This window comes from Clostridium sp. Marseille-Q2269, assembly GCF_943736985.1.
Classification (GTDB): domain Bacteria; phylum Bacillota; class Clostridia; order Clostridiales; family Clostridiaceae; genus Clostridium_F.
The window spans coordinates 173,014-230,684 of the sequence record NZ_CALSFS010000002.1 but is presented as its reverse complement, the minus strand read 5'-3'; the positions used below and the strand labels follow the sequence as shown (position 1 = coordinate 230,684).

Annotated in this window: 63 protein-coding genes and 1 pseudogene (1 of these 64 running past the window's edge); 62 read left to right on the top strand and 2 right to left on the bottom strand. The window is 28.3% G+C overall.

What is annotated here, in order from left to right; genetic code table 11:
- The 23 genes from NGI68_RS05050 to NGI68_RS04945 all read left to right on the top strand — a co-directional run.
- On the top strand, positions 1 to 163 hold the 3' portion of the coding sequence (locus tag NGI68_RS05050) for a hypothetical protein (protein ID WP_251860400.1). 5 nt of this gene lie to the left of the window's left edge; the window shows 163 of its 168 coding nt (coding positions 6-168); the start codon falls outside the window, past its left edge; it ends in the stop codon at positions 161 to 163.
- A 59-nt stretch (positions 164 to 222) separates the two neighbouring features.
- The gene (locus NGI68_RS16930) at positions 223 to 357 is read left to right on the top strand and encodes a hypothetical protein (protein ID WP_286010082.1); all 135 of its coding nucleotides are present in this window, start codon (positions 223 to 225) and stop codon (positions 355 to 357) included.
- Positions 357 to 629 (top strand): hypothetical protein, encoded by a 273-nt coding sequence (locus tag NGI68_RS05045; RefSeq protein WP_251860399.1) that lies wholly within the window; start codon positions 357 to 359, stop codon positions 627 to 629. Before NGI68_RS16930 ends, NGI68_RS05045 begins: the two co-directional genes overlap by 1 nt.
- 96 nt (positions 630 to 725) lie before the next feature.
- Positions 726 to 1,319: a phage scaffolding protein gene (locus tag NGI68_RS05040; protein WP_251860398.1), complete on the top strand. Its 594-nt coding sequence runs from the start codon at positions 726 to 728 to the stop codon at positions 1,317 to 1,319.
- 15 nt (positions 1,320 to 1,334) lie between these two features.
- The gene (locus NGI68_RS05035) at positions 1,335 to 2,255 is read left to right on the top strand and encodes a phage head-tail connector protein (protein WP_251860397.1); all 921 of its coding nucleotides are present in this window, start codon (positions 1,335 to 1,337) and stop codon (positions 2,253 to 2,255) included.
- A 5-nt stretch (positions 2,256 to 2,260) separates the two neighbouring features.
- Positions 2,261 to 2,581 carry a hypothetical protein gene (locus NGI68_RS05030; RefSeq protein WP_251860396.1) on the top strand — a complete coding sequence of 107 codons (321 nt, stop codon included), beginning with the start codon at positions 2,261 to 2,263 and terminating at the stop codon, positions 2,579 to 2,581.
- Complete coding sequence (locus tag NGI68_RS05025) at positions 2,574 to 2,990, top strand: HK97 gp10 family phage protein (protein WP_251860395.1); 417 nt, start codon at positions 2,574 to 2,576, stop codon at positions 2,988 to 2,990. Before NGI68_RS05030 ends, NGI68_RS05025 begins: the two co-directional genes overlap by 8 nt.
- A gap of 32 nt (positions 2,991 to 3,022) precedes the next feature.
- Positions 3,023 to 3,376: a hypothetical protein gene (locus NGI68_RS05020; protein WP_251860394.1), complete on the top strand. Its 354-nt coding sequence runs from the start codon at positions 3,023 to 3,025 to the stop codon at positions 3,374 to 3,376.
- Positions 3,369 to 3,929 (top strand): hypothetical protein, encoded by a 561-nt coding sequence (locus NGI68_RS05015; RefSeq protein ID WP_251860393.1) that lies wholly within the window; start codon positions 3,369 to 3,371, stop codon positions 3,927 to 3,929. Before NGI68_RS05020 ends, NGI68_RS05015 begins: the two co-directional genes overlap by 8 nt.
- Positions 3,930 to 3,939: 10 nt before the next feature.
- Positions 3,940 to 4,248 carry a hypothetical protein gene (locus NGI68_RS05010; RefSeq protein ID WP_251860392.1) on the top strand — a complete coding sequence of 103 codons (309 nt, stop codon included), beginning with the start codon at positions 3,940 to 3,942 and terminating at the stop codon, positions 4,246 to 4,248.
- 170 nt (positions 4,249 to 4,418) lie between these two features.
- The gene (locus NGI68_RS05005) at positions 4,419 to 4,559 is read left to right on the top strand and encodes a hypothetical protein (RefSeq protein WP_251860391.1); all 141 of its coding nucleotides are present in this window, start codon (positions 4,419 to 4,421) and stop codon (positions 4,557 to 4,559) included.
- A complete protein-coding gene (locus tag NGI68_RS05000; RefSeq protein WP_251860390.1) occupies positions 4,560 to 7,580 on the top strand; it encodes a phage tail tape measure protein in 3,021 nt (1,006 codons plus the stop codon). It begins immediately after the preceding gene.
- Positions 7,581 to 7,599: 19 nt separating this feature from the next.
- Positions 7,600 to 8,475 carry a phage distal tail protein gene (locus NGI68_RS04995; RefSeq protein ID WP_251860389.1) on the top strand — a complete coding sequence of 292 codons (876 nt, stop codon included), beginning with the start codon at positions 7,600 to 7,602 and terminating at the stop codon, positions 8,473 to 8,475.
- 11 nt (positions 8,476 to 8,486) lie between these two features.
- Positions 8,487 to 9,104 carry a hypothetical protein gene (locus NGI68_RS04990; protein ID WP_251860388.1) on the top strand — a complete coding sequence of 206 codons (618 nt, stop codon included), beginning with the start codon at positions 8,487 to 8,489 and terminating at the stop codon, positions 9,102 to 9,104.
- Positions 9,095 to 10,699 carry a Gp37-like protein gene (locus NGI68_RS04985; protein WP_251860387.1) on the top strand — a complete coding sequence of 535 codons (1,605 nt, stop codon included), beginning with the start codon at positions 9,095 to 9,097 and terminating at the stop codon, positions 10,697 to 10,699. The genes NGI68_RS04990 and NGI68_RS04985 overlap by 10 nt, the downstream gene beginning before the upstream one ends.
- Before the next feature lie 16 nt (positions 10,700 to 10,715).
- Entirely contained in the window at positions 10,716 to 11,132 is a 417-nt protein-coding gene (locus NGI68_RS04980) for a hypothetical protein (RefSeq protein ID WP_251860386.1), read from the top strand.
- A 14-nt stretch (positions 11,133 to 11,146) separates the two neighbouring features.
- A complete protein-coding gene (locus NGI68_RS04975; RefSeq protein ID WP_251860385.1) occupies positions 11,147 to 11,488 on the top strand; it encodes a hypothetical protein in 342 nt (113 codons plus the stop codon).
- A gap of 68 nt (positions 11,489 to 11,556) precedes the next feature.
- Positions 11,557 to 11,721 (top strand): hypothetical protein, encoded by a 165-nt coding sequence (locus NGI68_RS04970; RefSeq protein WP_251860384.1) that lies wholly within the window; start codon positions 11,557 to 11,559, stop codon positions 11,719 to 11,721.
- Between the two features lie 68 nt (positions 11,722 to 11,789).
- Positions 11,790 to 11,984: a hypothetical protein gene (locus NGI68_RS04965; protein WP_251860383.1), complete on the top strand. Its 195-nt coding sequence runs from the start codon at positions 11,790 to 11,792 to the stop codon at positions 11,982 to 11,984.
- A gap of 52 nt (positions 11,985 to 12,036) precedes the next feature.
- A complete protein-coding gene (locus tag NGI68_RS04960) occupies positions 12,037 to 12,564 on the top strand; it encodes a hypothetical protein (RefSeq protein ID WP_251860382.1) in 528 nt (175 codons plus the stop codon).
- A 71-nt stretch (positions 12,565 to 12,635) separates the two neighbouring features.
- Positions 12,636 to 12,890: a hemolysin XhlA family protein gene (locus NGI68_RS04955; RefSeq protein ID WP_251860381.1), complete on the top strand. Its 255-nt coding sequence runs from the start codon at positions 12,636 to 12,638 to the stop codon at positions 12,888 to 12,890.
- A 16-nt stretch (positions 12,891 to 12,906) separates the two neighbouring features.
- Positions 12,907 to 13,101, top strand: coding sequence for a hypothetical protein (locus NGI68_RS04950; protein ID WP_251860380.1), 195 nt, complete (start codon positions 12,907 to 12,909; stop codon positions 13,099 to 13,101).
- Between the two features lie 49 nt (positions 13,102 to 13,150).
- On the top strand, positions 13,151 to 13,498 hold the full coding sequence (locus NGI68_RS04945; RefSeq protein ID WP_251860379.1) for a GH25 family lysozyme: 348 nt from the start codon (positions 13,151 to 13,153) through the stop codon (positions 13,496 to 13,498).
- 112 nt (positions 13,499 to 13,610) lie between these two features.
- Here the strand turns inward: NGI68_RS04945 and NGI68_RS04940 are convergent, their stop codons facing one another.
- Positions 13,611 to 14,828, bottom strand: a complete 1,218-nt coding sequence (locus NGI68_RS04940) for an IS701 family transposase (RefSeq protein WP_251859462.1) — start codon at positions 14,826 to 14,828, stop codon at positions 13,611 to 13,613.
- A gap of 109 nt (positions 14,829 to 14,937) precedes the next feature.
- Between NGI68_RS04940 and NGI68_RS17230 the strand changes: the two are divergent.
- From NGI68_RS17230 to NGI68_RS04915, 5 genes and pseudogenes are all read left to right on the top strand, one after another.
- Positions 14,938 to 15,567 (top strand): annotated as a pseudogene (locus tag NGI68_RS17230) (peptidoglycan-binding protein); the annotation flags it as partial.
- 490 nt (positions 15,568 to 16,057) lie between these two features.
- A complete protein-coding gene (locus NGI68_RS04930) occupies positions 16,058 to 16,255 on the top strand; it encodes a hypothetical protein (protein ID WP_251860377.1) in 198 nt (65 codons plus the stop codon).
- A 1,274-nt stretch (positions 16,256 to 17,529) separates the two neighbouring features.
- Complete coding sequence (locus NGI68_RS04925; RefSeq protein ID WP_251860376.1) at positions 17,530 to 18,063, top strand: hypothetical protein; 534 nt, start codon at positions 17,530 to 17,532, stop codon at positions 18,061 to 18,063.
- A 221-nt stretch (positions 18,064 to 18,284) separates the two neighbouring features.
- Entirely contained in the window at positions 18,285 to 18,989 is a 705-nt protein-coding gene (gene sigK / locus NGI68_RS04920; protein WP_251860375.1) for an RNA polymerase sporulation sigma factor SigK, read from the top strand.
- An 861-nt stretch (positions 18,990 to 19,850) separates the two neighbouring features.
- Positions 19,851 to 20,903, top strand: a complete 1,053-nt coding sequence (locus NGI68_RS04915) for a type IV pilus twitching motility protein PilT (RefSeq protein ID WP_251860374.1) — start codon at positions 19,851 to 19,853, stop codon at positions 20,901 to 20,903.
- A gap of 74 nt (positions 20,904 to 20,977) precedes the next feature.
- On the opposite strand, the gene NGI68_RS16925 is transcribed toward NGI68_RS04915, so the two are convergent.
- Positions 20,978 to 21,112 (bottom strand): hypothetical protein, encoded by a 135-nt coding sequence (locus tag NGI68_RS16925; protein ID WP_286010081.1) that lies wholly within the window; start codon positions 21,110 to 21,112, stop codon positions 20,978 to 20,980.
- A 434-nt stretch (positions 21,113 to 21,546) separates the two neighbouring features.
- Here NGI68_RS16925 and NGI68_RS04910 point away from each other — a divergent pair, with 434 nt between their 5' ends.
- The 34 genes from NGI68_RS04910 to pknB all read left to right on the top strand — a co-directional run bounded on the left by NGI68_RS04910 (position 21,547) and on the right by pknB (position 57,597).
- Positions 21,547 to 22,821, top strand: coding sequence for a glycosyltransferase family 2 protein (locus tag NGI68_RS04910; RefSeq protein WP_251860373.1), 1,275 nt, complete (start codon positions 21,547 to 21,549; stop codon positions 22,819 to 22,821).
- A 156-nt stretch (positions 22,822 to 22,977) separates the two neighbouring features.
- Positions 22,978 to 24,231 carry a cell division protein FtsA gene (ftsA, locus tag NGI68_RS04905; protein ID WP_251860372.1) on the top strand — a complete coding sequence of 418 codons (1,254 nt, stop codon included), beginning with the start codon at positions 22,978 to 22,980 and terminating at the stop codon, positions 24,229 to 24,231.
- Between the two features lie 22 nt (positions 24,232 to 24,253).
- Positions 24,254 to 25,363 (top strand): cell division protein FtsZ, encoded by a 1,110-nt coding sequence (ftsZ, locus tag NGI68_RS04900; RefSeq protein WP_251860371.1) that lies wholly within the window; start codon positions 24,254 to 24,256, stop codon positions 25,361 to 25,363.
- 359 nt (positions 25,364 to 25,722) lie between these two features.
- Positions 25,723 to 26,520, top strand: a complete 798-nt coding sequence (gene spoIIGA, locus NGI68_RS04895; RefSeq protein WP_251860370.1) for a sigma-E processing peptidase SpoIIGA — start codon at positions 25,723 to 25,725, stop codon at positions 26,518 to 26,520.
- An 11-nt stretch (positions 26,521 to 26,531) separates the two neighbouring features.
- On the top strand, positions 26,532 to 27,239 hold the full coding sequence (gene sigE / locus NGI68_RS04890; protein ID WP_251860369.1) for an RNA polymerase sporulation sigma factor SigE: 708 nt from the start codon (positions 26,532 to 26,534) through the stop codon (positions 27,237 to 27,239).
- 74 nt (positions 27,240 to 27,313) lie between these two features.
- Positions 27,314 to 28,087 (top strand): RNA polymerase sporulation sigma factor SigG, encoded by a 774-nt coding sequence (gene sigG, locus NGI68_RS04885; RefSeq protein ID WP_251860368.1) that lies wholly within the window; start codon positions 27,314 to 27,316, stop codon positions 28,085 to 28,087.
- A 152-nt stretch (positions 28,088 to 28,239) separates the two neighbouring features.
- A complete protein-coding gene (locus NGI68_RS04880; protein ID WP_251860367.1) occupies positions 28,240 to 28,503 on the top strand; it encodes a YlmC/YmxH family sporulation protein in 264 nt (87 codons plus the stop codon).
- Between the two features lie 127 nt (positions 28,504 to 28,630).
- Positions 28,631 to 29,086 carry a transcriptional regulator NrdR gene (nrdR, locus tag NGI68_RS04875; RefSeq protein ID WP_251860366.1) on the top strand — a complete coding sequence of 152 codons (456 nt, stop codon included), beginning with the start codon at positions 28,631 to 28,633 and terminating at the stop codon, positions 29,084 to 29,086.
- 244 nt (positions 29,087 to 29,330) lie between these two features.
- A complete protein-coding gene (gene pgeF, locus NGI68_RS04870) occupies positions 29,331 to 30,050 on the top strand; it encodes a peptidoglycan editing factor PgeF (protein ID WP_251860365.1) in 720 nt (239 codons plus the stop codon).
- Positions 30,051 to 30,061: 11 nt separating this feature from the next.
- A complete protein-coding gene (locus tag NGI68_RS04865; RefSeq protein WP_251860364.1) occupies positions 30,062 to 30,760 on the top strand; it encodes a response regulator transcription factor in 699 nt (232 codons plus the stop codon).
- An 11-nt stretch (positions 30,761 to 30,771) separates the two neighbouring features.
- The gene (gene pnpS, locus NGI68_RS04860) at positions 30,772 to 32,481 is read left to right on the top strand and encodes a two-component system histidine kinase PnpS (protein ID WP_251860363.1); all 1,710 of its coding nucleotides are present in this window, start codon (positions 30,772 to 30,774) and stop codon (positions 32,479 to 32,481) included.
- A 220-nt stretch (positions 32,482 to 32,701) separates the two neighbouring features.
- Positions 32,702 to 33,571, top strand: coding sequence for a phosphate ABC transporter substrate-binding protein (locus NGI68_RS04855; protein WP_251860362.1), 870 nt, complete (start codon positions 32,702 to 32,704; stop codon positions 33,569 to 33,571).
- Between the two features lie 174 nt (positions 33,572 to 33,745).
- Positions 33,746 to 34,669, top strand: coding sequence for a phosphate ABC transporter permease subunit PstC (pstC, locus tag NGI68_RS04850; RefSeq protein WP_251860361.1), 924 nt, complete (start codon positions 33,746 to 33,748; stop codon positions 34,667 to 34,669).
- On the top strand, positions 34,669 to 35,553 hold the full coding sequence (pstA, locus tag NGI68_RS04845; protein ID WP_251860360.1) for a phosphate ABC transporter permease PstA: 885 nt from the start codon (positions 34,669 to 34,671) through the stop codon (positions 35,551 to 35,553). Before pstC ends, pstA begins: the two co-directional genes overlap by 1 nt.
- Positions 35,554 to 35,565: 12 nt before the next feature.
- Positions 35,566 to 36,315 carry a phosphate ABC transporter ATP-binding protein PstB gene (gene pstB, locus NGI68_RS04840; protein ID WP_251860359.1) on the top strand — a complete coding sequence of 250 codons (750 nt, stop codon included), beginning with the start codon at positions 35,566 to 35,568 and terminating at the stop codon, positions 36,313 to 36,315.
- 28 nt (positions 36,316 to 36,343) lie between these two features.
- Positions 36,344 to 36,997, top strand: coding sequence for a phosphate signaling complex protein PhoU (gene phoU / locus NGI68_RS04835; protein WP_251860358.1), 654 nt, complete (start codon positions 36,344 to 36,346; stop codon positions 36,995 to 36,997).
- Between the two features lie 351 nt (positions 36,998 to 37,348).
- Entirely contained in the window at positions 37,349 to 38,683 is a 1,335-nt protein-coding gene (locus tag NGI68_RS04830) for a DUF512 domain-containing protein (protein ID WP_251860357.1), read from the top strand.
- 2 nt (positions 38,684 to 38,685) lie between these two features.
- Positions 38,686 to 40,005, top strand: coding sequence for a ribosome biogenesis GTPase Der (der, locus tag NGI68_RS04825; RefSeq protein WP_251860356.1), 1,320 nt, complete (start codon positions 38,686 to 38,688; stop codon positions 40,003 to 40,005).
- A gap of 141 nt (positions 40,006 to 40,146) precedes the next feature.
- Entirely contained in the window at positions 40,147 to 41,145 is a 999-nt protein-coding gene (locus tag NGI68_RS04820; RefSeq protein WP_251860355.1) for an NAD(P)H-dependent glycerol-3-phosphate dehydrogenase, read from the top strand.
- A 241-nt stretch (positions 41,146 to 41,386) separates the two neighbouring features.
- Positions 41,387 to 42,868 carry a stage IV sporulation protein A gene (gene spoIVA, locus NGI68_RS04815; RefSeq protein ID WP_251860354.1) on the top strand — a complete coding sequence of 494 codons (1,482 nt, stop codon included), beginning with the start codon at positions 41,387 to 41,389 and terminating at the stop codon, positions 42,866 to 42,868.
- A 657-nt stretch (positions 42,869 to 43,525) separates the two neighbouring features.
- Positions 43,526 to 44,527, top strand: coding sequence for an asparaginase (locus NGI68_RS04810; protein WP_251860353.1), 1,002 nt, complete (start codon positions 43,526 to 43,528; stop codon positions 44,525 to 44,527).
- A gap of 184 nt (positions 44,528 to 44,711) precedes the next feature.
- The gene (locus NGI68_RS04805) at positions 44,712 to 45,590 is read left to right on the top strand and encodes a YicC/YloC family endoribonuclease (RefSeq protein ID WP_251860352.1); all 879 of its coding nucleotides are present in this window, start codon (positions 44,712 to 44,714) and stop codon (positions 45,588 to 45,590) included.
- Positions 45,591 to 45,605: 15 nt separating this feature from the next.
- Entirely contained in the window at positions 45,606 to 45,881 is a 276-nt protein-coding gene (remA, locus tag NGI68_RS04800; RefSeq protein WP_251860351.1) for an extracellular matrix/biofilm regulator RemA, read from the top strand.
- A complete protein-coding gene (gmk, locus tag NGI68_RS04795; protein ID WP_251860350.1) occupies positions 45,881 to 46,510 on the top strand; it encodes a guanylate kinase in 630 nt (209 codons plus the stop codon). The genes remA and gmk overlap by 1 nt, the downstream gene beginning before the upstream one ends.
- Positions 46,491 to 46,709 (top strand): DNA-directed RNA polymerase subunit omega, encoded by a 219-nt coding sequence (gene rpoZ / locus NGI68_RS04790; RefSeq protein ID WP_003388622.1) that lies wholly within the window; start codon positions 46,491 to 46,493, stop codon positions 46,707 to 46,709. The genes gmk and rpoZ overlap by 20 nt, the downstream gene beginning before the upstream one ends.
- A 1-nt stretch (position 46,710) precedes the next feature.
- Positions 46,711 to 47,898 carry a bifunctional phosphopantothenoylcysteine decarboxylase/phosphopantothenate--cysteine ligase CoaBC gene (gene coaBC / locus NGI68_RS04785; protein ID WP_251860349.1) on the top strand — a complete coding sequence of 396 codons (1,188 nt, stop codon included), beginning with the start codon at positions 46,711 to 46,713 and terminating at the stop codon, positions 47,896 to 47,898.
- A gap of 149 nt (positions 47,899 to 48,047) precedes the next feature.
- Positions 48,048 to 50,249, top strand: a complete 2,202-nt coding sequence (gene priA / locus NGI68_RS04780; RefSeq protein ID WP_251860348.1) for a primosomal protein N' — start codon at positions 48,048 to 48,050, stop codon at positions 50,247 to 50,249.
- A 26-nt stretch (positions 50,250 to 50,275) separates the two neighbouring features.
- Positions 50,276 to 50,719 (top strand): peptide deformylase, encoded by a 444-nt coding sequence (def, locus tag NGI68_RS04775; protein WP_251860347.1) that lies wholly within the window; start codon positions 50,276 to 50,278, stop codon positions 50,717 to 50,719.
- 16 nt (positions 50,720 to 50,735) lie between these two features.
- Positions 50,736 to 51,677: a methionyl-tRNA formyltransferase gene (fmt, locus tag NGI68_RS04770; protein ID WP_251860346.1), complete on the top strand. Its 942-nt coding sequence runs from the start codon at positions 50,736 to 50,738 to the stop codon at positions 51,675 to 51,677.
- Between the two features lie 184 nt (positions 51,678 to 51,861).
- Positions 51,862 to 52,545, top strand: a complete 684-nt coding sequence (locus tag NGI68_RS04765) for a zinc metallopeptidase (protein ID WP_251860345.1) — start codon at positions 51,862 to 51,864, stop codon at positions 52,543 to 52,545.
- 20 nt (positions 52,546 to 52,565) lie between these two features.
- The gene (gene rsmB / locus NGI68_RS04760; RefSeq protein WP_251860344.1) at positions 52,566 to 53,894 is read left to right on the top strand and encodes a 16S rRNA (cytosine(967)-C(5))-methyltransferase RsmB; all 1,329 of its coding nucleotides are present in this window, start codon (positions 52,566 to 52,568) and stop codon (positions 53,892 to 53,894) included.
- An 11-nt stretch (positions 53,895 to 53,905) separates the two neighbouring features.
- Positions 53,906 to 54,934, top strand: a complete 1,029-nt coding sequence (gene rlmN / locus NGI68_RS04755; protein ID WP_251860343.1) for a dual-specificity RNA methyltransferase RlmN — start codon at positions 53,906 to 53,908, stop codon at positions 54,932 to 54,934.
- 19 nt (positions 54,935 to 54,953) lie between these two features.
- The gene (locus NGI68_RS04750; protein WP_251860587.1) at positions 54,954 to 55,703 is read left to right on the top strand and encodes a Stp1/IreP family PP2C-type Ser/Thr phosphatase; all 750 of its coding nucleotides are present in this window, start codon (positions 54,954 to 54,956) and stop codon (positions 55,701 to 55,703) included.
- On the top strand, positions 55,681 to 57,597 hold the full coding sequence (pknB, locus tag NGI68_RS04745) for a Stk1 family PASTA domain-containing Ser/Thr kinase (protein WP_251860342.1): 1,917 nt from the start codon (positions 55,681 to 55,683) through the stop codon (positions 57,595 to 57,597). The genes NGI68_RS04750 and pknB overlap by 23 nt, the downstream gene beginning before the upstream one ends.
- Positions 57,598 to 57,671: the final 74 nt, after the last annotated feature.

Genomic DNA, 57,671 nt, shown 5'->3' with positions numbered 1-57,671 from the left:
ACCACTTCCAAAAGAAGTTATAGGTGTTTTAATTAATAATGATGATGGAGAATTAGTTTTAAAAGATGAAGCCACAGAAGAGCAAAGAAAAATATTTGAGAAATTTAAGAGGGATTTAGAATCAGGAAAGTTGACTGATGTTATAGTTGAGTATGAAGATTAAAAGCACTTACTAATTAATAGTAGGTGCTTTTACTATGTTTAAAATAAGGAGGAATATATTTGGATATATCCGTACAAATAACATTAATAATATGTATAACTGTAGTAATTTTAAGTTTGATAAATTTTATTGATACTAGATTAATATTATGTAAAAAAGCTACAATGAAACAAAACAAAGAGGAGAGTTTATAATGACTGAATATAGAAAGAAACCAGTTATTATTGAGGCATTTCAATTTGGCATAGATCCTATCCCAGATTGGTTTATGAGTAAGATTTCAGATAATACAGTGATATTGCATAACTTAGGTAAGAAATACCCTAAACCGGGATATTGTGATATAAAAACATTAGAAGGAACAATGAGGGGAATTGTGGGAGACTATATTATTAAAGGGGTAAACGGAGAACTTTATCCATGCAAGCCTGATGCCTTTCAAAATACATATGAGTTAGTTGATTAAAGTCTTAGAAATAAGGCTTTTTTATTTTGCCCTAAGTAAGGCATAAAACTACTTAAATCCATGTGAGCATACACGTAAAAAGCGTAGGAGGATAATATGAAAAGAAAGTTTTTAGAGGATTTAGGATTAACTAAAGAACAAATTGATAGTGTTATGGCTGAGAATGGTAAAGATATAGAATCTGAAAAAGAGAAAATAACATCAACTACAACAGAGTTAGAAGATATAAAAACTCAACTCAAGGAAGCCAATACGACTATCACAGATCTTAAAAAGAATAATGGCGACAATGAAGCATTACAAACAAAAGTAAAAGAGTATGAAAATACTATAAAAACACAAAAGGCTGATTATGACACTAAAGTAAGAAATTTAACTTTAGATAGTGCCATTGAAAAAGCATTAACTAATGCTAAAGCTAAGCACAGTGATTTATTATCTAATAAGATTGATAGGGATAAGTTAGTAATTAATGAAGATGGAACAGTGACAGGATTAGATGAACAACTCAAAGGACTAAAGGAAAACTATAAAGATTTATTTCAGGAAAAAATAAGTGGTCAAACACCAGCTAATCCAGAAGGTGGATCAGAACAAAATAATACTTATGAAGCATTAATGGCCAATTCAGACAAAATGACTGCTGAAGAAGTAGCGGCTCAATTTATGGCTATACAAAATAATAAATAGAAAGAAGGAATATAAATGTCAGTAGAAAATTTTAAAGCAACATTATGGGAAGGAGCTTTACTTGCCAACTTCCATTCTGTATCAGTAGCTGATGCAGTATCAACAAAGCCAACTAAAATTCAAGGAACTAAAGTAATTTTTAACAGAGTCGGAGCTGGAGCAATAAAAGATTATACAGGAACTGTTTCATGGGATGAGATTAATACTACTCCTATAGAAATGGTATTTGATAAGAAAAAATACTTTGCATTTAGTTTAGATGATTGTGATAAGGTGCAATTAGTAGCTGATGTAATGGGAGCAACTACAGCAGAACATGCGGCAGTATTAGCTGAAACTTATGATAAGGATTTTTATGCTACATTAGCAGCTGGTGGTAAAGCAGCTAATAAGATAGGTTCTGCATCTTCAAAGAAAGATATATCTTCTATGAATGTTTATGATTATATCGTAGATTTAGGAACTATTCTTTCAAAGAATAAAGTACCTAAGAGTGATAGATATGTAACTGTAGATGCTGAAATATTAGGATTACTTTCTAAAGATAGAAGATTTACTCCTAATCCAACAGTACTTCAAAATGGTGTTGTAGAAGGACAAACAATAAATGGAATGAAAGTAGTTTGTACAGAAGAAAAGATATTACAATCACTTAAGTTAAGACCAGGTATATCTAATTTTAGTGATGAATTATTAAAGGATCTAATATCTGACTCTTATAATGATGTGTCAGAATTTACAAACCTTAATGAATGTGACAAGATGCCTTTAGGTTGCATTAGCATAGTTAAGGATCTAGTTATTATTAAAGTCAATAAGTTAGGTTCTGAAGGATTATCCAGTGAAAGCTATAGCGGAGCAAGTCAATCATATATTGAAGATATACCTAAGGATATAAAAAGAAAACTAAGAAGATATAGAAAGATTCCGAGGTGATAAATTTGAGTATAAACACTAATATGGAACCTATATTATTAGAAAGTAAAGTTAAGAAGAGAACAGCCTCAGGAGCTACAAAAGATATATGGGATATTGATAATCCTATAACTATTAATGTAGCTATTTATGATATGGACCATAGAATAAACACACAAAGTATTAAATTTAATGATTCTAGTCATACTGGACTTAGTAGATATAAAGATATTAAAGAAGGTATAAATAGACTCAGAAAAGGTGATACAGTATATAACATACTATCTTCTAAAACTAAAGGAAGATTTACACAACTTTATTTGAAGGTAGTTGATACTAATGTCTAATGAAGAATTTAAAAATAGTTGTAAGAGTGCTAAGATGCAAATGAATATTCAATTAAGAAAGAATATTAATAAGTGTTGTATGCTTATAAAAAGGGATGCCATAAAAAATTGTCCAGTAGATATGGGTATATTAAGAGCTAGTATATTCTTTAGAACAATTTATAATTTAAATTTAGTTAAAGGTGTTATAGCCAGTAGTTTAGAATATGCTCCTTATGTGCATCAAGGTACTGGAATATATGCAGTGAATGGTGATGGGAGGAAAACACCTTGGAAGTATAAAGTTGAGTCAGGTAAGTATGCGGGATGGCATAAAACAAAAGGGCAAAAACCTCAACCATTTTTAGAAAAAGCAAAAATATCTAATATATTAACAATACAAGAAATATTGGGGGAGGGATTAAGATAGAAAATACAATTATAGATTATTTAAATACTAGATTGGATTTAATTAATTTAATTGGTAAAGATAGATTATTCCCCCTTTTTACAACGGATGTAGGCAAACCTTCATTAGTGTATAATTATACGCTTGTTATAAATGATTATGTAAGTCAAACACAGTTAGAAATTAAAATAATTTGGAATGATTATGATGAAGTAAAAGAAATTGAGAACAAATTAAAAGAAATATTAGCAATGAAATCAGATAGTCCCTTTATCACTTATAAAGGAATTACTTTTAAAAGTAGTTTAAGTGGTGGAGGGATTTTATTTAGGGAAGATTTGCAGATGTATGAAGATAGTCTAATTTTTATTATAAAGTGGAAGAAAGGAGAAAATAAAAATGGATAAGAATGAAATAATGTTAGGTGCTGGAGAAATATATATGTATGAGTTTAATGAAGATGCAATTCCAGATCATAAAACAATAGAAGTAGAAATAAATAATGTAGGGCATTGCAATAGTGGTTTTAAGATAGACTATAAACCTAAAAAATATGATGTTAAAAATCAATACGGAAGAGTAGTTAAAAGCTTTATTACTGATGAACAAATAACTGCTAAGACAGGGATAATAAGCTGGGATTTAAGTAAACTATCTCTATTGTCTACAGCAAAATTTACAGAAGATGCAGTAAAGAAAACAAGAACATTGACTTTTGGAGGTGGTGGCTCCCTTAAGAATATATTATTAAGATTTGTCCATGAAGAAGAAGGTAAAAAATTAAGATTCACAATGATAGGACAAGGTGGTAATGGATTTGGATTAGATTTTGGAGATAAAGAAACTTCAATCAATGCTGAAATTCAAGGTGTAGAGAAAATTAAGAACTTCTTAGCTAGTTTTGAAGAAGAAACAGCGACAGTAGCAACTCAATCGGGCCCAAGTAATCCAGATGCATAGGAGGTAAATTATGATAGATTTAGATTTAATAAATAGTAAACCCATAGAAATAAAATTTAATGGTAATATGGTTAAGCTTAATCAACCAACATTTGCTTTATCTAAGAAAGTAAGAGCATTTGAAAAGAATGTATCACAAATGCAAGAGGAAGAAATATATAAGGAACAGAGTGATATACTGTTAAAATTTTTAAATAACAATTCTAGTTCCAAAAAATTTGCAGATAAAGATATAGATTCAATATCTTTTAGTGGTATTAAAGCCCTATATAATGCTTTGATTAGTGCAATAGTAGGAATAGAAACAGACCCAAATTAAGAACCCCTATTCCAGAAGGAAGAATAGGGGAGGCTATAGTAGATAAATATTTTCCTATAGATGAGTGGGAAAAAGATTATGTAAATGTAACTGCTGATATAAAAAGTGTAAGTGAGTATACTGGTTTAAATTTTAATGAGATTTATAACCTACCATACTCACTTTTTCTATTGTATAGAAAAGAAGCTTGGATGTATGGACTAAAGCAATCAGAAAAGGGTAGAGAATTCTTAGAAACATTATGGGGGATTACTCAAACTAAAGCCGATTATAAGAAAATAAAACAGTTCAAATGCAAAGGTGGTGAATAGATGGCTGCTGGAATAGAATTAGCACCCTTGGTAGTTGAGGTCAATAGTGATTTAAATGGTTTTAACAAGGGAATGAATGAAGTAGAAGAAAAGGGAGAGAAAACAGCTAGTAAAGCATCTAATAAACTAAAAAACATAGGTGATGGATTAACTAAAGTTGGTGATAAATTAACTACACATGTAAGCTTACCATTACTTGCAGTTGGAGTGGCTGGAGCAAAAGCAGGAATGGATTTTGAATCCCAAATGAGTAGAGTTAAAGGTATTTCAGGAGCCACTGGAGATCAATTTAAATTATTGGAAGATCAAGCTTTAAGTTTAGGTCAATCAACAGCTTTTTCTGCTTCTCAATGTGCAGAAGGTATGGAGAACTTAGCATCAGCTGGATTTAGTGTAAATGAAATCACAGAAGCTATGCCAGGACTTCTTGATTTGGCTGCATCAAGTGGAGAAGATTTGGCCACAAGTTCAGAAATAGCTGCAGGAACTTTAAGAGGTTTTGGACTTGAAGCAAGTCAAGCAGGGCATGTTGCTGATGTATTAGCTAAAAATGCAGCTGATACAAATGCTGCTGTAGGAGATACTGGGGAAGCTATGAAATATATTGCTCCAGTTGCCCATGCAATGGGGTTAAGTTTAGAAGAAGTTACTTCAGCAATTGGTACAATGGCTAATGCAAATATAAAGGGAAGCCAAGCAGGTACTACTTTAAGAGCTTCCTTAACAAGACTAGCAAAGCCAAGTGATGATGCAGCGGCATTAATGGATAAGATAGGATTTAATGCTTTTGACTCCTCTGGTAAATTAAAAAGTTTATCTGAGATAACAGGCGAATTAAAGAAAAGCACAGAAGGAATGACAGATAAACAAAAAGAAGCTACAATAGCACAAATCTTTGGACAAGAAGCTATGAGTGGAATGTTAGTTTTAATGGATGCAGGACCAGAAAAATTAAACAATCTTACAAGTGGATTAAAAGATTGTGATGGAGCAGCTAGTGAAATGGCTAAAACTATGCAAGATAATACTAAAGCTAGTGTTGAGCAAGCTTTTGGAGCTTTAGAAACTGCCAGCGTAAAGATGTTACAAGTTGCGGCACCAGCAATTAAAAGTATAGCTGATGGTATAGGAAATGTAGCGGATAAGTTTAGTTCATTAGCTCCTGAAACTCAAGAACTTATATTAAAAATGGGGATTTTTGCAGTAGCATTAGGCCCAGTTATAAGCTTAGTTGGAAAAGGAGTTAGTTTATTTGCAACTTTAGGTCCACTTATGGGAGCGGCAGGAACTGCAACAGCTGGTGCAGGTGCAGCCGCAGGAGGTGCAGCAGTTGGAGTTGGTGCATTAAGTACAGTTGCATTACCTTTAGTGGGAGTTTTAGCAGCAGTAGCTGGTGGAATATATCTATTTACTAAGAATACAGAACTTATGAATGGTAGTTGTTTAAAAAGTAAAGAAGAATTAGGACTAGTAAGCAATGCATTAGAAATCTTACATGGAGATATAGCATTGAGTGCAGATCAAATGGATAAGATGAATATTAAGCATAAAGAGTGGTCAAACAAGATATCACCAGAAACACAAAAAGCATTAACAGAAACCTCTAATAAAATAGCAGAATTTAACCTTGAACTACAACATCAAAATGGATTGAATGGAATAATAACTAAAGAACAAATCAATGGGTTAAAGAAGAGAACTGATAAAATGTTTAATGAGACTATTAATAAAATTAAATCAAATGCCCCTAAAGTACAAAAAGAAATAGCAGAGTCATTTAAGGCTGATGATGGTGTATTAGATAAGAATGAAAAGAAATTGATGGACTTTTTTAATAAATCTCAAGATAAGCAAATAAAAGAGGTACAAGGATACCAAAAGAAAATAGATGATATATATGATAAAGCAACAAAAGAACATAGGGATTTAAAGCAAGATGAGATAAGAACAGTTCAAGAATTAACTATAAAAATGGGAGAAGTACAACTAAATAATACTGTTAAAAATAATGAAGAACTTAAGGCAGCTCAAGCTGATTTCAATGCCAGAATGAAGAACTTAGATATGAATGGATTATCATCACTACTAGCAGAAAAAGCTAAGGCTAGAGACAAAGAAATGAAGGAAGTTCGCTTTAAATATGATAAAGAGATAGAATTACTAAAATTGCATAGACCTAAAATGAATGCAGAACAACAAAAAGTATGCGATGATCAAATTGATAGATTAGGAAAACTAAAAGAAGATTCAATAAAAACTGAAAGAAATAAATACCAAGGTTTTTTACAAGAGGCTATGAAAAAATATCCTCAATTAATAGATTATATAGATACATCCAATGGTAAAATTATGACTAATGAACAACAAAATAACTATAAGAGATTAACTAGATATTCTCAAAACATGGAGGGCATGATGGGCATTACAGAAACGGGATATTATAGAATTAAGGATACTGCTACAGGTAAGATGCATGAATGTTATGTAGAAGTAGACGAAGTATCAGGAAGGATAGTTGGGAGTTGGGATTTTAGCACAGGCCAAATATATGGCAATCCCATTAAAGCTAGAGAGGATATAGATAAAGATTTAAAAAAAGGAAAACCTTTTAAAGATATAACAGGTAAATATAATGATGAGTGGGATAACATAAATAAAAAAGCTATAGAGGTACAATCTAAGAAGAATCCTAATCTATTTGATTGGGTAAAACCATTATGGGAAGGAATAAGGGCGTCAATTGCAACAATGCCTATAGGAGTAACAGGAGGTGGAGCAGGCATAGTAGCTAGAGCTTTTGGAAATCATTATAATGGATTAGACTATGTTCCTTATGATGGGTATTTAGCTAGATTACACAAAGGTGAAAGGGTTATGACAGAGAATGAAAATAGAGAATATTCTAATGGAAGAAGTAATGGGGATATTAATGTTACCAATAACTTTTATGGTAAAGTTGATTCTCCTTATGAAGTAGCTAAAGCAACAAAACGTTCCTTTAGGGAATTACAATTTGCATGATAGGTGGTGGAGTAATATTATGGAGTGCAGTATTAAGTTAATAAATTTAAAAAATAAAGAAGAAATAAATGTAGAAAGTGATATAAAATATAGTGGTATATTATGTACTAAATTTAATGATAACCAAACTAAAGGGGAGTTCAGTAGAATTAAAGGTGTTAATCAGATAGGACAGAGTATTAATTCATCTACTTTATCAGTAAGAGATATTTCCTTAGGGGGAGTAATTATTGGAGAAGATAGGCTACAAGTTGAAGTATTGAGAAAACAACTTGTAGCCATCTTAAATCCTTTAGAAGATGTGTTGTTAAAATACACAGAAGATTATATAGAAAAGGAAATAATAGTTAGAGCAGCTAATGTTCCTATTTTTTCAAGTGAAATAAATAATGATAATCTATTAAGCTTTTTAGTTAGTTTAGATGCGGATTATCCTCTATGGCAAGACCAAGAAGAAAATGTAACTAATATAGAAACATGGGAAGGCGGATTTGAGTTTGAATTTGAAATACCTACTGAAGGAATTGAATTTGCTAGAAAAGGACCTGATAAAATAGAAGTATTAAATAATGGTCAAATAGAGTCTCCCTTAGAGTTTTATTTTAAAGCTCCTGCATTAAACCCTAAAATTATTTTAAATAGTAAGGAATATATAAAAGTAAATAAAAAGATAAATGAGGGTGAAATACTTTATATATGTACAGCTTATGGCAAGAAAAGAGTAGAAATAATAAAAGAAGATGGTACTAGAGAAAATGCTTATGGTTATATAGATATATTTAGTAAGTTTTTTAAATTACCAGTGGGTAAAAGTATTATAAGCTACAGTACAGAAGGGGATTTTATTCCACAAAGTGTTATTTTAAAGTATAAAAATCAGTATTTAAGCCTATAGGAGGTGATTGTGTGGCAGAGTTTGGAGGATTTTTTAATAGTACAAATGGAGATAGAAAATATAAGGCAGAAGATTTCGCAAACTATTTCAAGACCATTATTACAATTGGAGTTAATCCCTCCCCTGGAAGCCTTAAAGTTTTAAAGAAATCTAATAATCAAGTAGAAATATCAAATGGATCAGCATGTATTAATGGATATTTATATTTAAATTCAACACCACTTATAAAAAATATAGCTGTAGGTACAAATAGGCAAGATAGGATTATATTAAAATTAGACTTAATAAATAGAACATTAAACATATATGTTAAACAAGGAACAACAAGTGTACCCCCAGTATTACAAAGGGACACTTCTGTACACGAATTAAGTTTAGGGAAAATAATAATTAGTGGTTCTAATTTTTCTATTGTAGATGAAAGACCAGATAAAAATGTTTGCGGTTTCTTCGGTTTTACAGGTAGAGCAGATACACAAGAAATATGGGATAAGTTTAATGAGGAATGGAACAATTTAAAAACATTATGGCAGGATTGGTTTACTAACATGCAAGGGAAAAGTATAAGAGGTATTTATGTCCAAGGTACGGAACCTTCAGATGCAAAGGTAGGTGACATATGGATATAATAAATAGTGAATTTAATTTCTTAGGAGATATAGAAGATTATATCTCTTTTTATTTTGTAAGGAATTTCACTAAACCCAAGGAATTTCAAATAGTTGCACCTATAAAATATATAGATATATTAAAAGATGGAAATATAATTTTTATCGATCCTAAAAAGGCAGGAATCATAGAAGAAATTACAATAGATGAAACTAATAAAACTATAACCGCAAAAGGTAGAGATATTAAATCTATTATAGGAAGAAGAATTACCATACCACCTTCAGGTAAAAGTCATGATGAGATTAAAGCAACTGCTGAAGAAGTTATAAAGCATTATGTAATAAATAACTGTATTAATCCAATAGATACTAAAAGAAAAATACCACAATTAGAAGTTGCTGAAAATAAAAAAAGAGGGCCCATTATAGCATGGCAAAGTAGATTTAAATATTTAGATTTAGAGCTTGAACAAATATGTAATGCTGTAGGAATTGGCTGGGAAGTTTATTTAGATCTAGATAAAAAGAAATTTATTTTCGATATAGCTGAAGGTGTAGATAGAACTACAAATGTTAACAGTAGAGTTATATTTTCAGAGGAATTTGATAATATAGTTAATGCTACTCATGTAAATAATTCATTAAGTTATAAAACAATGGGATATGTTGCAGGTCAAGGAGAGGGTATAAATAGGGCAGTTCAGGAAGTATTTAAAACCACAGATACTGGATTGTCTAGAAGAGAATTATTTATAGATGCAAGAGACATTGAGAAAGAAGATAATCTAACAGATAGAGCAAAAGCAAAATTAGCAGAATATGATTATATTACTTCTAATGAAAGCACTATTATAAACTCAAATTTTCAATATGAAAAAGATTGGAATTTAGGGGATATTATATTATTGAAAAATTCCTTAGGTGAATCCACTCAAAGGATTGCAGAGGTTACAGAAATTTATGAAGGATATAGAAAAATTGAAATAGTTCTAGGAAGTGTTATTCCTCTACTAACTGAAAAAATAACTAATGAAGTCAATAGTATGTCTAGTGGTGGTAGCGGAAATAGTAGCATGTGGCGACCTAATATAGATATTAACGGTAATTTAACATGGACTTTAAACTCATCTTTGAACATTCCAGTAGCTCAAAATATAAAAGGTGCTAAAGGAGACACTGGCCCAGTAGGACCTAAGGGAGATATAGGATTAACTGGACCTCAAGGTATTAAAGGGGATAAAGGAGATAAGGGAGATACTGGAGCAGTTGGGCCCAAAGGAGAAACAGGCCCCCGAGGTTCAAAAGGAGATATGGGAGCAACAGGACCTCAAGGGCTAAAAGGAGATAAGGGTGATAAAGGAGATATAGGACAACAGGGTCCTAGAGGAGCAAATGGAATAACACCTACAATAGGAACAAATGGTAATTGGTTTTTAGCTTCAACAGATACTGGGAAACCATCAAGAGGTGTTCAAGGACCTAAGGGAGATACTGGCCTGCAAGGAGCAAAAGGAGAGCGTGGAGCACAAGGTCTAGCAGGAAAAGATGGAACACAGATAATAGTATCAAGTACGCAACCAACAGGAGTTTCAGTGGGTACAGTATGGATATAAAAGGAGATGATAAAACATGGCACAAACAATAAAAAGACCATTTAAGACTTTTAATGGTACTGATTGGGATAAACATTATTTTGAAACAAGTGAGGATATGATAGTAAACGTAATACAAAGTTTAGGTGTAACAGGGTATAGAACTTTCCCAGGAGGATTAAAGATTGTAAAAGGATTTTATAAAACACCTAATGTTGGAGGTAGTGATGGTGTAAATAATGGAGTTTATTATAAAATAATAAGTAATTTAAAATTACCTATTACATTTGATAATAGGGATAGTATGCAAGTTTTTGCTACTAGTACAACCGCATGGACATGGGCAAATGGTGTGGCAACATCAAGCAATGGGATAAGTTTAATAGTATCTAATGTATCTAGTGCTCAAGTAAACGCTAATACTGGTATAAGCTATTTTGTAATTGGAAATTAAAGGAGTGATGTCACATGAAATATTTATATATAGATGGAGAAGATTTTGGATTTAAAGATTCCAAAACAAATAAGATACTAGAAACAGATATGGCAATACATGATGGTATATACAATAGATTTTTTCAGGAACAATCACAAGGAAAACAATTTAAGATAAAAAATATAAATGGTACAACTTTCGAAGAAATTTTCGAAGAAGTTATACCAGAGCCAAGTGATTTAATTCCAGTTGAACCAAGTCCAATAGAAAAATTACAGCAAGAAAATAAAGAACTAAAAAAACAAATACAAGACACACAGAAAAGTATGGCAGAAATGATGAATTTAATAGCAATGCAACAATCAGCACCTTAAAGCGAGGTGTATTTTTTATGTTTAAAATAATTAATAAAATAAAAAATATAAAAAGGAGAGTGTTAAATATGTTTAGTTTTAATAAAGAGAGTGGTTGTGTTAAGGTTTGGATAACTTTAATTCTTAATAGTACTTATAAAGTAGAGCAAGTACCTAACTTACTTAATTTAAAGGAATGTGTAGAAGAAGTACTTGTGGATGTTGGAGTTATAGAAGATAAAAAAATTGAATAACATAAATCAAGAAGTTGAGACTATAGATATTAGTAGTTTTTTATTATTCTTAAAATCGAGGTGAAGAAATGAAACGAAGAATAAGTCCATTAACTATACTAGTAGGCAATATATTATTTTCTTTAATTTTATATGTAGGAATATTATTACCGTTAGTAATAAATTCAAAAGTTAATATGTCTATTTTCCCTATTGTAATAGTTGTTCATAATATAATTCTTTGGACATTAATAGTGTATTTTGAAAAACATATCATAAATTAAAAGGAAATCACATTCTTTCGTCTAATTATAAAAACCGTAGGAGTGTGATTATATGCAAAATATAAATTTAGAGATTGACGCTTTGAGTGATAAAATTAATACTATTAATCAAAATGTACAATTTAACATAACATTAATGTGGGCTATAGCTGCGGTAGTGGTGGCAATAGTTGGGTTTGCAATATATTTTATAACTAAGGAATGGACTAAGAAATGTGTTAAAAAAGAGCTTGAAGAAATGAGAAATGATATTAATATTTTAAAGAAGAACACTATGATAAATAGTGGAGGAGTTCCCGGATGTGGTTATATTCATTTTCATGATGGAACACATATATGTTATTTAAAATGTAATGTGTCAATTACAAAATCCTGTGTTCAAAGATTTGTTTTCCCTTGTGCATTTAATAAAGAAGCAGAAATTTGCCCAACAATTAATATCCTAAATAATAAAAATGTAATTGCAACTATTGAGTCAGTGGATGCAGGAGGTATTCATGTATTATTTACTGTTCTAGATAAATCACAAACAGTAAATAATCTTAAAATATCAATATTAGCAATAGGTAAATTTGAATAATAAAATTAATAAATATATTAAAGAGCTAGTCAAATAGCTCTTTTTTTATTTTAAATTACTGGAGGTGTAATATGGAATTAAAAGTTTGCGAAGAAAAACATAAAAGGATAGAAGAAAAAATTGATGTGCATGATATTAGAATTAATGACCATTCAAAGAGAATTGATAAAATAGAACAAAATCAATCTAGGACAGATACTAAAATGGAGAATTTATGTGATCAAATCAAACAGCTTGTATCCGTTTTAAAATGGTATATAGGATTAACAGTAGGAGCTTTAGTAAGCTTCTTTTTTTACGCAATTCAACACAATTTATTTAAATAGAAAGGGTGATTATAGAATGAAATTTTTGAAAGATTTTTTACAAATAAAAAAGATAATAGCATTATTAACAACTATAGTATTTTGTACTTTAGCACTAAAAACTAATATATCAAGTACAGAATTTCTGTCTGTATTTACATTAATAATAGGGTTTTATTTTGGGCAAAGTTCAGCAAGACAAGCAGTAAAAGAAAGTAAAGAGCAGGAATAAACCTGTTCTTTGTTTAATTAAATATAAAAAAATATAGGAGGGTATTTACATGAAAGGTATAGATATAAGTATGCACAACGGAGCAATAAACTTTGGAGCTGTAAAATCAGCAGGATGTAATGTGGTTATTATAAAAGCTACAGAAGGCGTGGACTATGTAGACCCATTATTAAATCAACATTATAATGGAGCAAATGCAGCAGGATTAAACATAGGATTTTACCATTTTATGTCCGAAAAGACTGACCCTACACAACAAGCTATTGATTTTTGGAACTCTATAAAAAATAAACAATTTAATATATTACCTTGCTTAGATATAGAAACTAATAACATGGGGAGAGGTAGAACAGAAATATCTAACAGATGCATAGAGTTTCTAAATAACTTTAGTTAGGCAATTTCAAAAGCTAAATTACCTATTGAGACTATATTATACTTATTATGATATATTATCCATATAATATGAAAACACTTGCCCAATTTTATATGATGAATTTTTAAAAACTCTAAGGGATTTTTAGCTCACATAAAATATCTTTTAGTTCAATATTCTGTTTTGATTTTTCATATATAAAGCACACAAGTGCTTTTGCCGTCAGGCTGTTTAGATGTTTCTGAGTTTCACCTATAGTCTTAAAATCTCCGTGGTTGGAACTAACTCTAAATAATTCTAAAAAATTATAGATTAAGAATACTATAAGAAAATATCGTTCTATAGACAAAATGCTACGCATTCTATATTTATCAAAAGCTAAATTGCTTTTTAAATATTTATATGAAGTTTCTATAGTCCATCTGTGAGAATAATATTTAATTATAGTTTCTGCATTTAATAAGATGTCGGTAGACAGCAAATATACTGGGTTCTTGAATCCATCATGGGTGACTTCATAGCAAATAAGTATTTTAGCATAAGGGAATTTAGAAACATTACCTTCATAGGTATATACTCTATAGTCCTTACCTTCAACTGTAACAAGGTCTAAGGTGTTAGGACTAAGGAATTTTTCAAATTTTGATAACTGCATTGAAATTCCTAATGGAGATATTTTTCTGTTAGATTTAATTGCTCCTATTAGGTGGTAGCCCTTTGCTAAAGATGCTTCTATTAAATTATTATTTGTATACCATGAATCCATAAGACAATACATTTTTTCACAATTAGATGGAGTTTTAAAAGAAGTTATAAAATTTTTTGCAATATCAATCTTAGATTTAAAATTTTTATTTAAATCTTTGCAAAATTCCTTTTTATAGTAAGGTTTATATTGTAAAGGAATAGATTTATCATTTACAACAAAATTTGAAGTAACCACACAATGTGACCAAATATTTTTGTCTTCTGTATGAGAGTAATTATAAGATAATCCTTGCATTTTCTTTGCTGATTTCTTGGGATTTACAGTATCATCTATAATCAAAAACCCTACGGATTTAGGTTTAATATTATGCTCAAGGAAAAAGTTTAAATAGCTAATTCTATTGTTGTTCAGAAGACTATGGTCCCATTTAGAATGGCTTAAAAATCTATAAATACAACTTTTGTCTTTTGAATGCAACACATTTTTAGCAATTTCAGATAAAGTTTTAGTGCCAGGTAAATTAATTAATCCATTGGCAATATTGGTTAAATGATTAAATTGAGGCTTAGACATTCCATAATTTACATCATTTAAGTAATTGTAAAGTTCATTATTAATGGATACAATATTAGTACTTGGCATACTTTTTACCTCCTGTGTTTATATTTGTATGGTAACTTTTATATAACACAGTGAGAGAAAGTATGCCATATTTATTTTTTGGTAGTTTTACCAATTTAGATTTTTATTTTGCATAACTAAAGTAAATAAGTTTAAATCTCTAAGCGGATATGATTGTATGATTTATACTGGCGGCTATTTTGGTAGAGATAATTTAGATAGCAGAGTTAAAGAATATCCTGGTTGGATCGCTCACTATGGTGTTAATTCACCCATGGAAACTGGTTTCAAAGTTGTTGGGCATCAATACACCGAAACTGGACATATAAATGGTGTTAGTGGAAATGTGGATTTAAGTAACTTTATTGATAAAATTTTCATAGGTAAAGTTGATGTACAACCTTCAAAGCCATCCGGAGAAAGTTCCTCAACTATCTATGGTAGACACAGTTTAATAGGAGCATTACAACAGGAAATAAATAACCAAGGTTTGGGTAACATTGCAGTAGACAACATGGCGGGAGAGGCAACTCTTAGCAGTGCCCCAATATGTAAACAAGGTGCTAGAGGAAATATAACTAAGATTATACAACAAATGCTTATTAACATAGGTTATCCAGTAGGTAGCTATGGAGCAGATGGAGTATTTGGAACTGGCACAGTAACAGCAATAAAAGCACTACAGAAAGATTGCAATTTAAATCCAGATGGAATTGTAGGAAGAGAAACTTGGAAAACATTATTTAGGAATTTAAAATAGATTTAAAATCCGAGGACGTTTTAAACGACCACAAAAATAATCAAAAATTTAAAAAAAGTTTTAGGGGCACTTCTGTAATGGTAGTGCCTCTTTTTTTATTGGAAAAATATTTATAAAAAATATAAATATTTCATAAAAAGGAATTGACTTCTTATACTACGTGTAGTATAATTATAATTGTAAGGAGGTGAGAGAAAAGGTGGTAAAATTAATAAAAAAACTGAAAAAGCTTGATAAACTACTGGGAATAGTCATCAAGCTACTTGTAAAAATAACAATCATAATAACAATACTTAAACAGTTAAATGATTTGTTATAAACACTGGGGAGGGAATCCCCTCCCTTAATCTTATAATACCACCTTAATTAAAATGAGTAAAGATTCAAAAACATTATTTAAATTAATATTAAAAATATTAGGAGAATTAATCATTATAGCTTTATTAGTATGGCTAATATTTAGATTAGTTATGTAGGAGGTTTCAAAAAAGTGGGAACAAAAGCTAAGCAAACAATAGCAAATCAAAAATGGGAAGAAAAAAACAGAGAACATGCAAGTTATTTAAAAAGTCGTAGTAGTGCTAGGAGCTTTATAAGAAATAAAGCAACACTAGAAGATTTAGAGGAATTACAAAAATTAATAGAAGAAAGAAAAGAATTATTAAAACAAAAGAAGGTAACTCCTTAATTGGAGCTACCATCTTTTTTTATTGGGAAAGTATAAATATTATTATTAACTTGTAAGAAAGAAGGACTGAGCTCAAATCTAATGAGCTCTATTAATATAAATTTTCTATTCATGTTGGTGTAGTGTTTTGGGTTATTTTTATTATACCCAAATAATATAATTTTAACTATAAAAAATAAATATTTAAGCAGGAATGTTATTTATAAATGTAGAATTATACTCATAAGACTTTAGTGATCTAAAGCACAGGCCGCACTTAATAATAAAAAGAGCTCTATTTAAAATAGGGCTCTTTTTATTTGGAAAATATAAATGTTTAGTTTATAGTACCTAATGATATATTAAGTATGTCACATTTAAGAATCGTTTATTCAAGGATTTTAGGGAAAATATCTTTATTCTTGTAGAAGGTTAATAATATTAATATAACTATTATCAAATAAGTGGCTCCATTAACATGGAATTTTCTATGCATAATGCATATCACAGTGTAATTAAATCCAATTCTAGTATATCCAAATATAATGATTTTATTTATAAAAATTAATACATAAGAAGGAATTTTTATTACAAATATGGAATATATTAAATAACACACCTTTTAAAAAAACACCTTTTGATACAATCCATTCCTCTTTTGAATATATCAAAAAAGAGTCCATATTTATTTTGTGGACTCTTTTTATTGGTTAGTTTTATTATAAATTAATACAATAAAAGGAATTTATTTATAAAAGTAGAATATTATATATAAGGTCTTTCTGAAAATTTTTTAAAGTCCCTTTTCAAATATAGTAAAAAGAAGCCCATTAAAAAGTATAGGGCTTCTTTTTACTATATAATTATGTATTAACCCATCTAAATTATATACATAGAAGAATAGTTTTAAACGTAAAAAGGAATATTGTTAAAAATGTAGAATACTATTATATACTTCCTATAGTTGTTTATTCTTATAAATAAAAAGAGCTCAAGCATATAGCGGGGGCTCTTTTTACATTATATTTACCAAGTAGGACTTTTAACTCTACTTTTATTATATGTATAGAAACTTATTTTAGTTATAAATGAAGGAATATATTAACATTTATAGAATATTAATATTATATGGTTATTTCCGTAAATAACTATGTAATATGCAATTGTTCTTAAATAGTGAAAAGAGTCTACTTAATTATGGTAGGCTCTTTTGTTGTGTAACTATGCATATTGGTATATTTACAAATGTGTATATTTTGGTACAATTAAGTTATATTTACATAAGGGGGATGAAGATGAAGAAAATATTATATGTATTATTAAGTGTTGTTTTAACAGTAACATTATTTGCTGGATGTGGCTCACATCAAAAAGAACTAAACGAAAGACAAGATAAAATGATTGGAGAATTAAAAGGGAATAGTGGAGAACTAAAAGAAGTTACATCTGGGACATTCTTTAATACTTTAGCTGGAGTAGCACCAAAGTCAAAGTTATTTTATATTCTAAATAAAGATAAAAAAATACATAGAGAACAATCCTTAGTTATAGAAATGAATATAGATAAATCTAATAAAGAAACCCAAATAACTAATTTTGTTGATAAAGCAATAGAATCTTTAGACTATTTAGATGAAGGTTTAATTTCAATGAGTTATAGCAATTTGGTTTTTCTAATGTATGTAGATGGGAAATTCACAGGTAATAGTATTTCATATGTGGTAAAAGATGATAAATTAGAGAATAAAGATACTTTAATAGATAAAGAATATTCTGATGCTTTTAACAAAGCTAAATCCAATCATAAATCTACTAATAAAGATAAATAATAAAAAACTCTAGAGGAATTAACCTTTAGAGTTTTTTATTTGACGTCAAAAATACGTCAAAAATAAAATGAAAATATGAATTTAAAATAAAAAGCCTACATTATAATATACATACTAAAAACGTTGTTTTTAATGTTTGATGGAAAATATAATTTTAAATATGCAACTAGTACAAGCTTATTGAATATTATATTAATAAGCACTATTAGGAGGGGCAACTTGTGTTTTTTTTAACTTACTTATGGGATGTATTAGGAAGTGCATTATTTCTGACGGGCTACGTTACAGGAAATACTTCTTTTCCCAAACCTCTAAGTGATGAGGAAGAAAAATATTATTTGGATAGGTTAAAAAAAGGTGATGCTTTAGCAAAGGATGTATTAGTAGAAAGAAATTTAAGACTTGTGGCACACATAGTAAAAAAATATTCATATCCTGGAAAAGATATCGATGATCTAATATCTATAGGAACAGTAGGACTTATAAAAGCTATAGATTCTTTTGACAACTCTAAAGGTACTAAGCTTGCTACTTATGCAGCAAGATGTATAGAAAATGAAATATTAATGCTTATAAGAAATAATAAAAAAACTAAAGGTGAAATATACCTTCAGGATCCTATAGGCGTGGATAAAGAAGGAAATGAAATTTCTCTTATGGATATATTAAGTAGTGATGAAGACTCCATAATAGAAATAGTGTCAACAAAGATAGAAGTAAAAAAGCTATATGGTAAAATAGAAACCTGCCTTAAGGGGAGAGAAAAAAAAGTAATACAAATGAGGTATGGATTAAGAGATGGAAGACCAAGAACACAAAGGGAAATAGCTGGTATACTAAACATATCCAGGTCTTATGTTTCGCGTATAGAGAAAAAAGCACTAAAAAAGCTTTATAAAGAATTAAATTATAATAAAAATATTTAAATAAAATTATAAAGAATTAAGAATTTTATACATATGGGATGATTCTTAATTCTTTTATTTTTGGTTTTTCTTATTAATTTCATAGTATAATATATATATATAGAAGGTGTTAAATTTATATAATAGTTTTCATAGATAAAAATTATTAATTATTCATAATGTATATACATAAATAATGAATATTAAAAAATAATATTACATTTTTTATAATATATTTAATTTAGTTCAATAGGAAATTTCTGATTTTATAGAAGATTTAAATGAAAATAATATAAGTGTATTTATTACTACTATATTGTATAAGTAATTTATAATTCAATATTAAGATTATATATTCTATTGTTATAAAATATGATTAGTGTATGGACTGAAGTAGTGCAAGGAAATAGTTTAATAGGGTATAATAGTTATTATATGTGTTTATATAATAGTTTAAAGTGGTATAGTATACTGATTGCATTTATTTTAGTGTAAGGTGAAAACAGTAAATGTGTGTTTCTTATGAGTGTAGAAAAATAAATCTGCCAAGGATATAGATACAGTTTTTAGAAATCTTGTAAGAGTAAAATTTTAAAAAAGAGTAAAATTTTAAATGGTAAACACGAAAATAAAGTATATATGAGTCAATTGTAAACTTTATATAATAAGTAGAGCTGAGTAAAAACCCAAGACCTATAGAAATTTAAAAGAACTTAAAATGAATATGTGGTTTATGATTTAAACTATATTTCTAAAAATCTAAATTAATAAAATAATCTGAAGAAAAAGAACCATTTATTATAAATGGACAAAAATCTTTGCTTTTCAGGTATATATGCTATAGATTTCTGGGGGAAAACAGTATTGGAGGAGGAGAATAAATTGAAACAATTACAAGAATTATTGGAAAAAACTATTAATTTTGGTGCTTCGGATTTACATTTATCTGTGGGTGTAGAGCCAACTATAAGAATAAATGGACAGCTAAGTAAAATATTTAAGGAAAAGCTTAAACCAGAAGATACTGATAATTATGCTAGAGAAATCTTAAAAGAAGAATATGAAGATTTATTGAAAAAAGGAGAAATAGACACATCTTATTCTATATCAGGTTTAGGTAGATTTAGAGTAAGTGTATTTAAACAAAGAGGAAGTATAGCTATTTCTTTGAGAGTTGTAAGCTTAAAAACTCCTAATTTAAATGAGCTGAAATTACCAGATGTGGTAAAGGAACTTACCAATAAAAAAAGGGGTCTTATTTTAGTAACAGGTCCTACAGGTTCAGGTAAAAGTACTACTTTAGCTGCTATGATTAATGAAATTAATAATACTAGATCTAATCATATAATAACACTAGAAGATCCTATAGAATTTTTACATAAACACAATAAATGTATAATAAATCAAAGAGAAATAGGTAGAGATACTTTTAGTTATAAGAGTGCATTGAAAGCGGCATTAAGAGAGGATCCCGATGTAATACTAATAGGAGAACTTAGAGATTTAGAGGATATTTCTATTGCTTTAACAGCAGCAGAAACAGGACATTTAGTATTTTCCACACTACATACTATAGGTGGAGCTAAAACTATAGATAGGATTGTTAATGTGTTTCCACCACATCAACAAGAGCAGACAAGAATACAACTAGCTAGCGTGTTGGAAGGAATAATAAGTCAACAACTAGTTCATAAGATTAATGGTGGAAGAATAGCAGCTGTAGAAACCATGATTACCACAAATGCTATAAGAAATATGATAAGAGAAGGGAAAACCTATCAAATAGAATCATCTATACAAACCGGTGGGAAGTATGGGATGAAAACTATGGATATGTCCTTAGCAGAACTATATAAAAGAGAAATTATAAGTTATGAGGCTGCACTTAATTATTCAGTAGATAAAGATCTAATTACAAAGATAATAAATTTATAAAAATAACATAACATCAAAATGTAGAATAATAATTATGCATTTGGTAATATTAAAAAAAGGACCTATGGTCCTTTTTAAAATATCATATAATCTATCATTTTTATTGAAACTTGATTTTTAGGTCTCGTTTTTTTCTTAAATTTATTTGTAGTACCCTTATTAATATTTTTTAAATCTATAGAACTTAGTTTAATAGTATTTTTTTTCATTGTAATATCCTCCTAATAACTTAAAATTTTTTTTAAATTTAATAGTTATTAGAGAATTTACCAAAAAGATTCGTCTTTTTTATGAAGTCTTTTTAAATCTAAAAAATATATTTTTTCGTAGCGCGACATGCGCTAACTACCTCCTTTATAAACTAATATTGATGCATCAATGTCAATACTTGTTGTTTATATTTATATAATATCATATAATTTAAGTTAGTACAATTTTAGCTATATATAGTAACTATTAACTATATGCAATAATTATTTATTAATAAAAATTGTAGCTGTTTACTTATTAAATTCTCTTGTTTTCTTAATAATATAAATAATATTAAAGATTTATTAAGTAATTTATAATATTTATTTGTAATAATATATAGTAATTGACTCTTATTTATGCTAAAATATTTTTGAACCGAGGGGGGATACTATTGAATATTATAAATGAAATAGTACATTATAGCTCTAAAGCAATAACATACATAGTTTATTTTATATCCATGTATTATCTTATAATTTCTCTTTTTGGTATATACAGAAAAAAGAATAATAAGAACATTGAGGATAAAACAAGATTTGCTCTTATTGTTGCAGCACATAATGAAGAGTTAGTTATAGGTAATATAATAGAAAGTTTAAAGATGTTAGATTATGATAAAAAATTATATGATATTTTTGTAATTGCGGATAACTGTACAGATAAAACTGCTGAGATTGCAAGAAAAAGAGGAGCTATTGTACGAGAACGGTTTGACAAGAAACGAAGAGGAAAAGGGTACGCTCTAGAATGGATGTTTAGTATAATATTTAAAATGGAAAAAAAATATGATGCCATAGCGGTGTTTGATGCAGATAACTTAGTTCATAAAGATTTCTTAAAAGAAATGAACAAGAAGATGTGTAAAGGATATAAAGTAGTTCAAGGCTATTTAGATAGCAAAAATCCAGAAGATACTTGGATAACAGGAAGTTATTCTATTTCATTCTGGACCAATAATAGAATGTTTCAGCTAGCAAGGTATAACCTAGGATTGTCTAGTCAATTAGGTGGTACTGGTTTTTGTATAAATACAGATATACTAAAAGAACTTGGTTGGGGAGCTACTTGTCTTACAGAAGACTTAGAATTTTCTTGTAAAATTATATTAAACGGATATAAAGTAGGATGGGCACACGATGCTATAATATATGATGAAAAACCTTTAGTATTAGCTCAATCATGGAGACAAAGAAAAAGATGGATGCAAGGTTTTGCAGATGTATCTAGTAGATATTTTTTTAAGCTTATGAAGAAAGCTATTAAGGGATTAAATTTTACTGCTTTTGACTGTGCACTTTATACTATACAACCTGTTGTAGCTATAATGTTAGGAATATCGGCTATAATGGGAATAGTTAAATATATCATGAAGGCTGCGGATATGGTTAGTAATTTTAATAATACAGTTTATTCTGTAGATATTAACATGATAACTGTGTTAATAGTATTATTTTCGGCATTCCAGATATTATACACACCTTTAATATTGATTTTAGAAAAGAAATTTACATTTAAAGTATTGCTATATTATATAGTTTATCCTATATATGCAATAACTTGGTTTCCTATTTCAATACAAGGCATTTTGGATAAGAATAATAAGGAATGGAGTCATACAATTCATACTAGAAGTATGAATATAGACGAATTAGAAAAAGTTAACTAAAGGAAAGCGGGTCTTTCCTTTTTTTGCTTTTTTTATGATGAATTTATAGTGCTACAATTAAATAATAATTATAATAATTAATAATTTTAAAAGGAAATAGGAGTTTTTTGTTGAATATATATTTTAATGGTTACATTAAAAAGGGGTGAAAACTACATGGAGGATTACGTAATAGGAGTGGATATAGGGTCCTCAAAAGTTTGTGCAGCAGCAGGAAAATATGATAAATATGGACAGGCTAAGATATTAGGTGTTACTTTTGCTGAATGTCATGGAATGAAAAATGGAATAATAATTGATATAGATAGTACAGCAGAGTCTATTACGAACTGTATAACTAGATTAGAAAGTATAGTAGATACGAATATAAAGAATTTTTATATTTCTCTACCCGGGAGGATAGGTACAGTAATATCTAGTCAAGGTATGGTAGTAATATCCTCTGATGATAATGAAATAACAAAAAAAGATGTAAATAGAGTTAAAAGAGCTACTCAAATAATTAATATTCCCAACGATAAAGAAATAGTTGATATAATTCCTAAAGAGTATATTGTAGATGGATATAGAAATATAAAGGATCCTATAGGTATGAGTGGAAATAGGATGGAATTAGATGCGTATTTGGTATTAGCAGAAACTACTATAGTAAATAATTTGTTAAAAACAGTTCAAAAGGCAGGTTATAACATACTAGGAGTAGTATTTGCACCTATGGCAGATGCTAAAGCATCACTAAAAGAAGAGGAAATAAATCAAGGGTCAGCTCTGGTTAATATAGGAGCAGATTCTATGGATATTTCTATATATAAAGATGGCATTTTAACCAAAACTGATAATATATCTATAGGTGGTAATAGTATAACAAATGATATATCCATATGTTTAAAAATACCTTTTTCTGAAGCTGAAAAACTAAAAATAAAATATGGAGTAATAGGAAAAAATAATTTAGAATTAGATGGACAAATAAAGGTAAATATAGGTTATAATAACGATATGACAGTTAGTCTGGAAACTTTAAAAAAAGTTATAGAAGCTAGAGTAGAAGAATTATTAATATTAATAGAAAAGAAATTAAAAGAAAGTGGACAGTTTGAAGATATATCCAATATAGTTATAATAGGAGGAGGTCTTTCATTAATAAAGGGTATAGAGGAATTTGGCAAGTACATATTTAATAAAAATTTTAGAATTGGAAGTCCAGAATATGTTGGTGCTGCAAATCCTATATACGTATCTTCTGTAGGAGTAGTTAAAAGTTTAATTACTCCAATAAAAATTCAAAATGTTAATTTGAAAAATAAAGAGGCTGCGATTACTAAAGAAGATTCATCACATTATAAAGTTGAAAACGAAGGAAAAGGTGTATTGTTAAAAATAAGGGAATTTCTAACAGAATTTTTTTAATTACAGATAAGGAGGTTTTATTGTGCTAGATTTCGATGTTGATGTACAGCAATTTGCTCAAATAAAAGTTATTGGATGTGGTGGCGGAGGAAACAATGCTGTAAATAGAATGATAATAGATGGATTGAAAAATGTAGAATTCATAGCTATAAACACAGATAAACAAGCGTTAATGCTTTCACAGGCATCTCAAAAAATACAAATAGGTGATAAATTGACAAAGGGATTAGGAGCAGGCGCTAATCCTGAAATAGGAAAAAAAGCTGCGGAAGAAAGTAAAGAAGAAATTTCTCAAGCAATAAAAGGAGCCGACATGGTGTTCATAACAGCAGGTATGGGCGGAGGAACAGGTACTGGTGCAGCTCCAGTTATTGCAGAAATAGCTAAATCTATGGGTATACTTACTGTAGGGGTTGTAACAAAACCATTCCCTTTTGAAGGAAGAAAAAGGTTGCTTCATGCAGAAATGGGCATAAATACTTTAAAAGAAAGAGTAGATACTTTAGTTACAATTCCTAATGAAAGATTATTAAGTATAGTAGATAAGAAGACAAGCTTAATGGATTCTTTTAAGCTAGCAGATGATGTTTTAAGACAAGGGGTACAAGGTATATCAGACTTGATCACTATTCCAGGTCTTGTTAATCTAGATTTTGCAGATGTTAGAACAATAATGCTAGATAAAGGATTAGCTCACATGGGTGTAGGCAAAGGAACAGGAGATAATAGAGCTCAAGAAGCAGCTAAACAGGCCATATCAAGTCCTTTGTTAGAAACATCTATTGTTGGCGCTACAGGAGTACTTCTTAATATAACCGGAGGAAATGATTTAGGATTATTAGAAATAAATGAAGCAGCAGAAATTGTACAAGAAGCTGCGGATCCAGATGCTAATATTATATTTGGTGCAGTTATAGATGAAAACTTAAAAGATGAATTAAGAATAACTGTAATTGCTACAGGCTTTGAAAGTGATAGATTGGAAAATGATGCTGTAGAAAATGAACAAAATAATATATCAAAGGAATCTAGTAGAAGAGAGGATGCTGAAGATCAATCATCTACATATGAACAGCATATAGATGAGAATGATTTAGAAATACCAGCCTTTTTGAGAAGACAAAGAAAGTAATTAAAAAGTAGAGAACATTGTTCTCTACTTTTTTTATCTTAATATCATTTCTGTATTTATAATAAATAAAAATATCATCTATAAATAAATATTATATCTATAATTCTTATTTATATCTATAATTCAAAATCATCTCACTATAAAATTTATCTGTTCCTATAAATATTATAACTATCTTTATAAAAATACTTTTAAATATATTATTTTTATAAATAAAAAAAGAATATATTTAATTATAAAGTATATTGACATATTTTATACAATAAAAACATAAGATTTTTATATGAATTGACAAATTTTTGAAATATTTAATTGTATAATAGTAAATAAATGGTAGATGCTTAAGGGGGAGATATCTATTGGTGGTCTATTTAGATGTTATGATATTGGAAAATTTTATTGTGAATTTTTTCATATTATTTATAACTTCTCAAACATTAAAAGTTAATAATAAAATATTATATTTATTAATATCCTCATTTTTAGGAAGCTGTTATGTATTAGTACTTATTATACCTTCTCTAGCCTTATTTAATAAGCTTATATTTAAAATTTTAATGGCTTTCATATTAATTTTACTAGCATTTAGAAAAAAAGATTTAATATTTAATATAAAGGCCGCAGGAGTTTATATAATTTATTCTATGATTATTGCTGGTATATGTGTCTTTTTCGAGTGTGATAATATGGGAAATGAAACTTATTTGTTTATAGAAAACTTTTCTTATAAGAAGCTTATTATGTCTATGATGATTATATATATTATTGGAAATAAATTAATATGGTATATAAAAGATAGAAAGGAAATAAGAAACTTTATATATGATGTAGATATAGTGCTTCAGAAGGATCATAAAAAGGTCAAAGCTTTTTTAGATACAGGAAATGAACTTAGAGAACCAGCTACAAATTTACCTGTATTAGTGGTAGAAAAAGATGTTTTCAATAATGTGGATTTAAATTCTTATGACAAATTTTATATACCCTATAGAGTTGTAAATGGAAATTTTGGTAATCTTGAAGGGTTTAAACCTATTTATATAGATGTACATGTAGGAGATAAAAAAGAAAAAAAAGAAGTTATAATAGGGCTTTCAGAAGGTAAACTTAGTGGTATAAAAGATTATAGAGCACTTTTATCTCGAGGAATTATATAGGAGGGACTTTTATGATAAATTTAAAGGTATTATTAAACAGGATATTAATAAAATTTAAGTTATTTTTTAAAAGTGTATATTACATAGGGGGTAATGATGCTCTTCCACCACCACTGTCAAAAGAAGAAGAAGAGTATTTTGTGCAAAGACTAATAAATGGTGATGAAAAAGTTAGATCCGTTTTAATAGAAAGAAATTTAAGGCTGGTAGTTTATATAGCAAGAAAGTTTGAAAATACGGGAATATGTATAGAAGATTTAGTATCTGTGGGTACAATAGGTTTAATTAAGGCGGTAAATACTTTTAAACCAGATAAAAAAATCAAATTAGCAACTTATGCTTCAAGATGTATAGAGAATGAAATATTAATGTATTTGAGAAGAAATAGTAAAGTAAAGGCAGAAATATCATTTTATGAACCTTTAAATATCGATTGGGATGGAAATGAGTTATTGTTATCAGATATATTAGGAACAGATAATGATGAGGTCTATAATTCAATAGAAGATGAAGTAGATAAACAGTTACTGTTGTTAGCTATGAAAAAATTAAATGAAAGAGAAAAGGAAATAGTAAGACTAAGATTTGGTCTTAATGGGAAAATAGAAAAAACTCAAAAGGAAGTAGCAGATATGTTAGGAATATCTCAATCTTACATATCAAGGCTAGAAAAAAGAATAATTAAAACTTTAAAAAAAGAAATAAATAAAATGGTTTAGTTTGTCCTTAGTATAAAATTAAGTTCCTTTGGAAACAATTTAAATGCAATCATTCTGAAGGGACTGATGACTTTATGGTTATTAATAAAGTTGAAATTTGTGGAGTAAATACATCAAAATTGCCAGTATTGAAAGATAAAGAAATGAAAAAATTACTGGTAAGGATTAGGAACGGTGAAACAAAATGTAGAGAAGAATTTATTCAGGGAAATTTAAGGCTAGTATTAAGTGTAATAAAGAGATTTAACAATCGTGGGGAAAATGTAGATGATCTTTTTCAAGTAGGTTGCATAGGCCTTATAAAAGCCATAGATAATTTTGATTTAAGCCAAAATGTAAAATTCTCTACTTATGCTGTTCCAATGATAATAGGGGAAATAAGAAGATACCTAAGAGATAATAATTCTATAAGAGTTAGCAGATCTTTAAGAGACATAGCATATAAAGCTCTACAAGCTAGAGACAAATTGATAAAAGCTAATAATAAAGAACCGACTGTTTCTCAGATAGCTAAAGAGTTAGAACTACCAAGAGAAGAGGTAGTATTTGCCTTAGATGCTATACAGGATCCAGTGTCTTTATTTGAGCCCATATATCATGATGGCGGTGATGCTATATTCGTTATGGATCAGATAAGTGATACTAAAAATGTAGATGAAAATTGGATAGAGAACATATCTATAAAAGAAGCCATGAAAAAATTAAATGATAGAGAAAAACTAATACTTAATCTAAGATTTTTTGATGGAAGAACTCAAATGGAAGTAGCTGATGAAATAGGTATATCTCAAGCACAGGTATCAAGATTAGAAAAAACTGCTTTGAAACACATGAGAAAATACGTTTAGTTAAAAATATTCTTAAATTATTAATGAATATTTTTAGGCTGCTGATAAATATTGTTTATCAGTAGTCTTTTTAATTTGTAGAAATACTTTTCATAGATTATATAAATCAAACATATATTATAATATAAAAAAGCTTTAAAAGGAGGTATAGTATGGAACAATCAGAATTATATTCTATAGAAAGTTTGAAGAACATGGAGGTTATAGATTTAAACACTGGAAGTAAAATAGGTTACATAAAAGATTTGATTATAGATTGTGATTCTTATAAAATATTATCTGTAGTTCTTCCAACTGAGAAGATAGGTTTTTTTAATAAAAAAGAAGATCTAGAAATAAGCTGGGATAAAATATATAAAATAGGAACAGATGTTATACTAGTAAATGGGGATAACTATCTTATGGAAGAAAATTAAATCTTTATAATGTAATATACTTATTATCATTGAAATTCAAGTATATAGTAGAAAAAATGGAGAAAAAGTGTATAATTAATATATATAGTTAAATTTCAGTAATCTAAAGAAAAGGATGTGGATTAAATTGAAATGTCCCTACTGTGCATATGGAGAAAGTAGAGTTGTAGATTCAAGATCTACAGAGGATGGAAGTTCCATAAGAAGAAGAAGAGAATGTCTAAAATGTAATAGAAGATATACTACTTATGAAAAAATAGAAACTACGCCTATTCTTGTTATAAAAAAGAATATGAGTAGGGAATATTTTGATAGAAACAAGATAGTGGACGGTCTAATGAAAGCTTGTCAAAAAAGACCTGTGTCAAGAAAACAGATTGAACAAATAGCAGATGAAGTAGAAAGACATATAAGCAATGAAATGCTTACAGAAGTAAATACAGATAAAATAGGTGAAATAATAATGAAAAATTTAAAAAATATAGATGAAGTATCTTATGTTAGATTTGCCTCAGTGTATAGACAATTTAAAGATATAAATACTTTTATGAAAGAAATTAAGAATCTAATGGATAAAAATTAGATTGAAGTTTGAATATGTAAATTCAGATTGGTATATATTAAAAAATTAAAATAAAGATAACAGTAAAAAAAATACTTAATACTATTATGACAATAGTGTTAAGTTTTTTATTTTATATTAAAATAATTATAATTAGATATGAGTAAGTTAGTATCCTATGTTAAAATAAAGTTAAAAGTTATATGATTTTTTTTATAATATTGAAATTAATGATAATATGTTTATAGGAAGGATGATATATTTTATGAATTTTAAAAAAATTAATATTGATGAATATACATTTCTAAAGTTAAAATTTAAAAATGCTAATTTTATATTTTCAACTTCAGAAAAGAATTTAAATTTTAATAAAAATATAGATGAAGGAAAAGAAAACTTAGATAATATAAAAAAATGGTTTGCAGTAGAACAAGTGCATTATTTAAATCAAATACACAGTAATATAGTTAGAGATTATAAAGAAAAAGATAAAGAAGGAGATGCAGTAATAAGTGATAAATTTAATAATGCTGTAGGTGTTTTTACAGCAGATTGCACTCCTGTATTGTTGTACGATGAAAAGAATCAGGTAATAGCTGCAGTTCATAGTGGGTGGAGAGGAACTTATGAAAGGATAGTTATAAAGACAATAGATAACATGAAAAACAATTATAATACAAAAGTAGAAAATATTATTGCTGTCATAGGTCCTCATATAAGAGATTGCTGCTATGAAGTAAGTTATGATTTAATAAATAAGTTTAAAGAAGACAAAATATATAATGATTATAATATAAGTAATAAAAGAAATTTAAATATGGAATTATGTATATTAGCACAATTGGATAGTATAGGAATTAAAAGAGAAAATATAATGATCACAGATTTATGTACTATGTGTAATGATAATCCTAAATTTTATTCATATAGAAAACAGGGTAACATAGGAAGACAATTTTCCTTTGTATATTTAAGTAAACAGTAGGAGGCAATACTATGGCTATGGAAAAAATACTTATAGTAGACGATGAAGAACATATATGTGAATTAATAAAATTTAATTTAGAAAGTAATGGTTATAATTGCATTTGCGCTTTAAATGGAATAGATGCCTTAGATATAGTTAAAGAAGAAAATCTAGATTTAGTACTGTTAGATTTAATGTTACCGGGAATGGATGGATATGATGTTTGTAAGGAAATTAGAAAGTATAACAGCACAGCTAATATTCCTATAATAATGATTACAGCTAAAGGTGAAGAACTTGATAAAGTCCTTGGTCTAGAATTAGGAGCAGATGATTATATAACTAAGCCTTTTTCAGTTAGAGAAATGGTAGCTAGAGTAAAAGCGGTGCTTAGAAGAAAAACGACTATGAACGTAGAATCTAAGTCGTATACTTTAGGCAATATTATTGTAGATTTTGATAAGCATTCTCTCACAAAGAAAGGCAAGAAAATAGAGTTTACATTAAAAGAATTTGAATTATTAGAAGTTTTAATAAAAAATAAAGGTAAGGTTATGACAAGAGATTTTTTATTGGATACAATATGGGGATATGAATATATAGGAGAAACTAGAACTGTAGATGTCCATATAAGGCACCTAAGAAAAAAAATAGAAGATGATGATAAAAATCCTAAGTATATTGAAACTATAAGAGGAATAGGTTATAGATTTAATAATGATTTTTAAAAGGTGAAACTATGAAAAAAAAATTAACATTATCAATACTTATAATATTAATATTTACATTAACTGTAGTATCCTCACTTTTTCTAATAACCATTAATAATCAATATATAGAAAATAGTAAAAGTAGATTAAAAAATAATAATTCCCTTATACTAAAAATGATTGGAAATGAAAATCCTAAAAGTTTTGTTAGTTTTATAGAGAAGAATTATAAAGATAATGATATAAGGGTGACTTTGATAGATAACAATGGTTATGTATTAGCAGACTCTAAGGAAAACAAGTCCCAGTTAGAAAATCATAATAAAAGGGAAGAAATAATAGCTGCAAAAGAAAAAGGAGAATCCTATAGTGTAAGACACAGTGAAATAAGAAAAGTGGAAAGCATTTACTTAGCAAGTAAAATTAATAATAATTATATTATAAGAAGTGCTGTAGATATAAAAGACATAAAATTATTGGAGAAAAGTTACATTAAATATTATATTGCTATAATATTATTTTCTTTTATTTTATCTTTTTTATTCTCATCAAGAATATCCATGGCAATGATAAAACCCATAAAAAATCTTGAATTTGTAACTTCAAGAATAGCCAGAGGTGATTTTGACAGAAGAGTAATAATAAATTCAGATGATGAAATAGGTCGCCTTGGGAAAAATTTTAATTTAATGGCAGATATATTGGAAAGTAGTTTAGTAGACGTTAGAGATAAGCAAAATAGATTAGAGGCCATACTTAAAAGTATGGATAGTGGTGTTGTAGCTATAGATAAAGAATTTAAAGTTATTATGATTAATCCATATGCTAAGAAATTATTTGGAGTAAAAAGAGATATAATAGGGGAAAACCTTATGGATAATATAAGAGATTTTCAATTAGAAAGAGTATTAAAAGATAAGGAGCCAGGGTATAAAGAAATAAATATATTATGGCCTCAAAACAGAACTCTGAGAATTAAGACTACGGATATAATAAGCAAATATGATAATATAGGCACTGTAGCAGTGGTGCAAGATATAACAGATATAAAAAAGTTAGAAAATATTAGAGAACAATTTGTAGCAAATGTATCCCATGAATTAAAAACTCCATTAACATCTATAAAAGGCTTTTCAGAGACTTTAAAATATGTAGATGACAAAAAGAATAGAGATAAATTTTTACAAATAATAAATGATGAAGCTGATAGACTTACAAGATTAATAAACGATATATTAGTGTTATCTAATATAGAGAAACAAAAGCAAGAATTAATAAAGGAAGAAATAGATTTAAATGAATTAATTGAAAAAGTATATTATCTGGTAAAAAAATCTGCACAGGATAAAAACATACAAATAAATATTATAGGAGAAAGGATTCCTTTGTTAATGGGAAATAAAGATAAATATAATCAGATGATAATAAATTTAGTAGATAATGCTATTAAATACACAGAACCTAATGGTGTGGTGAATATAGGGACAAAAAAAGATAATAATAACATAATGTTTTGGGTAGAAGACACAGGTGTAGGTATTTCCAAAGAACATTTAGATAGAATATTTGAAAGATTTTATAGAGTAGATAAAGCTCGATCAAGAGCAGAAGGTGGAACAGGTTTAGGGCTAGCTATAGTAAAGCATATAGTTTTAAGTATTAATGGTAAAATAGAAATAGAAAGTGAACCTAAAAAGGGTACTAAATTTACGGTGAGAATACCTTTAAAAGCATTATAAATTGAAATAAAAATGTAAAAAAAGAGGTTTTTGATACATATATCAAAAGCTTCTTTTTTATTTATAAGTAAAAATTGTATAAGTCAAGAGCAAAAAGCAAAAGTTAATGTTAAATTTAATTAACGTTATTATAATAATGGCTTAACTTAGATAGTTTAAAATATAAAATGTAATAATTAAGAATTATAAAGCAAAAGATCTTAAATGGAGGTTTTTATTTATGAAAAGAAAAGGAATTAAGTTTATAATATCAGCTTTAGTAATTACTATGAGTTTAGGATTACTAGTAGGATGCGGCAATAAACAAGAAAATAAAGAACAGGATAAAAAAGAATTAAGTGGTAATATAACATCTTTAGGGTCCTCCGCTCTTCAGCCTTTAGTGGAACAAGGATCTAAGCAATTTATGCAGAAAAATCCAGATGCCACTATAAATGTTCAAGGAGGAGGAAGTGGAGCTGGAATAAACCAAGTAGTTTCAGGTTCTGTGGAAATAGGAAATTCTGATGTAACGGCAGAGTCAAAATTAAAAGATAAAAATCAGATTGCATCTTTAGTAGATCATAAAGTTTGTGCTATAGGATTTGGAATGATAGTAAATAAAGATGTTCAGGTAGATTCGTTAACAAAACAGCAAATACAAAAAATATTTACAGGAGAAATTACTAATTGGAAAGATGTAGGCGGTAAAGATGAGAAAATAAATGTAATAAATAGATCTAAATCGTCAGGAACAAGAGCTACCTTTAAAGATACAATAATGGATGGTAAGGACGAAAAAGAAGGTCTAGGGACAACTCAAGATTCTAGTGGTAGTGTTGTAAAGGCTATAAGCGAAACAAAAGGAAGTATAAGTTATGTAGCTTTTTCACATCTTAATGATGAGGTGAAACCTCTAAAAATAAATGGTATAGAACCAACTAAAGAAAACATAGTAGCTAAAAAATATTCATTTTGGTCCTATGAACATATGTATACAAAAGGACAACCAACAGGATTAACAAAAGCTTTCATAGATTATATGATGAGTAATGAAGCAAAGCCACTAATAGAAAAATTAAAATATATACCAGCGGGTGATATTAAATAATATTTAGAATTTAATAAAGTATTAATATTTAAATAAAGTTTTATGGTGCTAATGGTTTATAAATTAATCCAATTATTTATAAACAAGATTTTAAAATAGGGAACTAAGCATTTCAATGGGGCTTATACAAGATTTATAGCCCCATTGAAAATAATTATTAGAGGAAGATGATTTATGAATATAACTAAAAGAAGTATTTATAATAAAGGGCTATCCAAAAGAAATTTTTTAAAAAATTTTAGAAATGAATACATAGGAAGAGGTTTATCAACTGTATGCGGAATGTTAATAGTTTTTTTAACTCTTTCCATAATATTTTTTGTAGCATTAAAAGGTATATCAATATTTTCAAAGGGATATTCTTTAAAAGAGTTTTTATTTTCTACTAATTGGAGTCCAGATAGTGATATCCCTAAATTTGGAGCACTAAACTTTATAACAGGATCCATTTTTGTATCTATAGGGGCAGTAATATTAAGTGCTCCAATAAGTATAGCATTAGCTATATTTATAAATTATATATCCCCTAAATTAGGAGAAAAAGTTTTAAAGCCTGCTTTGGAATTATTTGTAGGCATTCCTTCAGTAGTATATGGATGGTTGGGAATAAGCATATTATTACCAATTATAAAAAAATTTTTTGGAGGAACAGGTTTTAGTATTTTAGCAGGAATAGTAGTTTTAAGTATAATGATATTGCCAACTATAGCTAGTATTGCTGTAGATGCAATAAAGGTAATTCCTAAATCTTATTTACAAGCTTCATACGGACTAGGAGCAACTAGATGGCAAACTATAAGTAAAGTTATAGTACCATCAGCTAAAAATGGAATATTAACAGGTATTATATTAGGTCTTGCAAGAGCTTTTGGTGAAGCTTTGGCTGTTCAAATGGTAATAGGAAATTCTGTTAAATTTCCTAATAAGTTATTAAATCCTGCCTCTACAATAACAGGCGTCATTACTATGGATATGTCAAATACTATACCAGGAACCACATGGAATGATGCACTTTGGGCATTGGCATTTTTGCTTCTAATAATGTCTTTCTTATTTATAATAGTAATTAGAATTATAGGTAGAAGGAGGGAAGATTAATGAATTCTAAATTAATAGATAAAATTTGGACCACTATATTGTATATTATTTCAGCAGCAGTTGTCTTATTATTATTAGTACTTATAGGGTATATATTAATAAAAGGATTAGGTACAATAAATTTAGAATTTTTATTTTCTGATCCTAAAATAGGGGAGGCAGGAGGAGGAATCGGTCCTCAGTTATTTAATTCTTTTTACATGCTTTTAGTATCTTTAGTAATTACAGTACCTATAGGAATAGGGGCTGGAATATATCTTGCAGAGTATGCTAAAGAAGGATTCTTTTTAAACGTGGTTAGAGTATCTATAGAGACTATGGCTTCTTTACCATCTATAGTAGTAGGGCTATTTGGATTCTTAGTTTTTGTAAAAATGACTAATTGGGGCTTTACTCTTTTATCAGGAGCTCTAGCCATATCAATATTAAATTTACCATCTCTAACTAGAGTAAGTGAAAATGCAATAAAGTCAGCTTCAAAAGGAATAAAGGAAGCCAGTTTAGGTTTAGGAGCTACAAGATTTCAGACTATAAAAAGAGTAATACTTCCGTCTGCTATTCCTCAAATTTTAACAGGAATAATATTAGCAGCAGGAAGAATATTTGGAGAAGCAGCGGCACTTTTATATACAGCAGGAATGAGTGCACCTAGTTTGAAATTTTCAGCTAATGTAACATCCAAAGCTTTCCCACTTAATTTAATGAGACCAGCAGAAACATTAGCAGTTTATATATGGAAAGTAAACTCAGAAGCTATGATACCAGATGCTACTAAGATAGCCAATGGAACTTCTGCAGTTTTGATCATAATGGTTTTAGTATTTAATATATTAGCTAGAATAATAGGTAAAAAAATACACAAAATGTATACAGGGGACAATTAAGGAGGGAAAAGCATGACAATTATTAAAACGGAAAATTTAAACTTATATTATGGTAATGTGAAAGCTCTAAAAAATATAAATATGAATATAGAAAAAAACAGAGTTACTGCTTTAATAGGGCCTTCAGGATGTGGAAAATCTACATTTTTAAGAACTATAAATAGAATGAATGATTTGATAGACTCTGTAAAAATAGAGGGAACAGTATATTACGAAGGAAAAGATATATATAAAGATTATGATGTAATAGATCTTAGAAAAAAAATAGGAATGGTGTTTCAGAATCCTAATCCATTTCCTATGTCAATATATGATAATATAGCTTATGGGCCTAGAATTCATGGAATAAAATCTAAAGATAGGCTAGATGAAATAATAGAAAAAAGCTTAAAAGGAGCAGCACTATGGGAAGAAGTAAAAGATAGGCTTAAAAAGAATGCTTTAGGTTTATCAGGAGGGCAGCAGCAAAGACTTTGTATAGCCAGAACATTGGCAGTAGAACCAGAAATATTGTTAATGGATGAGCCAACTTCAGCATTAGATCCTATATCAACCCTTAAAGTAGAAGAACTTATGGATGAACTTAAAGATAAATATACTGTTATAATAGTAACACATAATATGCAACAAGCAGGAAGAATATCTGATAATACAGCATTTTTCTTAAATGGAGAAGTAATAGAAGTAGGAGAAACTAAGGAATTGTTTTATAAACCTAAAGATAAAAGAACAGAAGATTATATAACAGGAAGGTTTGGTTAGATTTAATTAATGAAAGGGGACGAATGTATTGAGAAAGGCATTTGATAAAGAACTTCTAACGCTTCACAATAGTATATTAAGAATGGGGAGCATTGTAGAAAAACAAATAAATACTTGCATCCAAGCATTAGTAAAAAAAGATGACAAGTTAGCTGAAGAAGTCATAAAAAATGATGATCTAGTAGATGATTTAGAAAAAAGTATAGAAGATGAATGCATAGTTCTTATAGCAAAAGAACAACCGCTAGCTACAGATCTAAGAAAAATATTTACTACACTAAAAATTATTACAGATTTAGAAAGAATGGCAGATCATGCAGTGGATATAGCTAAAATAGCAAAAAAAATAAAAGATGAAGAATATGTTAAGCCCCTAATCAAGATACCTAAGATGGCAGATTTAGTGCAAAATATGATAAAAGAGTCCTTAGATTCTTATGTGAATGAAAACAAAGAAGGTGCTTATAAAGCCTGTGCTTTAGACAATGAAATAGATAATATTTATAAAATAGCCTTCAAAGAATCTATAGACACTATGATAGAAAATAAAGAAAGTATAAACCAACTTACTCAATTTTTATTTGTATGTAAATATTTAGAGAGAATAGCAGACCATGCTACTAATATATGTGAGTGGACTATCTATTTAATAACTGGAGAACACATAGATATGAATGAATAAAATTCTAAGTGATATAAAAAATATTAAAAAGAGCAAAATATGGTTAATCTATCAGATTAAGATTATTTAAACATACTTCATAATACTTCTAAGGTTTATAAAAGCATGTATTTCAGATATTAAGTTTTTATAAATCTTAGAAGTTTTTTATCTATTAGTATTGCATATCTATAATATTTTTAAAAATAAAAAATAATATTATAAATAGTATTGTATACTTTATCATTTTAATGATATAAATATTAATGGGATTAAAGTATCATTTATTTTATTTTTTGGTTGTAAATTGACTAAATTACTATATTAATGTAATATAATGTAATGATAAATATAAAATTTGGAGTTGAAAAAATGAAAAAGGAAATACTAAAGGTAGAAAGAGGTAGTATAGCAGAAGAACTTGAAATAGAAAAAGGAGATTTTTTAATTTCTATAAATGATAAGCCTGTTAAAGATATAATAGATTATAAATTTTTAATTTGCGACGAATATTTAGAAGTTAATATAGAAAAAAACAATGGTGAAATTTGGGAGCTTGAAATAGAAAAAGACTATGATGAAGATTTAGGAATAGAATTTAAAGAGGCTATACTTGATATACCTCAAAGATGCCATAATAATTGTTTGTTTTGTTTTATAGATCAACTACCAAAGGGTATGAGAAAAACTCTTTATTTTAAAGATGATGACTCAAGATTATCTTTTCTTCAAGGTAATTTTCTTACTCTTACAAATATGAAAGAAGAAGATATAGATAGAATAATAGATTATAAAATAAGTCCTATAAACATATCGGTACATACTACAAATCCAGAGTTGAGAGTTAAACTTTTAAATAATAGATTTGCAGGAAACATATATGAAAGAATGAAAAAGTTAGCTCAAGGCGGGATAAAAATGAATTGCCAAGTAGTATTATGTCCCGGGCTAAATAATGGAGAAGAACTAATAAGAACCATAAAGAATTTATATGCTCTTTATCCACAAGTAGAAAATTTAGCTGTAGTTCCTATTGGAGTTACAAAATTTAGAGAAGATTTATATGAATTTGAACTCTTTAATAAAGTAACTGCTAATAAGGAATTGGATATGGTAGAAAAATGTCAGGATAAATTTGTAAAAGAAATAGGAAAGCCTTTTGTAAGATTATCTGATGAATTTTATGTTATAGCAGAAAGAGAAATACCAGCAGAAGAATTTTATGATAAATTTCATCAATTAGAAGATGGTGTAGGTGTTATAAGGATATTTAGAAATAATATAAGAGATAATTTAAAACAACTTTCACCCATATGTAAAGGAAGTTTTTCAATTATAACAGGACAATCTGCATATAAAGAAATATTGGAAGCTAGTACAATAATAAGTAATCATAATAATTATATAAATATAGAAGTTATAAAAATAGACAATAATTTTTTTGGAAAGACCATTACTGTAGCTGGACTTATAACAGCTAAGGATATAATAGAACAAACTAAGGAGAAAAATTTAGGAAAGTATGTTATAATTCCAGATGTAATGCTTAGAAAAGGATATGAATTAGCTGATATATCAGAGCAAGTTTTCTTAGATGACGTAACACTAAAAGAATTAAGCAAGAGTTTAAAAAGAGAAATTTTAGTATGTGATTATACAGGAGAAGACTTAATAGATATAATAAACAAATATAGCAAGGAGGAATAAAAATGGGAAAACCAATAGTTGTAATAGTAGGAAGACCCAATGTAGGGAAATCTACACTATTCAATAAATTAGCAGGAAAAAGAATAGCCATAGTACAAGATACACCAGGAGTAACAAGAGATAGAATTTATGCGGAGGCAGAATGGCTAAATTATAAGTTTACAATGATAGACACAGGTGGTATAGAGCCAAAAAGTGAAGATATAATAATATCTCAAATGAGAAGACAGGCACAGATAGCTATAGAAATGGCTAATGTAATAATATTTTTAGTAGATGGAAAAGAAGGATTAGCTCCAGCAGATGAAGAAGTAGCACAGATGCTTAGAAAAAGTAAAAAACCTGTGGTATTAGTGGTAAATAAGATTGATAAATTAAAGGACGAAGATAATGCCTATGAGTTTTATAATTTAGGTATAGGAGATCCTGTAACTATATCATCTTCACAAGCCTTAGGATTAGGTGATATGTTAGATAGAGTTGTAGAATACTTTAAAGATGATAAATCAGCACAAGAAGATGAAGAAAGAATAAATATAGCCTTTATAGGTAAACCAAATGTAGGAAAATCTTCTCTTATAAATAAATTATTAGGAGAAGAAAGACTTATAGTAAGTAATATTCCAGGTACCACAAGAGATTCTATAGATAGTTATGTAGATACAGAGTTTGGACAGTTTACTTTAATAGATACAGCAGGATTAAGACGTAAAAGTAAAGTTAAAGAAGAAATAGAAAGATATTCGGTAATAAGAACATATGCATCGGTAGAAAGAGCAGATGTATGTATTCTTATGATAGATGCTACTGAAGGTGTATCTGAACAGGATCAAAAGATAATAGGATATGCCCATGACTTAAATAAAGCTATTTTGGTTATAGTTAATAAATGGGACTTAGTAGAAAAAGACGATAAGACTATGGATAAATTCAAAAAAGAATTACAAGTTAATTTAGCATTTATGCCTTATGCAAAATATTTATTTATATCTGCCAAAACAGGTCAAAGAGTTGTAAAAGTATTAAAAACTTCTAAAGAATGTTATGATAATTATACAAAGAGAATAAAAACAGGAGTTTTAAATGATATAATAAGTCAAGCTATTATGATGAAAGAACCGCCTGTAATAGGAACGAAAAGATTAAAAATTTATTATGTAACTCAAATAGGAACTAAGCCACCAACTTTTGTTTTCTTTGTAAATGATCCAGCTTGCATACATTTCTCATATCAAAGATATTTAGAAAATCAATTAAGAGAGAATTTTGATTTCCAAGGTACAGGAATAAAATTAGAATTTAGAGAAAGAAAAGAGAAATAAACCTTAACATGTCCTATAGTTAGCTGTCACTAAAAATTGCTTTATAAAAAGTTTTAAGTGACAGTTAATGTATAGGATTTTTAATATAAATATAAAATTATAACGCATTTTGATAATCAATTTGGGAAAGGAATGAATAAAATGGATTCAAAAGTTTGCTTTTTAGGGGCAGGTAGTTTTGGTACAGCTTTAGCCATAATGCTAGGTAAAAAGGGACTTAATATTAACATATGGCATAGAAATAACAATATAGTCGATGATATCAATCTTAAAAAAGAAAATATAAAGTATTTACCAAAGATTGTAATACCTGCAGGTATAAAGGCCTATAATGAAATAGAAAAAAGCATGGAAAAATGTGAATTTATAGTATTGGCGGTGCCTTCCCACGTAATAAGACAATTATGCAAGAAAATTAAACCTTTTATAAAAGAAGATCAAATAATAGTAACTATAGCTAAAGGTATAGAAGAAGGTACAGGGAAAAGGTTATCACAGGTTATAGAAGAAGAATTACCTTATAATCCTATAGTGGTATTGTCGGGTCCTAGTCATGCAGAAGAGGTAGCCCAAGACATACCTACTACAGTAGTTGTATCTTCAAAACATATGGATAAAGCTGAAAAAGTTCAAGATCTTTTTATGACTAATAAATTTAGAGTATATACTAATAATGATTTAATAGGGGTGGAAATAGGAGGAGCTGTTAAGAATATTATAGCTTTAGCTGCAGGCGTATCTGATGGTATAGGATATGGAGATAATACTAAAGCCGCCTTAATGACAAGGGGAATGAGTGAAATAATAAGAATAGGTGAAAGACTTGGTGGAGAAAAGGAAACATTCTCAGGACTTACAGGAATAGGAGATCTAATTGTTACTTGTACAAGTATCCATAGTAGAAATAGAAGAGCTGGTATATTAATAGGTAAAGGTTATAGCACGGAAAAAGCTATAGAAGAAATAGGGATGGTGGTAGAAGGCATTAAAGCTTGTAGAGCTTTTTATACATTGAAAGAAAAGTTAAATGTAGAAATGCCTATAACAGATGTGTTATATAAGGTTTTATTTGAAAATAAAGAGCCTAATTATGGAGTTTACGAGTTAATGACTAGAGATAAAAAAAGAGAAATAATATAATCTGTAATGTAATTTATGTTACAACATGGATATAGTAAAATTAAAAAATAAAAATTAATTATAAAAGCACTGTGAAAATATTATTTGAATTTTCACAGTGCTTTTTTATTAAAACATTAAAAATTAGCTAAACACATATATATTTATAAAAATAATTTAAGAAAATTTATTTTTTAGGAATAACTTTTACTGCTAAAAAGTATATATATACTGTTAATATTATAATATTGGGGGGTATAATTTGGATAATTTTAATATATACAAAGATATAGCAGAAAGAACCCAAGGTGATATCTATGTAGGAGTAGTAGGACCTGTTAGAACAGGAAAATCTACATTTATAAAGAAATTCATGGAAAAAATGGTTATACCAAAGATAGAAAATGCTTATAAGAAACAAAGGGCTAAAGATGAACTTCCACAAAGTTCTTCAGGAAAAGCTATCCATACTACAGAACCTAAATTTGTACCTAATGAAGCTGTAGAAGTAAGCCTAGAAAATGACACCAAGTTTAAAGTTAGAATGGTGGACTGTGTAGGGTATATTGTAAATGGATCAATGGGATATATGGAACAAGAAGATAAACCTAAGATGGTGACAACGCCATGGTATGATTACGAAATACCTTTTGAAGAGGCGGCAGAGATTGGCACTAAAAAAGTTATAAATGAACATTCTACCATAGGACTTGTAATTACCACAGATGGATCTATAACTGATATAGATAGAGAAAGTTATGTAGAGGTAGAAGAAAGAGTTGTAGATGAGCTAAAATCTATAAATAAGCCTTTTATAATGGTGTTAAATTCAGCACATCCATATGAACCAGAGACTATAGATCTAAGAAAGAGTCTTGAGGAGAAGTATGATGTTCCAGTACAAACTATGGATATATTAAACATGAAAGAAGAAGATATGACTAATGTTTTCCAAAGAGTACTTAAAGAATTTCCTATAAAGGAAGTAAATATAGATATGCCAGCTTGGATAGAAGAGCTGAAGCCACAACATTGGTTAAAAGAAGACTTCATAAATGTAGTAAAAAATATGGCAAAGGAAATATATAAAGTACGAGACATAAAAAAATCCATGGAAAATTTATCTGAATTTGAATTCTTAGACGATTCTTCATTAAATGAAATGAATATGGGAGAAGGAACAGCAATAATAGCTTTAAAACCAAAAGAAGGATTATTTTATAAAATATTAGGAGAAGTTTGTGATAGAGAAATACAAAATGAAAATGATTTATTAAAAATAGTAGAAACTATGAATAAAGCTAAAATAGAATATGATAAGATAGCAGAAGCTTTAGATGATGTAAAGGAAACAGGATATGGATTAGTAGCACCACAACTTACAGAAATGAAATTGGAGGAACCCGAAATAGTAAAACAAGGAAGCAGATATGGAGTTAAATTAAAAGCTAGTGCACCTTCATTACATCTTATAAGAGCTGATATTGAAACAGAAGTATCTCCAATAATGGGAACAGAAAAAGAAAGTGAAGAAATGCTAAAATCATTATTGGAAGAATTTGAAACAGATCCATCAAAGATATGGCAAAGTAATATGTTTGGAAAATCTTTAGAAGTATTGGTTAAAGAAGGGTTACAAAATAAATTATATAGAATGCCAGAAGATGTTCAGATTAAGATACAAAAGACCCTTCAAAAGATAATAAATGAGGGTAATGGAGGTCTTATTTGTATCATATTATAAGTATATTGTGATTTAACATATTTTTAAAGGTTAAGGATTTAAAAATAAATATCTTGAATGGATAGATGAGTATAAAGATAAATAATACTAATATTTGTGTCCTAATATTTAAGCTAAAGAATTAGTTATCTTATGCTTAAATATTAGTTCACAAATGAGGTATTATAGATTTTAAAAACAGTAATACTTTGGTATGAATAAATTTCTTTATTTCCCATAATAATGTTAATCCTTCCTTACTACAATATTAAAAACATTTTTTATAATGTTTAGTTTATAATATTTTGGACAATATAACATTTCAATTAAATATATTTTAATAGTGAGATATATTTAATTATATAAGATTTAAAACGGATTTTAATGATCCTTTCCCATTTGATTATAAATTGAGATTTTCGTTCTAAAATATTGCAAATATATAATTATATTATATGATTATTATTATTTTGATAAATATTGTTTGATAAAAGTTTTTTACTTTAATAATATGCTCTTAAAAACTGTTATATAGTAAATTCTTTAATTAGTGACATGTGCAGTGTAAAAATGTATAATTAGTTTGGAACATTTTATAATAAAAACAAAAAATTTCAATGAATTTTTATTAAGGTGTTATATAATAAAAATTATTAATTGGGGGGAAGTTTAGAAGTTATGAAAAAAGTAGCAGTTGTTTTTAATGGAGGTACTATTTCTATGAAAGTAGACCCTAGAATAAAGGCGGCAGTACCAAGTCTATCTGGGGAAGAAATTATGGCCATGGTAACAGGAATTGAGGAGTATGCAGATATAGAAAATTACGAATTCTCTAATTGTCCAAGTCCTTATATAACTCCTTACCAAATGATGGATTTATCAAAATACATAAATGAAATATTAAAAAGGGAAGATATTTGTGGAGTAGTAGTTACTCATGGCACTGATTCTTTGGAAGAAACAGCTTATCTTCTAGATTTGACTATAAAAACTGATAAGCCTGTAATCGTTACAGGAGCAATGAGAAGTAGTTCAGAATTGGGATATGACGGTCCTTCTAATTTAGCAGCCTCTATTTGTACTGCTATATCTAAAGAGGCTGTAGGGAAAGGTGTACTAGTGTGCTTAAATGATGAGTTGAATTGTGCAAGTGAGGTTACTAAATCTAATTCTACTGCATTAAATACTTTTAAGAGTCCCATATTTGGTCCTATAGGTATAGTGGATAACAATCAAGTGATATTTTATAGAGAAAGATTAAAAAAACAGCATATAGAAATTGATAAGATAGAAAGTAATGTAGCTCTTATAAAATGTGTATCAGGCATAGATTCAAGTTTTATAGATTTTTGCTTAGATAAGGACTATAAAGGGTTAGTAATAGAAGCTATGGGAAGAGGTAATGTACCTCCTAATATGGTGCCAGGTATAAAAAGAGCTATAGATAAAAATATACCAGTAGTATTAGTTTCAAGATGTTATGAAGGTAGAGTATTAGATACATATGGTTATGAAGGTGGAGGAAAACAATTAAGAAAAATGGGAGTAATATTTGGAGATAGTCTTCCAGGACAAAAGGCAAGAATAAAGCTAGCATTGGCTTTATCTAAGACAAATTATGATGTAGAAAAGATAAGACAAATATTTGAAGAAGGACTTTATAAATATACTACTAAATAAAGGGAATACTAAAACTAAAATTATGTTAATGGATATAATAAGATAATAATCTGAAAAGTGTAAATTATGCTATAATTCCATTTGTAAAATAGAGTATTTTAAAGTAAAATAGAGATTATGTTGTAAATATCATTTAGTTTATGTATAATTATCATATCTGGCTGTTTGTGGAAGGATGAAGAATATGATTAAAAGTATGACGGGTTTTGGTAGAGGTTTTTTAGAACAGGATAAGAAAAGTTTTACTGTGGAAATGAAAAGTGTAAACCACAGATATTGTGATATAAACGTAAGAATGCCTAAAGCTTTTATGTCCTTAGAGGAAAAAATGAGGGCTACAATACAAGAAAAAGTACATAGAGGTAAAATTGATGTTTATATAACAGTTAATACATATGATAAAGATGATGTAGAACTTGTGTATAATGAAACTCTATCAGATAATTATTATGAATGTTTAAAAAAGATAAGTGGAAGATATGATATTAAAAACGACATATCTGTATCTTTGATAGGGAGATTTCCAGAAGTAATAACTATAAAACAAAAAGAAGAAGACTTAGATGAAGTCTGGAAAAGTTTAAGTGCTCCTTTAAAAGAAGCTGTAGATGCTTTGGTATCTATGAGAGAAAGGGAGGGCAGTAAATTACATAAAGATATAAATATAAAATGTGCTGAAATAAAAAAAATGCTTGATAGAATAGAAGAAAAAGCACCTAAAGTAGTAGATGAGTATAATAAAAAAATTCATGAAAGAGTAAGTGAACTTTTAGCTCAATCAGAAATTGATGAAAATAGAATAGCTATGGAAGTAGCATTATTTGTTGATAAATCTTCTGTAGATGAAGAGATAGTTAGATTAAACAGTCATATAAATCAAGTATCAGAAACTTTAAATTTAAAAGAACCTGTAGGAAGGAAACTAGATTTTATAGTTCAAGAGATGAATAGAGAAGCAAATACTATAGCTTCTAAATCCACAGATCTTGAAATAGTAAATTTAGTATTAAATATAAAAAATTATATAGAGAAGATTAGAGAACAAATACAAAATATAGAATAATTAGGAGGATTTTTAATGGCAATAAAATTAATAAACATAGGATTTGGTAATATAGTTTCAGCAAATAGATTAGTTGCAATAGTAAGTCCAGAATCAGCACCTATAAAAAGAATAATACAAGAGGCAAGAGATAGAGGGATGCTTATAGATGCAACTTATGGAAGAAGAACTAGAGCCGTTATAATAACTGATAGTGATCATGTTATCTTATCAGCAGTTCAACCAGAAACAGTGGCTCATAGATTATCTTCTAAATCAGAAGAAGAAGATATGAATGAAGGAGAAGAATAATGGCTAAAAAAGGGCTTCTTATAGTTATTTCTGGACCATCTGGTGCAGGAAAGGGAACTATATGCAAAGAACTTTTGAAAAAGGAAGACCTATGGGTATCCGTTTCTGCCACTACTAGATCTCCAAGAAAAGGGGAACAAAATGGAGTACATTATTTTTTCTTAAATGAAGATGAATTCAAAAAAAGAATAGAGCAAGATGATTTTTTAGAGTATGCAAAGGTTCATCAAAATTTATATGGAACACCTAAATCCAGTGTTTTAGAAAAGATTAATAATGGTAATAATGTAATATTAGAGATAGATATTCAAGGCGCTTTAAAAGTTAAAGAAACTTATCCTGAAGGAATATTTATATTTATATTGCCTCCTTCAATGGAAGAATTAAAGAATAGAATAATAAATAGAGGCAGTGAAACAGCAGAAACTTTAATGATAAGATTTAAAGCTGCTTATAAAGAAATAAATTATGTATCAAAATATAATTATGCAGTAGTAAATGATACAGTTGAGAAAGCTGTTAATAAAGTAAGAAGTATTATATTAGCAGAAAACTGTAGAGTTGATAGAATGAAAGATACAATATTAGCATCAAAGGAGGAATTTATTCATGAGCAATTCTATGATTAATCCATCAATAGTAAATTTATTAGAAAAGGTTGATGATAGATATTCATTAGTAACTATAACATCTAAAAGATCAAGACAATTAATAGATGGAGCAAAGCCACTTGTGGATATAGATTCAACTAAACCTGTTACAGTAGCAATAAATGAAATACATGAGGGAAAAATAACCTATAAAACAGTTAAAGAAGGAATAAAATAAAATGAATAAAAAATGTGTAGTATTAGGAGTAACAGGAGGAATAGCTAGTTATAAAGCTTTAGATATAGTAAGTAAATTAAAAAAACTAAATTATGATGTGAATGTAATTATGACAGAGTCTGCACTAAAGTTTATAAATATCCTACCTTTTCAAAGTTTAAGTGGTAATATGGTTTCAGAGGATATGTTTGAAGAACCAAAAGCCTTTGAAATACAACATATATCTTTGGCTAAAAAGGCAGATATTATGTTAATAGCTCCTGCTACAGCTAATATTATTGGTAAAGTGGCAAACGGGATAGCAGATGATATGTTATCTACAACTATAATGGCAGCTACTTGCCCAGTGGTGTTTGTGCCAGCCATGAATACAAATATGTATAAAAATCCAATAGTTAAAAATAATATAGAAAAATTAAAAAGTTTTGGTTATAAGTTTATTGATCCTATATCAGGCAGATTAGCCTGTGGAGATGTAGGTGAAGGTAAAATGGCCCATACTGAAGATATAGTAGAAATAACACATAGTATGCTTTATCCAATAAAGGATTTGAAAGGAAAAAATGTGCTAGTTACAGCAGGCCCTACCTTAGCACCTATAGATCCAGTAAGATATATAACAAATAGATCTTCTGGAAAGATGGGGTATTCTATAGCAAAGGAAGCTATAGATAGAGGGGCAAATGTTACATTAATATCAGGACCTACAAATATAAAAGTACCTTTAGGAGTTAAGCTTATAAACGTTAATACAAATGAAGAAATGCTTATGACTGTTAAAGATAGATTTAAAGATCAGCATATAATTATAAAATCAGCAGCTGTAGCAGATTACAAACCTAAAGAATACAAAGAACATAAAATAAAGAAAACTGGGGATAATTTAAATTTAGAACTAATTAGAGATAAAGACATTTTAAAAGAATTAGGACTAATAAAAGAAAATCAAATATTGGTAGGTTTTGCAGCAGAAAGTAAAGATCTTTTAGAGAATGCTAAATCTAAATTAGAGAAAAAAAATCTTGATTTTATAGTAGCAAATAATATATTGTCAAAGGAAACAGGATTTGCATCAGAAGATAATTTAGTTACAATAATATCTAAAGATGGTTATATTAAAAATTTAGAAAAAATGTCTAAAAGAGAAGTGGCCAAAGAAATATTTGATACCATATTAAATAAAAAATAATATGAAAATAAAAAAGAGGCAATAACCTTATAAGTTAAGCCTCTTTTATTTATCAGATAAATAATGTAGTAGAAAATAATATAGAGTTTATTTTGTGATTATAAGTTACTATTATAGTATAAAATAAACTTCCTTAAAAGGGTGATAAAGTGTTTAAATATGCAGGTATTGTAGTAAATAATTCTTCTATAAAATTGGATAAATTGTTTACTTATATTATTCCAGATAAATTGAATGAAAAGATAAAAATAGGACAGAGAGTAAAGGTACCCTTTGGAAAAGGTAACAAAAAAATAGATGGATTTGTTCTAGATTTGTATGAAATTTGTGAAGAACATGTTTCTATGAAATCTATAAGCAATATATGTGAAGAGAAACCATTATTAGATTTAAATAGAATTAAGCTTATAGAACAGATGAAAGAAAAATATCTTTGCACATATTTAGAAGCTATAAAAGTTTTAATCCCACCAGGTATCACAAAGGGAAATAAAGAAAAAAAGGAAAATTGCATATTTACATATAAAGATCTAGATGGTAAGTATTTAAAAGAAAATTATGAACAAATATATGATTTTGTAAAATGTAATAATGGAGTTTATAATAAAAATGCATTAAATAAGAAATTTGGCTTTTCACTATCCTCCATAAACACACTTATAAAACATGGATTTTTAATTCAAAAAAATAAGGTAGTAAATAGATATAATGAAAAAATATATAATAATTACGAAGAAAAAATACTGAATGGAAACCAAAGTTTAGCTCTTTATAGAATCTTAAATTCTAATAGAAAATTATTCTTAATACATGGGGTTACTGGAAGTGGTAAGACAGAGATATATATGCACTTAGTAAAGAAATTAATAAAAGTGGGTAAAGATTCTATAATATTAGTGCCCGAAATATCATTAACACCCCAAATGGTAGAAAGATTTAAGGGGAGATTTGGAAAAGATATAGCTGTATTTCACAGTAAACTTTCTGATGGCGAAAGATTTGATGAATGGATTAGAGTAAAAAGAGGAGAAGTAAAAGTAGCCATAGGAGCAAGATCAGCTGTGTTTTTACCATTTAAAAATTTAGGTGCTATAATAATAGACGAAGAACATGAAAGTAGCTATAAATCTGATAGTAATCCTAAATATAGTGCTAGAGATATAGCTGAATTTAGATGTATAAATGAAGGGTGTAAAGTCATACTAGGATCTGCTACACCATCTTTAGAAACTTATTATAAGAGTAAAAATAATATGATAGATTTAATTACTATAGATGAAAGAATAGAAGGGGCAGATATGCCAGATGTCAAAATAGTTGACATGAGAGAAGAACTCATGTCAGGTAATAAATCTATTTTTAGTAGAGAATTATTTGAAGATATAAGTATAAGAATAGAAAAAAAAGAGCAAATAATATTATTTTTAAATAGAAGAGGGTTTTCTACATTTGTATCCTGCAGGGAATGTGGATATGTTTTTAAATGCAAAAATTGTGATATTTCTTTAACTTACCATAATAGAGATAGTAGCTTGAGATGTCATTATTGTGGAGAAAAAATCAAGATACCAAAACAATGTCCTAAATGTAATAGTAGATATGTAAAATATTTTGGAACAGGTACAGAAAAAGTAGAGAAAGCTATAAAAAAATATTTACCACAAGTTAGGACATTGAGAATGGATTTGGATACTACAAGAACTAAGAATGCCTATGAAAATATTTATAATGCATTTAAAAATGGTGAAGCAGATATATTAATAGGAACTCAAATGATAGCAAAGGGATTGGATTTTCAAAATGTTACATTAGTAGGAGTTTTAGCAGCAGATATGTCTTTAAATTTACCAGATTATAGATCCTCTGAGAGAACTTTTCAACTTATAACTCAGGTTTCAGGAAGGGCAGGAAGAGGAAAAAAGAAAGGAAAAGTTTTAATTCAAAGTTATAATCCAGAAAATTATAGTATAACTTCTGCTGCAAAAGGTGATTATGAAGGGTTTTACATGAATGAAATAAAGATAAGGAAAGATATGAATTATCCGCCATTTTCCAAAATATTAATTATAAATTTAAGTGGTAAATATGAAAATAAGTTAATAAAAAATACACATAAAATTGGTATAATATTAAAGAATGTTTTATCCAAATATGATAATTTAAATATGTTAGGTCCTTGTCCAAGTCCTCTATCAAAAATAAAAGAAATGTATAGATGGCAAATAATATTAAAAGGTAATGTTACTTCAGATATAATGAAAGAGGTAAAAAAAATAGTTTATACTTCATTAGATCAAGTTTATAATGATATAAGAGTAAGTATAGATATAAATCCTAACAGTTTGTTATAGTCTTAAAATTTTAGGAGGTAGTATAAATGGCAATAAGAAATATAAGAGAATATGGTGATGAACTATTAAGAAAAAAGAGTAGAAAAATAGAAAAGATAGATGATAGAATTTTAACTCTTTTAGAGGATATGGCAGAAACTATGTATAATGCACAAGGAGTAGGTCTTGCAGGACCTCAAGTAGGAATATTGAAAAGAATCGTAGTTATAGATACGGGGGATGGATTAATAAAACTTATAAATCCAGAAATAATAGAGACAGAAGGAAGCGATACAGATACAGAAGGTTGTTTAAGCGTTCCTGGTAAGCAAGGAGAAGTAGAAAGACCATATAAAGTTAAAGTAAAGGCTTTAAATGAAAAAGGAGAAGAAATAGTACTAGAAGGAGAAGGTTTGTTAGCTAGAGCCTTTTGTCATGAAATAGATCATTTGGATGGAATTTTATTTGTAGATAAGGTAATAGATAAATAGAAAGGAGAAATTTAATTTGAAAGAGACAACTATAGTTTTTATGGGTACACCAGATTTTGCTGTACCATCCTTAAAAAAATTAATAGAAAAATTTAAAGTTCAGGCAGTATTTACTCAACCAGATAGACCAAAAGGAAGAGGAAAAAAATTGGCTATGTCACCTGTAAAAGAAGTAGCACTAGAAAATAATATAGAGGTATATCAACCTATTAAATTAAAATCTGATGAAGTATGCATAAAAAAGTTGAAAGAAATGAAACCAGATTTTATAATAGTAGTAGCTTTTGGTCAAATATTATCAAAAGAAGTTTTAGATATACCAAAGTATGGATGTATTAATTTACATGCTTCATTACTGCCTAAATATAGAGGAGCAGCTCCTATAAACTGGGCAATAATAAAGGGAGAAAAGGAATCTGGAAATACTACTATGTTTATGGATGAAGGTTTAGATACAGGAGACATGCTTTTGAAAAATGAAGTCTCAATAGAGGACACTATGACTGCTGGTGAACTTCATGATATATTAATGAAAAGTGGTTCTGACCTTTTAGTAGATACTATAAAGGGATTAAAAGAAGGAACTATAAAAAGAGAAAAACAAGAAAATGAAGATAATATATATGCATCTATGCTAAATAAAAAGATGGCTAAAATAGATTGGAACAAAACTTCTAAAGAAATAAATTTAATTATCAGAGGATTAAACCCATGGCCAGTTGCATATACTCAATATAAAAATGAAATTATGAAAATTTATAGCAGTAATGTATTAAAGGAAGTTTCAGATAAAGTTCCAGGCACTATACTAAAAGTATCAAAAGAAGGTATTAAAATAGCTACTGGACATGGAATTGTATGTGTTACAACTATACAATTTCCTGGGAAAAAGCCTATGAAAGTTGAAGAATATATAAAGGGACACGCTATAGAAGAGGGTACTATATTAGGAAAATAAAAATAGTGGAATGATTTTTAATTTATGTTTAAAATAATTAATAAGGTTTAAACTAAATGTAACTTTATATTAATGAATTACTTGATAAATTAAAAGTACAAATAGTATTTCCTTTAACTAAAATAAAAGGAGGTGAGCTTTAGTAGAAAAGTATTTAAATAATACTTGACTACTAAAACTACATATGTTTTATTATGATAGTACATTTTTAATATTAATTCCCGCTATGATTATAGCTTTTTTGGCTCAGATGAAAGTATCCTCATCTTTTGATAAATATTCAAGAGTTGGAACAGCTAATGGATATACTGGAGCTCAGGTGGCAAGAATGCTTTTAGACTCTAAGGGACTTTATAATGTACCTGTGGAGCTTATATCAGGGAAACTTTCAGATCACTATGATCCTAGTAAAAGAGTTATGAGACTTTCAAAAGATGTATATTATGGGAATTCAGTGGCATCTGTTGGGGTGGCAGCTCATGAGACAGGTCATGCTATACAGCATTTGGAGAGATATTCTCCACTTGTAATAAGAAACTCTATAGTTCCTATAGCTAATTTTGGTTCTAATGCTTCATGGATATTATTCTTTATAGGAATATTAATGGGAGTGTCAAGCCTTACAAGAATAGGAATAATTCTTTTTTCTGCAGTAGTATTATTTCAGATTATAACGCTACCTGTAGAATTTGACGCATCAAAAAGGGCATTGGTATTATTAGAAAACAAAGGGATCTTATATAAAGAAGAAATAACAGGAGCAAAACAAGTACTGAGTGCGGCGGCTATGACTTATGTTGCAGCAGCTTTAACAGCTATATCTCAGTTAATAAGACTTATAGTTTTAAGCGATAGACGAAATGATTAAAAGAAAGGTTTAAGGATATAATGAATAATGCAAGAGAAGTGGCTTTGGATGTATTAAAAGCTGTATTATATGAAGGTGGTTATTCTAATATAGTTTTAAATAAAAAGTTAAACAAAAGTGATTTAAAAGATAATGACAAAGCTTTGATTACAGAGATAGTTTATGGAACGTTGAAGTATAAGGAAACTTTAGACATTATAATACAAAGTTATTTAAGAAATCCTATTAGAACTATGGATAAAACTGTAGCAAATATATTAAGAATAACTATATATCAAATAAGATATTTAGATAAGATACCTTCTTTTGCTGCAGTAAATGAAGCAGTGGAAATGTCTAAAAAAATATCTATAAAATATTCTAAGTTAGTAAATGGAGTTTTAAGAAATTATATAAGAACTTATAATAATAAAAAATTTTATAATGATAGAAATAACTTAGAAAAGTTCAGTTTTATATATTCTTATCCTAAATGGCTCATAAAAATGTTTATAAGTCAATATGGTATAGAAATAGCAGAAAAAATATTAAAAGGATTAAATGAAAGGCCTAATATAACTGTTAGAGTTAATAATTTAAAGACTGATTATGATGAGGCTTACGAAAAATTATGTGAATATGGATATAATATAGAAGAAGGATATATATGTCCAGAGGCTATACAAATAATAAAAGGTAAAAACATAGAGAAAAATCCTTTATTTGTAAAAGGTCATATTACTGTACAAGATGAAAGCGCAATGCTTGTATCACCCTCCATGGAACTTACTGAAGAAAATATAGTTTTAGATCTATGTAGTGCTCCAGGAGGGAAGACCACACATATTTCAGAGATTATGAATAATAAAAGCCAAGTATATGCTTATGATGTGCATTCAAATAAATTATGCCTAATACAAGATAATGCTAAAAGATTGGGAATATACAATATAGAGACCTATGTAGGTGATGCATCCATGTTTAATAAAAATTTAAAAGAAAAAGCCCATAGAATTCTTATGGATGTACCTTGTTCTGGATTAGGTATAATAAGAAAAAAACCAGAAATAAAATGGACTAAAAATGAGAAAGAAATTAGAAATATTATAGATATACAGAAAAAAATAATGAATAATGGTGCTTCTTATTTGAAACAAGGTGGTATACTTTTATACTCTACATGCACTTTAAATAAAGAGGAAAATGAAGCTAATATAAACTGGTTTTTAAAAAAACATAAAAATTTTAAAATACAACCCTTATATTATGGTGATGTAGACAATATAATATATCATAAAGAAGGATTTGTATCCATACTACCTAATGATAAAATGGATGGTTTTTTTATAGCTAAATTGAAGAAATGTTAGTAGGTGTTAGAATGGAAAATATATTAGATTTTACATTAGAAGAGCTAAAGCAATGGTTAATATTAAAAGGAGAAAAATCCTTTAGAGCAAAACAGATTTTTGATTGGGTTTATAATAAACTCATGTTTGACTTTAACGACATGAAAAATATACCTGAGAAAACTAGAACTTTATTATTAAATAATTTTTATATTGGTGTACCCAAAATAGTGAAAAGGTTAATATCACAGGATAAAAACACTTACAAGTTTTTATTTCGATACAAGGATGGAAATATAATAGAATCTGTAGTCATGAAATACAAACATGGAAATTCTATTTGTGTATCCACTCAAGTTGGGTGCAGGATGGGATGTAAATTTTGTGCATCCACTTTAGATGGAGTCATAAGAGACTTAACCAGTGGAGAAATATTATCACAAATAATAGCAGCACAAAAAGAAATAGGTGAAAGAATATCTAATGTGGTTTTAATGGGAAGTGGAGAGCCTTTAGATAATTTTGAAAATGTAACTAAATTTTTAGACTTAGTTACATCTGATACTACACTTAATATAGGACAAAGGCATATAACTTTATCTACTTGTGGTATAGTACCTAAGATAAAAGAATTAGCAGATAAGGATTATAATATAACGTTGGCTATATCCTTGCATTCACCAGAGGATGTGTTAAGAAAAGAAATGATGCCTATAGCTAATAAATATTCTATAAAAGAGCTTATTAATGCTTGTGATTATTATATAAATAAAACTAATAGAAGAATTACTTTTGAATATGCATTGGTTAAAAATAAAAATGATTCTATAAAAGAAGCTAAAAATTTAAGTGCATTATTAAAAGGAAAGCTCTGTCATGTTAATTTAATTCCTGTAAATGAAATAAAAGAAAATAGCTATGAAAAATCCACATCAACAAATATAGAATCCTTTGGTAATATTTTAAAAGAAAATGGAATAGAAACTACTATAAGAAGAGAGATGGGAGCAGATATAAATGCTGCCTGTGGACAACTAAGAAGAAGTTATGTTTCAAAATAGAGCAGAGGGGTGGAAAAACATGTTGGGGATACTATCTGATATAGGTAATGTTAGAGAGATAAATGAAGACTCTGTAAATTATTATCATGGAAAAGAATTTAAAATATATATAGTAGCAGATGGAATGGGTGGTCATAATGCAGGAGAAGTAGCTAGTAGATTGGCAGTACAAGAAACTATAGACTATGTGAAATATTATGAACATTTAAAAGATATGAAAACTTTACTTATAGATGCCATAGAATATGCTAATACAAAGATTTATAACTATGCAAAAGAAAAAGAAAAATTTAAAGGAATGGGTACTACCATAACCTGTTGTATATTAGATAATAATGGGAATATGATTGTAGCTAATGTTGGAGATAGTTCTTGTTACATATTAGCCAAAGATGGAATTAAAAAGATAACAAAGGATCATTCCTATGTACAACAATTATTGGACGAAGGCACAATAACAAAGGAAGAGGCAAACACTCACCCTAATAAAAATGTAATTACTAGGGCATTAGGTACAAATTTGTCTGTAGAGGTGGATACTTTTAATATAAAATTAGATGAAGTTTGTAAAGTACTACTTTGTACAGATGGAGTAACTAATTATGTTAATGAACAGGAAATGTGTGATATATTATTAAGAAATGGAAAAGACAATAAAGAAACCTGTAAGCAATTAATAGAACTTAGCAAACTAAAGGGTGGTAAAGATAACATATCCGTTATTTTGTTTGAAGGAGAGTGTGAATATGATAGGAACCAAGTTAGGTAATAGATATGAACTTCTTGAAAAAGTTGGAGAGGGTGGCATGGCTAAAGTTTATAAAGCTAAATGCCATTACTTAAATAGATTTGTTGCAATAAAGATATTAAAAGAACAATTTTGTAGTGATAAAGATTTTGTAGAAAAATTTAAAAGAGAAGCCACTTCAGTAGCAAGTTTATCAGATAATAATATAGTAAATATTTATGATGTAGGTTCTGAAAATGATATACATTATATAGTTATGGAGTACGTAGATGGAAAGACTTTAAAAGAGCTTATAGTAGAAAAAGGCAAAATAGAATCTAAAGAAACTGTTAGAATATCAAGACAGATAGCAAGCGCTTTAGTTTGTGCTCATAGAAATAACATTATACATAGAGATATAAAGCCGCATAATATATTGGTTACAAAAGAAGGCGTTGTAAAAGTTACTGATTTTGGTATAGCAAAAGCTTCTAATTCATCTACTATAACTAATTCTAGTAAAGTAATGGGATCGGCTCACTATTTTTCCCCAGAACAAGCTAAGGGTAGTTTTGTAGATTCAAGAACAGATATATACTCTTTAGGTGTGGTAATGTATGAAATGCTTGTGGGTAAGGTGCCATTTGATGGAGAAAGTCCTGTATCTGTAGCAGTAAAGCATATACAAAATGAAGTTGTATCTCCAAAAGAAATAGATGATAAAATACCAGATAGTTTGAATGATGTAGTATTAAAATGTCTACAAAAAAATCCTATAAAAAGATATCAAACAATAAAGGATTTAGAAGAAGATTTAAGTAGAATACAAAATAATGAAAGTATAAATGGTGCTAGCAATATATCAGAAAATGATGTTACTAGGGTTTTGGATACAGCAGTTATAAATGACAAAATAAAAGAGATGGCCGATAATGATGATGAGTATGATGATGAATATGACGATGATGAATATGACGATGATGAAGAAAAAGAAGATAAAAAGAAGAGAATTTCTAAGGGTAGAACAAATAAAAAATTGATAGCTGGAATAGTAGCAGTGTTAATTTTAGTTGTGGGCTCTGTATCAGCATATTTGGCCTTTAATAAGACAGGAGGAGCTAAAAAGGTAGAAGTGCCTAATGTAGTGGGTCTTACAAAAGAAGCGGCACAGAAGGCGTTAAGTGAGAAAAAATTAAAATTGGTAGTAGCTCAAAAAGTTAAAAGCGATAAGAAAGAAGGAACTATACTAGAATCTTATCCAAAATATGGAGAAAAAGTTGCTGAAAACTCTGAAGTAAGAGTTAGTATAAGTTCAGGAAAAGTACTAGTAATTCCTAATTTAAAATCAATGGATTTAGATTCAGCTAAAAAGATTATACAAGATAACAAGCTAAAATTGGGAAATGTTAAATATGAATTTAATGATAATGTAGCAGCTGGAAAAATAATAAGTCAAACTCCAGATGTGGATGCAGAGGTACAAGAAGGAGCTGAAGTCAGTTTAGTTGTAAGTAACGGACCGGAAGTTAAGTATTCAACTGTTCCTAACCTAATAGGTAAATCTGTAGATTCAGCTCAAAATGCTTTAGCTAATGCAGGATTGTCTATGGGAAATGCAAGAGCTATTACTACAGAAGATCAATCTTTGGATGGTCAGGTAGCATCACAAAGTAGAGGTGACGGTGAAAGAATCAAAGAAGGATCTTCAGTGAGTATATCTTATTATAAATATAAAAAGCCAGAAGTAAAACCAGAACTAGAAAAGAAACCGGAAATCAATAATGATAATGACACAGATAATGAACAAAAACCAGAGCAAGAAAAACCAAAGCCAGAAAATCCAAAACCAGAAAAACCAGAAACTGAAAAACCAAAGCCAGATAACCCAAAACCAGAAAATCCAAAGCCAGATAATCCAAATAATCAACAAAAATAGTTTGTTTATGATGATAAATTTATAATTTGAAAACATAATTATAATTGATATTATTTAAAATTAGTATAACTTTT

Excerpts from the sequence above, each read along its gene's own strand:
- NGI68_RS05045 (WP_251860399.1), top strand. The coding sequence starts at position 357 with ATGACTGAATATAGAAAGAAACCAGTTATTATTGAGGCATTTCAATTT.
- NGI68_RS05040 (WP_251860398.1), top strand. The coding sequence starts at position 726 with ATGAAAAGAAAGTTTTTAGAGGATTTAGGATTAACTAAAGAACAAATT.
- NGI68_RS05035 (WP_251860397.1), top strand. The coding sequence starts at position 1,335 with ATGTCAGTAGAAAATTTTAAAGCAACATTATGGGAAGGAGCTTTACTT.
- NGI68_RS05025 (WP_251860395.1), top strand. The coding sequence starts at position 2,574 with ATGTCTAATGAAGAATTTAAAAATAGTTGTAAGAGTGCTAAGATGCAA.
- NGI68_RS05015 (WP_251860393.1), top strand. The coding sequence starts at position 3,369 with ATGGATAAGAATGAAATAATGTTAGGTGCTGGAGAAATATATATGTAT.
- NGI68_RS05010 (WP_251860392.1), top strand. The coding sequence starts at position 3,940 with ATGATAGATTTAGATTTAATAAATAGTAAACCCATAGAAATAAAATTT.
- NGI68_RS05000 (WP_251860390.1), top strand. The coding sequence starts at position 4,560 with ATGGCTGCTGGAATAGAATTAGCACCCTTGGTAGTTGAGGTCAATAGT.
- NGI68_RS04995 (WP_251860389.1), top strand. The coding sequence starts at position 7,600 with ATGGAGTGCAGTATTAAGTTAATAAATTTAAAAAATAAAGAAGAAATA.
- NGI68_RS04985 (WP_251860387.1), top strand. The coding sequence starts at position 9,095 with ATGGATATAATAAATAGTGAATTTAATTTCTTAGGAGATATAGAAGAT.
- NGI68_RS04980 (WP_251860386.1), top strand. The coding sequence starts at position 10,716 with ATGGCACAAACAATAAAAAGACCATTTAAGACTTTTAATGGTACTGAT.
- NGI68_RS04975 (WP_251860385.1), top strand. The coding sequence starts at position 11,147 with ATGAAATATTTATATATAGATGGAGAAGATTTTGGATTTAAAGATTCC.
- NGI68_RS04970 (WP_251860384.1), top strand. The coding sequence starts at position 11,557 with ATGTTTAGTTTTAATAAAGAGAGTGGTTGTGTTAAGGTTTGGATAACT.
- NGI68_RS04965 (WP_251860383.1), top strand. The coding sequence starts at position 11,790 with ATGAAACGAAGAATAAGTCCATTAACTATACTAGTAGGCAATATATTA.
- NGI68_RS04960 (WP_251860382.1), top strand. The coding sequence starts at position 12,037 with ATGCAAAATATAAATTTAGAGATTGACGCTTTGAGTGATAAAATTAAT.
- NGI68_RS04955 (WP_251860381.1), top strand. The coding sequence starts at position 12,636 with ATGGAATTAAAAGTTTGCGAAGAAAAACATAAAAGGATAGAAGAAAAA.
- NGI68_RS04950 (WP_251860380.1), top strand. The coding sequence starts at position 12,907 with ATGAAATTTTTGAAAGATTTTTTACAAATAAAAAAGATAATAGCATTA.
- NGI68_RS04945 (WP_251860379.1), top strand. The coding sequence starts at position 13,151 with ATGAAAGGTATAGATATAAGTATGCACAACGGAGCAATAAACTTTGGA.
- NGI68_RS04940 (WP_251859462.1), bottom strand. The coding sequence starts at position 14,828 with ATGCCAAGTACTAATATTGTATCCATTAATAATGAACTTTACAATTAC.
- NGI68_RS04925 (WP_251860376.1), top strand. The coding sequence starts at position 17,530 with ATGAAGAAAATATTATATGTATTATTAAGTGTTGTTTTAACAGTAACA.
- NGI68_RS16925 (WP_286010081.1), bottom strand. The coding sequence starts at position 21,112 with ATGAAAAAAAATACTATTAAACTAAGTTCTATAGATTTAAAAAATATT.
- ftsA (WP_251860372.1), top strand. The coding sequence starts at position 22,978 with ATGGAGGATTACGTAATAGGAGTGGATATAGGGTCCTCAAAAGTTTGT.
- sigE (WP_251860369.1), top strand. The coding sequence starts at position 26,532 with ATGATAAATTTAAAGGTATTATTAAACAGGATATTAATAAAATTTAAG.
- sigG (WP_251860368.1), top strand. The coding sequence starts at position 27,314 with ATGGTTATTAATAAAGTTGAAATTTGTGGAGTAAATACATCAAAATTG.
- NGI68_RS04880 (WP_251860367.1), top strand. The coding sequence starts at position 28,240 with ATGGAACAATCAGAATTATATTCTATAGAAAGTTTGAAGAACATGGAG.
- pgeF (WP_251860365.1), top strand. The coding sequence starts at position 29,331 with ATGAATTTTAAAAAAATTAATATTGATGAATATACATTTCTAAAGTTA.
- NGI68_RS04865 (WP_251860364.1), top strand. The coding sequence starts at position 30,062 with ATGGCTATGGAAAAAATACTTATAGTAGACGATGAAGAACATATATGT.
- pnpS (WP_251860363.1), top strand. The coding sequence starts at position 30,772 with ATGAAAAAAAAATTAACATTATCAATACTTATAATATTAATATTTACA.
- NGI68_RS04855 (WP_251860362.1), top strand. The coding sequence starts at position 32,702 with ATGAAAAGAAAAGGAATTAAGTTTATAATATCAGCTTTAGTAATTACT.
- pstC (WP_251860361.1), top strand. The coding sequence starts at position 33,746 with ATGAATATAACTAAAAGAAGTATTTATAATAAAGGGCTATCCAAAAGA.
- pstA (WP_251860360.1), top strand. The coding sequence starts at position 34,669 with ATGAATTCTAAATTAATAGATAAAATTTGGACCACTATATTGTATATT.
- pstB (WP_251860359.1), top strand. The coding sequence starts at position 35,566 with ATGACAATTATTAAAACGGAAAATTTAAACTTATATTATGGTAATGTG.
- NGI68_RS04830 (WP_251860357.1), top strand. The coding sequence starts at position 37,349 with ATGAAAAAGGAAATACTAAAGGTAGAAAGAGGTAGTATAGCAGAAGAA.
- der (WP_251860356.1), top strand. The coding sequence starts at position 38,686 with ATGGGAAAACCAATAGTTGTAATAGTAGGAAGACCCAATGTAGGGAAA.
- NGI68_RS04820 (WP_251860355.1), top strand. The coding sequence starts at position 40,147 with ATGGATTCAAAAGTTTGCTTTTTAGGGGCAGGTAGTTTTGGTACAGCT.
- NGI68_RS04810 (WP_251860353.1), top strand. The coding sequence starts at position 43,526 with ATGAAAAAAGTAGCAGTTGTTTTTAATGGAGGTACTATTTCTATGAAA.
- NGI68_RS04805 (WP_251860352.1), top strand. The coding sequence starts at position 44,712 with ATGATTAAAAGTATGACGGGTTTTGGTAGAGGTTTTTTAGAACAGGAT.
- remA (WP_251860351.1), top strand. The coding sequence starts at position 45,606 with ATGGCAATAAAATTAATAAACATAGGATTTGGTAATATAGTTTCAGCA.
- gmk (WP_251860350.1), top strand. The coding sequence starts at position 45,881 with ATGGCTAAAAAAGGGCTTCTTATAGTTATTTCTGGACCATCTGGTGCA.
- rpoZ (WP_003388622.1), top strand. The coding sequence starts at position 46,491 with ATGAGCAATTCTATGATTAATCCATCAATAGTAAATTTATTAGAAAAG.
- coaBC (WP_251860349.1), top strand. The coding sequence starts at position 46,711 with ATGAATAAAAAATGTGTAGTATTAGGAGTAACAGGAGGAATAGCTAGT.
- def (WP_251860347.1), top strand. The coding sequence starts at position 50,276 with ATGGCAATAAGAAATATAAGAGAATATGGTGATGAACTATTAAGAAAA.
- NGI68_RS04765 (WP_251860345.1), top strand. The coding sequence starts at position 51,862 with ATGTTTTATTATGATAGTACATTTTTAATATTAATTCCCGCTATGATT.
- rsmB (WP_251860344.1), top strand. The coding sequence starts at position 52,566 with ATGAATAATGCAAGAGAAGTGGCTTTGGATGTATTAAAAGCTGTATTA.
- rlmN (WP_251860343.1), top strand. The coding sequence starts at position 53,906 with ATGGAAAATATATTAGATTTTACATTAGAAGAGCTAAAGCAATGGTTA.
- NGI68_RS04750 (WP_251860587.1), top strand. The coding sequence starts at position 54,954 with ATGTTGGGGATACTATCTGATATAGGTAATGTTAGAGAGATAAATGAA.
- pknB (WP_251860342.1), top strand. The coding sequence starts at position 55,681 with ATGATAGGAACCAAGTTAGGTAATAGATATGAACTTCTTGAAAAAGTT.